Source organism: Pseudomonas baetica (assembly GCF_051216495.1).
GTDB lineage: Bacteria > Pseudomonadota > Gammaproteobacteria > Pseudomonadales > Pseudomonadaceae > Aquipseudomonas > Aquipseudomonas baetica_B.
In genome coordinates this window covers 1-57,671 of the sequence record NZ_JBPKAM010000031.1, presented here as the reverse complement: position 1 = coordinate 57,671, position 57,671 = coordinate 1, and the positions used below count along the sequence as shown (strand labels likewise).

50 protein-coding genes (1 of these 50 running past the window's edge) are annotated in these 57,671 nt (G+C 61.3%); 8 read left to right on the top strand and 42 right to left on the bottom strand.

Annotation, left to right across the window (positions count from 1 at the left end):
* The 8 genes from ACSFE6_RS13605 to ACSFE6_RS13570 all read right to left on the bottom strand — a co-directional run.
* Positions 1-752, bottom strand: the 5' portion of a protein-coding gene (locus ACSFE6_RS13605) for a potassium transporter Kup (RefSeq protein ID WP_435428091.1). The gene continues 1,210 nt to the left of window position 1, outside the view; the window shows 752 of its 1,962 coding nt (coding positions 1-752); it begins with the start codon at positions 750-752; the stop codon falls past the left edge of the window.
* Positions 753-1,012: 260 nt separating this feature from the next.
* Positions 1,013-1,636, bottom strand: coding sequence for an NIPSNAP family protein (locus ACSFE6_RS13600; protein ID WP_435428090.1), 624 nt, complete (start codon positions 1,634-1,636; stop codon positions 1,013-1,015).
* 127 nt (positions 1,637-1,763) lie between these two features.
* Positions 1,764-2,780 carry a succinylglutamate desuccinylase gene (locus tag ACSFE6_RS13595; RefSeq protein ID WP_435428089.1) on the bottom strand — a complete coding sequence of 339 codons (1,017 nt, stop codon included), beginning with the start codon at positions 2,778-2,780 and terminating at the stop codon, positions 1,764-1,766.
* Between the two features lie 51 nt (positions 2,781-2,831).
* On the bottom strand, positions 2,832-3,821 hold the full coding sequence (locus ACSFE6_RS13590) for a DMT family transporter (RefSeq protein ID WP_435428088.1): 990 nt from the start codon (positions 3,819-3,821) through the stop codon (positions 2,832-2,834).
* Positions 3,821-4,519 carry an ABC transporter permease gene (locus tag ACSFE6_RS13585; RefSeq protein ID WP_435428087.1) on the bottom strand — a complete coding sequence of 233 codons (699 nt, stop codon included), beginning with the start codon at positions 4,517-4,519 and terminating at the stop codon, positions 3,821-3,823. The genes ACSFE6_RS13590 and ACSFE6_RS13585 overlap by 1 nt, the downstream gene beginning before the upstream one ends.
* An 18-nt stretch (positions 4,520-4,537) precedes the next feature.
* Positions 4,538-5,251: an ABC transporter permease gene (locus tag ACSFE6_RS13580; protein WP_435428086.1), complete on the bottom strand. Its 714-nt coding sequence runs from the start codon at positions 5,249-5,251 to the stop codon at positions 4,538-4,540.
* Between the two features lie 134 nt (positions 5,252-5,385).
* Positions 5,386-6,168, bottom strand: a complete 783-nt coding sequence (locus ACSFE6_RS13575; protein WP_435428085.1) for a transporter substrate-binding domain-containing protein — start codon at positions 6,166-6,168, stop codon at positions 5,386-5,388.
* A 29-nt stretch (positions 6,169-6,197) separates the two neighbouring features.
* The gene (locus ACSFE6_RS13570; RefSeq protein WP_435428084.1) at positions 6,198-8,201 is read right to left on the bottom strand and encodes an aminotransferase class I/II-fold pyridoxal phosphate-dependent enzyme; all 2,004 of its coding nucleotides are present in this window, start codon (positions 8,199-8,201) and stop codon (positions 6,198-6,200) included.
* A gap of 311 nt (positions 8,202-8,512) precedes the next feature.
* On the opposite strand from ACSFE6_RS13570, the gene ACSFE6_RS13565 reads away from it, so the two are divergent.
* Genes ACSFE6_RS13565 through ACSFE6_RS13555 form a run of 3 tightly spaced genes read left to right on the top strand, consistent with a single transcriptional unit; the run spans position 8,513 to position 12,250 of the window.
* Positions 8,513-10,042: a TolC family protein gene (locus tag ACSFE6_RS13565; protein WP_435428083.1), complete on the top strand. Its 1,530-nt coding sequence runs from the start codon at positions 8,513-8,515 to the stop codon at positions 10,040-10,042.
* Positions 10,035-11,168 (top strand): HlyD family secretion protein, encoded by a 1,134-nt coding sequence (locus tag ACSFE6_RS13560; protein WP_435428082.1) that lies wholly within the window; start codon positions 10,035-10,037, stop codon positions 11,166-11,168. The genes ACSFE6_RS13565 and ACSFE6_RS13560 overlap by 8 nt, the downstream gene beginning before the upstream one ends.
* Before the next feature lie 53 nt (positions 11,169-11,221).
* Positions 11,222-12,250 carry a DUF2955 domain-containing protein gene (locus ACSFE6_RS13555; RefSeq protein WP_435428081.1) on the top strand — a complete coding sequence of 343 codons (1,029 nt, stop codon included), beginning with the start codon at positions 11,222-11,224 and terminating at the stop codon, positions 12,248-12,250.
* Between the two features lie 68 nt (positions 12,251-12,318).
* Here ACSFE6_RS13555 and ACSFE6_RS13550 read toward each other — a convergent pair whose 3' ends face one another.
* The 33 genes from ACSFE6_RS13550 to ACSFE6_RS13390 all read right to left on the bottom strand — a co-directional run bounded on the left by ACSFE6_RS13550 (position 12,319) and on the right by ACSFE6_RS13390 (position 49,555).
* On the bottom strand, positions 12,319-12,774 hold the full coding sequence (locus ACSFE6_RS13550) for a hypothetical protein (RefSeq protein ID WP_435428080.1): 456 nt from the start codon (positions 12,772-12,774) through the stop codon (positions 12,319-12,321).
* A 44-nt stretch (positions 12,775-12,818) separates the two neighbouring features.
* Complete coding sequence (locus ACSFE6_RS13545; RefSeq protein WP_435428079.1) at positions 12,819-13,166, bottom strand: Rieske (2Fe-2S) protein; 348 nt, start codon at positions 13,164-13,166, stop codon at positions 12,819-12,821.
* A gap of 2 nt (positions 13,167-13,168) precedes the next feature.
* The gene (locus ACSFE6_RS13540) at positions 13,169-13,477 is read right to left on the bottom strand and encodes a YciI family protein (RefSeq protein WP_435428078.1); all 309 of its coding nucleotides are present in this window, start codon (positions 13,475-13,477) and stop codon (positions 13,169-13,171) included.
* Positions 13,478-13,480: 3 nt separating this feature from the next.
* A complete protein-coding gene (locus ACSFE6_RS13535) occupies positions 13,481-14,353 on the bottom strand; it encodes a dioxygenase (protein ID WP_435428077.1) in 873 nt (290 codons plus the stop codon).
* Positions 14,354-14,378: 25 nt separating this feature from the next.
* A complete protein-coding gene (locus ACSFE6_RS13530; protein ID WP_435428076.1) occupies positions 14,379-15,446 on the bottom strand; it encodes a maleylacetate reductase in 1,068 nt (355 codons plus the stop codon).
* 8 nt (positions 15,447-15,454) lie between these two features.
* Complete coding sequence (locus tag ACSFE6_RS13525) at positions 15,455-16,918, bottom strand: aldehyde dehydrogenase family protein (RefSeq protein WP_435428075.1); 1,464 nt, start codon at positions 16,916-16,918, stop codon at positions 15,455-15,457.
* A gap of 92 nt (positions 16,919-17,010) precedes the next feature.
* The gene (locus ACSFE6_RS13520) at positions 17,011-18,030 is read right to left on the bottom strand and encodes a hydroxyquinol 1,2-dioxygenase (RefSeq protein WP_435428074.1); all 1,020 of its coding nucleotides are present in this window, start codon (positions 18,028-18,030) and stop codon (positions 17,011-17,013) included.
* A gap of 45 nt (positions 18,031-18,075) precedes the next feature.
* Positions 18,076-18,570: a hydroxyquinol 1,2-dioxygenase gene (locus ACSFE6_RS13515; protein ID WP_435428073.1), complete on the bottom strand. Its 495-nt coding sequence runs from the start codon at positions 18,568-18,570 to the stop codon at positions 18,076-18,078.
* Between the two features lie 228 nt (positions 18,571-18,798).
* On the bottom strand, positions 18,799-19,728 hold the full coding sequence (locus ACSFE6_RS13510; protein WP_435428072.1) for a LysR substrate-binding domain-containing protein: 930 nt from the start codon (positions 19,726-19,728) through the stop codon (positions 18,799-18,801).
* A gap of 169 nt (positions 19,729-19,897) precedes the next feature.
* Positions 19,898-20,932, bottom strand: coding sequence for a branched-chain amino acid ABC transporter permease (locus tag ACSFE6_RS13505; RefSeq protein WP_435428071.1), 1,035 nt, complete (start codon positions 20,930-20,932; stop codon positions 19,898-19,900).
* Positions 20,932-21,795 carry a branched-chain amino acid ABC transporter permease gene (locus ACSFE6_RS13500; RefSeq protein ID WP_435428070.1) on the bottom strand — a complete coding sequence of 288 codons (864 nt, stop codon included), beginning with the start codon at positions 21,793-21,795 and terminating at the stop codon, positions 20,932-20,934. The genes ACSFE6_RS13505 and ACSFE6_RS13500 overlap by 1 nt, the downstream gene beginning before the upstream one ends.
* 2 nt (positions 21,796-21,797) lie before the next feature.
* Positions 21,798-22,490 carry an ABC transporter ATP-binding protein gene (locus ACSFE6_RS13495; RefSeq protein ID WP_435428096.1) on the bottom strand — a complete coding sequence of 231 codons (693 nt, stop codon included), beginning with the start codon at positions 22,488-22,490 and terminating at the stop codon, positions 21,798-21,800.
* A gap of 21 nt (positions 22,491-22,511) precedes the next feature.
* Positions 22,512-23,237, bottom strand: a complete 726-nt coding sequence (locus ACSFE6_RS13490) for an ABC transporter ATP-binding protein (protein ID WP_435428069.1) — start codon at positions 23,235-23,237, stop codon at positions 22,512-22,514.
* Positions 23,238-23,262: 25 nt separating this feature from the next.
* Positions 23,263-24,573 carry an ABC transporter substrate-binding protein gene (locus tag ACSFE6_RS13485; RefSeq protein WP_435428068.1) on the bottom strand — a complete coding sequence of 437 codons (1,311 nt, stop codon included), beginning with the start codon at positions 24,571-24,573 and terminating at the stop codon, positions 23,263-23,265.
* Positions 24,574-24,671: 98 nt separating this feature from the next.
* Complete coding sequence (locus ACSFE6_RS13480) at positions 24,672-26,018, bottom strand: outer membrane beta-barrel protein (protein WP_435428067.1); 1,347 nt, start codon at positions 26,016-26,018, stop codon at positions 24,672-24,674.
* Between the two features lie 361 nt (positions 26,019-26,379).
* Positions 26,380-27,102: an NAD(P)H-dependent oxidoreductase gene (locus ACSFE6_RS13475; protein WP_435428066.1), complete on the bottom strand. Its 723-nt coding sequence runs from the start codon at positions 27,100-27,102 to the stop codon at positions 26,380-26,382.
* Between the two features lie 9 nt (positions 27,103-27,111).
* The gene (locus ACSFE6_RS13470) at positions 27,112-28,755 is read right to left on the bottom strand and encodes an ABC transporter ATP-binding protein (RefSeq protein ID WP_435428065.1); all 1,644 of its coding nucleotides are present in this window, start codon (positions 28,753-28,755) and stop codon (positions 27,112-27,114) included.
* A 2-nt stretch (positions 28,756-28,757) separates the two neighbouring features.
* A complete protein-coding gene (locus ACSFE6_RS13465; RefSeq protein WP_435428064.1) occupies positions 28,758-29,585 on the bottom strand; it encodes an ABC transporter permease in 828 nt (275 codons plus the stop codon).
* A gap of 3 nt (positions 29,586-29,588) precedes the next feature.
* A complete protein-coding gene (locus ACSFE6_RS13460; protein WP_435428063.1) occupies positions 29,589-30,548 on the bottom strand; it encodes an ABC transporter permease in 960 nt (319 codons plus the stop codon).
* Positions 30,549-30,719: 171 nt separating this feature from the next.
* Complete coding sequence (locus tag ACSFE6_RS13455; RefSeq protein ID WP_435428062.1) at positions 30,720-32,321, bottom strand: ABC transporter substrate-binding protein; 1,602 nt, start codon at positions 32,319-32,321, stop codon at positions 30,720-30,722.
* A gap of 97 nt (positions 32,322-32,418) precedes the next feature.
* A complete protein-coding gene (locus tag ACSFE6_RS13450; RefSeq protein ID WP_435428061.1) occupies positions 32,419-33,834 on the bottom strand; it encodes an aldehyde dehydrogenase family protein in 1,416 nt (471 codons plus the stop codon).
* Positions 33,827-35,017, bottom strand: a complete 1,191-nt coding sequence (locus ACSFE6_RS13445) for a pyridoxal phosphate-dependent aminotransferase (RefSeq protein ID WP_435428060.1) — start codon at positions 35,015-35,017, stop codon at positions 33,827-33,829. Before ACSFE6_RS13445 ends, ACSFE6_RS13450 begins: the two co-directional genes overlap by 8 nt.
* A gap of 132 nt (positions 35,018-35,149) precedes the next feature.
* Positions 35,150-36,757, bottom strand: coding sequence for a 5-guanidino-2-oxopentanoate decarboxylase (locus tag ACSFE6_RS13440; RefSeq protein ID WP_435428059.1), 1,608 nt, complete (start codon positions 36,755-36,757; stop codon positions 35,150-35,152).
* Positions 36,758-36,767: 10 nt separating this feature from the next.
* Positions 36,768-38,867: an acetate--CoA ligase family protein gene (locus ACSFE6_RS13435; protein ID WP_435428058.1), complete on the bottom strand. Its 2,100-nt coding sequence runs from the start codon at positions 38,865-38,867 to the stop codon at positions 36,768-36,770.
* Between the two features lie 18 nt (positions 38,868-38,885).
* Positions 38,886-40,046: an acyl-CoA dehydrogenase family protein gene (locus tag ACSFE6_RS13430; protein WP_110962688.1), complete on the bottom strand. Its 1,161-nt coding sequence runs from the start codon at positions 40,044-40,046 to the stop codon at positions 38,886-38,888.
* A gap of 45 nt (positions 40,047-40,091) precedes the next feature.
* Positions 40,092-40,883: an enoyl-CoA hydratase/isomerase family protein gene (locus ACSFE6_RS13425; protein WP_435428057.1), complete on the bottom strand. Its 792-nt coding sequence runs from the start codon at positions 40,881-40,883 to the stop codon at positions 40,092-40,094.
* 331 nt (positions 40,884-41,214) lie between these two features.
* Positions 41,215-42,627 (bottom strand): amino acid permease, encoded by a 1,413-nt coding sequence (locus ACSFE6_RS13420; RefSeq protein WP_435428056.1) that lies wholly within the window; start codon positions 42,625-42,627, stop codon positions 41,215-41,217.
* 340 nt (positions 42,628-42,967) lie between these two features.
* Complete coding sequence (locus ACSFE6_RS13415; protein ID WP_435428055.1) at positions 42,968-45,229, bottom strand: ATP-binding protein; 2,262 nt, start codon at positions 45,227-45,229, stop codon at positions 42,968-42,970.
* Positions 45,226-45,990: a substrate-binding periplasmic protein gene (locus ACSFE6_RS13410; protein WP_435428054.1), complete on the bottom strand. Its 765-nt coding sequence runs from the start codon at positions 45,988-45,990 to the stop codon at positions 45,226-45,228. The genes ACSFE6_RS13415 and ACSFE6_RS13410 overlap by 4 nt, the downstream gene beginning before the upstream one ends.
* Positions 45,991-46,004: 14 nt before the next feature.
* Positions 46,005-46,721, bottom strand: a complete 717-nt coding sequence (locus ACSFE6_RS13405) for a response regulator (protein ID WP_435428053.1) — start codon at positions 46,719-46,721, stop codon at positions 46,005-46,007.
* A gap of 119 nt (positions 46,722-46,840) precedes the next feature.
* Entirely contained in the window at positions 46,841-47,476 is a 636-nt protein-coding gene (locus tag ACSFE6_RS13400; protein ID WP_435428052.1) for a TetR family transcriptional regulator C-terminal domain-containing protein, read from the bottom strand.
* A gap of 188 nt (positions 47,477-47,664) precedes the next feature.
* Positions 47,665-48,447, bottom strand: coding sequence for a class II aldolase/adducin family protein (locus ACSFE6_RS13395; RefSeq protein WP_435428051.1), 783 nt, complete (start codon positions 48,445-48,447; stop codon positions 47,665-47,667).
* A gap of 70 nt (positions 48,448-48,517) precedes the next feature.
* A complete protein-coding gene (locus tag ACSFE6_RS13390; protein WP_435428095.1) occupies positions 48,518-49,555 on the bottom strand; it encodes an ABC transporter substrate-binding protein in 1,038 nt (345 codons plus the stop codon).
* Positions 49,556-49,872: 317 nt separating this feature from the next.
* Between ACSFE6_RS13390 and ACSFE6_RS13385 the strand changes: the two genes are divergently transcribed.
* A complete protein-coding gene (locus ACSFE6_RS13385; protein WP_435428050.1) occupies positions 49,873-51,834 on the top strand; it encodes an FAD-dependent oxidoreductase in 1,962 nt (653 codons plus the stop codon).
* A 158-nt stretch (positions 51,835-51,992) separates the two neighbouring features.
* On the top strand, positions 51,993-52,589 hold the full coding sequence (locus ACSFE6_RS13380; RefSeq protein ID WP_435428049.1) for a helix-turn-helix domain-containing protein: 597 nt from the start codon (positions 51,993-51,995) through the stop codon (positions 52,587-52,589).
* On the opposite strand, the gene ACSFE6_RS13375 is transcribed toward ACSFE6_RS13380, so the two are convergent.
* Positions 52,586-53,527, bottom strand: a complete 942-nt coding sequence (locus ACSFE6_RS13375; RefSeq protein ID WP_435428048.1) for a helix-turn-helix domain-containing protein — start codon at positions 53,525-53,527, stop codon at positions 52,586-52,588. The two genes, ACSFE6_RS13380 and ACSFE6_RS13375, sit on opposite strands and share 4 nt — an antisense overlap.
* A gap of 161 nt (positions 53,528-53,688) precedes the next feature.
* Here ACSFE6_RS13375 and ACSFE6_RS13370 point away from each other — a divergent pair, with 161 nt between their 5' ends.
* The 3 genes from ACSFE6_RS13370 to ACSFE6_RS13360 all read left to right on the top strand — a co-directional run bounded on the left by ACSFE6_RS13370 (position 53,689) and on the right by ACSFE6_RS13360 (position 57,571).
* The gene (locus ACSFE6_RS13370) at positions 53,689-55,047 is read left to right on the top strand and encodes a glutamine synthetase family protein (RefSeq protein ID WP_435428047.1); all 1,359 of its coding nucleotides are present in this window, start codon (positions 53,689-53,691) and stop codon (positions 55,045-55,047) included.
* Positions 55,048-55,184: 137 nt separating this feature from the next.
* On the top strand, positions 55,185-56,273 hold the full coding sequence (locus ACSFE6_RS13365; RefSeq protein ID WP_435428046.1) for a polyamine ABC transporter substrate-binding protein: 1,089 nt from the start codon (positions 55,185-55,187) through the stop codon (positions 56,271-56,273).
* A complete protein-coding gene (locus ACSFE6_RS13360) occupies positions 56,270-57,571 on the top strand; it encodes an NAD(P)/FAD-dependent oxidoreductase (protein WP_435428045.1) in 1,302 nt (433 codons plus the stop codon). Before ACSFE6_RS13365 ends, ACSFE6_RS13360 begins: the two co-directional genes overlap by 4 nt.
* Positions 57,572-57,671 lie beyond the last annotated feature (100 nt).

The window sequence follows — 57,671 nt, the reverse complement described above, 5'->3', positions numbered from 1 at the left end:
GCACCCAGGATCGCCACACCGATGCCCGGATGAACCACGAAAAAATGCACGGCCCATGCCGGATTGAGCGCTTGCAGCACCTCTGGACGCTGCAAAATCCCATAGACGCCCAGCGCACCCAGCACCACAAACCACAACACCATCACCGGGCCGAACAAAATACCGATACGGGCTGTGCCATGTTTCTGAATCAGGAACAATGCCACCAGCACGATCACCGACAGCGGCACGACCCAGTGCTCGATCCCGTCAAAGGCAAGCTGCAAACCTTCAACAGCGGACAACACGGAAATGGCTGGCGTGATCATGCTGTCGCCATAGAAAAGCGCGGCACCGAACAGGCCAAGCAAAACCAATACTTTACTCATGTACGGATAAGGCGCCGACGCGCGACGAGCCAATGCTGTCAACGCCATGATCCCGCCCTCGCCCTGATTGTCGGCGCGAAGGACAAACAACACATACTTGATTGAAACGACCCAGATCAGCGACCAGAAAACCAACGAAAGGATGCCCAGCACGCCGTCGTGGTTAGCCTGAACGCCGTAATGTCCGCCGAAGACTTCCTTGAGCGTGTACAAGGGGCTGGTGCCAATATCGCCATAGACCACGCCGACAGCGGCGACGAGCAAACCGGCGGCTGATGTTTTGGCTTGAGCGTGTTCATGGGTAACGGTGGTGCTTTGACTCACGGCTAGCTTCTCTGTATTGAACAGCAACAGTGCATGGGAGCTTTGAGCGAGACGGGTCATCGACACCGTTCACAAGCCCCGGTGCCCTTTACGCAAACATTCAGACTTATTCAGAAAGCCAACAGTAAAAGGGCAAAACGCGCGGACGATAAAAAACGCCGCCAGTATCGTTTCGCACGAATTGGCCTACTGTAAAAAATGCGTAAAACTTTTACGCGGACGGGAAGACCCGATGCGAGAGGAGACAGCTGCCGAAAGCCCTCTGTGTGAATGCCTTCGGCAGTCTCTTGGTGGTTTGTCCTGGATTTGTCGCCAAGACGTCATTGCAACGGCGAAAACACCGCCGGCAGGTAAATAGTCGAACGCATGTCGCGCAGTTGCGGGCCCGAATTTTCCGGTGGCCACACGCCGTCCGCCACCGCCTGGGTGCGTACTTGCAGGCGCTGCTCCAGGGTTGTCCACGGCCAGATGTGCAGGTAGCGCGGCAGCGCACCATCAGTAGCATAAAAAGCTGCATACACCGGTGAGTACTGTTCGGCGGTGCGCGGCTCGATGGCCTTGGCCCAGCCATCCAGCGTTGGTTGCAGTCCAGCACTGATCAGATCGTAGACGCGCAGTTCATAGAACGGTCCATGCTTGCCGGCGCTCAAAGGCTTGAGGAACGGAAACAGGCTGTAGTTTTCGACCCGCAGGTCGGTGATGAACTCATTGATGCCGAAGGCCTTGCCGTCCAGCAAGAAGCGCTCGCGCTCCGCCTGGCGCGCGCTTTCGTCGGTGAAACCGCGCAGCACCGCGATCTGGTTCAACTGGCCGATTTCCGAGGCCCAGCAGCCGATCAACGTGCCGCCGACATCAGGTTCGGCCAGTGAAGATTCAATGCGCGCCAGCGCTTGTGTGACGGTGCGCACGCGTACCGTAAAGGTGATCAACTCAAACAACCGCATGACGGACTCCCCCATAAGCTGCAAATGCATCAGCCTATGCACACGCCAAACGGCTGGGTATTCGGGCGATCACTCTCCATGACGGTAAAAACCGCAGGCTCATAGGTAGTTTCTTTACGGCCGCGACCTAGTTCGGGTCCAGCAACCCGCCGCTCCAGTTCCGCGACAGACGACGGCCGGTGAACTTGGCCACCGCCATGCCCTGGGCGATCAAACGATCCCGGTAACGGGTGACCAGGCGCCCGGTCTGCTCGGCGTATAACACCACCTCTGATGTCGGATCGCCGGGGCGGCGCAGGATTCGCGCAAAGCGCTGGCCTTCTTCGACGACATCGCCCAGGTCCTTTTCAAAAATCAGCACGCCTGGCTGCGGTGCGAGGATGGTTTCCATGTGGCCCATTTCCACGGCTTCGACGGGCCAGTCAGTCCGCGGCACCGCTTCGTCGATCACACCAGATGCGCAGAGCCACGCATAAAGCCCCTCGGCATCCTGTCTGGCGAATCGATCGTCGACGTCGCCCTGCCCGCGCAACTCCAGGGTCGCGGCCATGCGCTGGTTGGTGCTACCGGCGCGCAGCCAGGGCGCGATGATGGTTTCCTCAAAGGAGCCGTCGTCGCCGTCATCCCAGATGATCGCCACGTCCATCTTCATTGCCGCCGCCAAACCAAGGCCCCGGGGCCAGAAGCTGCGGTGTACGTAGAGGTACGGCAGCGCTTCGTCATCGGTGTGCAGGTCTAACATCACGTCCGCCGGTGCCGCCAGTTGCACCAGTTCTTTTTGCCATTGCTGGACGACGGTGGACGGTCGCGCCATCGCCATCGACTGGTCGAAGCCACGGTTGAAGTTCTGCCCGGTCGCATCGTGGTAACGCCCCAGAATCCGACCCTGGCGAAACTGACCGATGCCCAGGGGATTGGCCTGCGGCACCACGGTCACGCTGCCTTTGAGCCGCCCCTCGGATTCGGCAACCTTGAGGCGCTCGATCAGTCGATGCAGCACCAGCATCCCGGCGATTTCATCGGCGTGCACCCCGGCCTGCAGGTGGACTTTCGGTCCATGGCCCCCCGCCCCGAAACGCCAGGCACTGACCTTTAACGTGTCACCGTTATTGTTGTGAATGCTGAACGAAACATCCTGCGCCATGGGCTTGCCTTCCCTTGAGACTGTTCACTTCATATCAGATGGAAAGTCGGTTTATCGACGTTGCTCGACGGGGTCTGGGTCGAGTGGTGCCTGAACCCCACCATCGGACTCCCTGTCTGTCGTTGCTGGATAAAGCGACTGCGACACGGAACATTCGGCGCCGACGACATCCTGCGCCGGGTGCCGGCCGAAAATCATCGCCAGGGTGCCGCTGACCGCGATCAGGCCGGCACCGATCACCAACGACACATCCATCAGCGTGCCCCAGATCAGGCTCGATAGCAGGAACGCCCAGATCAGCCCGGTGTATTCGAACGGCGCCAGGACGGTCGCGGTGGCGCGCTGGAAACTGGCAAACAACAGGAACTGTCCCATGCCGCCCATCAGTCCTGCGGCGAGCATGCCCAACCACGCCGGCGTCGGCGTCGGGGTGTGGGTCCAGGGCAACGCCACCGCCATGCAGATGACGAACACCACGTTGGTGATCAGCATCTGTTCCAGCACCGAAGTCTGGTCGTCGACCTGACGCAGCTGGATATAGGTGAACGCCCAGCACATCGCCGCCAGCAATGTCAGGACAATCGGCACCGGATCGGCCATGTTGCCGGGGCGACAGGCGATCACCACGCCGATAAAACCAATGATCAGGGCCAACCACTGCCAACTGCTGACACGCTCTTTGAGAATCGTCGTCGCCAGCACCGTGACCATGATCGGTGCCGAAAAATACAGGGTGGTCATTTCCGCCAGGGTCAGGTCCCGTGCCGCCGTGTAATACAGCAACCAGGCGGCAATCGACAGCAGGCCGCGGACCACCAGCAGACGTCGGCTGGAGGAGCGCCAGGCGCGCTGGACCAGTGACCAGCGTCCCACCAGCAGAACCGCGACGACTACGACAAGGGCGCGCCAGAACAGGATGGTAAACACCGAGTAATCGGCCACGAGCCACTTGATTCCGGCGTCTTGCAAGGACAGGAATGCGTAGCCCAAGGTGCACAGGCCAATGCCTTGCAACGAACGATCAACCTGAGTCTTGTTCATCATACGGACCTGCGAACCGGCGTCCCGCGACGCTCGGCAAAGGCGAATAACCCCTCGATCAGGAACGTCAGGCAGACGTACACCCCGGCCACCAGCAACAGCGGCTCATAGACTTGCAGCGTTTGGGCGCGAACGACGTTGGCCGCGCCCAACAGGTCGATCACCGCAATGGTCGAGGCCAGCGCCGTGGACTTGAGCAGCATCACGGTCTCCCCGGCCAGGGTCGGCAACAGCAGGCGCAAGGCCCTTGGCAAGCGCACTCGCAACAACGCCTGGCGCGGCGTCATGCCAAAGGCTGAAGCGGCTTCCATTTCGCCCTTGGGCACGGCCAGCAGGCCGCCACGGATCACTTCGCCGACATACGCGCCCACCGACACCACCAAGGCGAAGACGATGTACCAGTAGCCATCGCGCAGGTACGGCCAGAGAAAGCTGCCACGGATCAGCGGAAACTGCGCAAACAGGCTGCCGAGGCCGTAGTAGAAAATGTAGATCTGGATCAGCAGCGGCGTACCCCGAGTCACGCTGGTATAGAACAGGCTGACCTTGGCGATCAGTTTGTTTTTCGAGATCCGCGCCAGGGCGACCAGGACCGCCAGTACGAAACCGAGCAGGCTGGAAATCACCAGGATGGCAATGGTCGTTTGCAGCCCTCGGAGCAACAACGACGCGTATTCAAGGGTCCACGCTGGAATCATTTCATTGGCTCAGTCGGTTTAGTCAGCAAGAGGCATCCAGCGACGAACGCGTCGCTCCAGCCGTCCCGACAAATAGTTGGACACCAGTGTCACCGCGTAATACAGCGCGGCGGCGGTGAGATAGAACAGCAGGTAATGTCGCGTGGATCCCGCGCCTTGCTTGGCGGTGTACAGCAGTTCGTTGGTGCCGACCACGCTGATCAGCGCGCTGTCCTTGATCAGGTTGATCCACAGGTTGGCCATCCCCGCCATCGCATAGGGCGCCATGATCGGCAGCGTCACACGGCGGAACAGGCCAAAGCCGTGCAGGCCGAAGGCCTTCCCCGCTTCGATCTGGCCAAAGGGAATCGCCTGGATCGCCGCGCGAAAAATTTCCGATGCGTAGGCGCCCTGCACCAGGCCCAACACCACGATCGCGGCCAACGGACCGCTGACATTCACCGCGCCATAACCGAGCGCAGCGGCCAAGGAGTTAAGCAGCATGGAGCCGACATAGAACAGCAGCAAAATCAGCAACAACTCCGGCACTGCACGGAACAGCGTGGTATAGCCACGGGCCAGCGCTGCAATCGGTTTGGGCGCGCCCAGTTTGATGCATGCCACCACCAGACCGATGGCCAGCCCGAGCACAAAGGCCCCGGCCGAAATCTGCAGGGTCATCCAGAGCCCCTTGAGCAGCGCTGCGCCCCATCCTTGTTCGCCGAAACTGATCAAATCGAACATTGCTGGCATTTCAGTCTCCAGTAAGAGCACCACCGTTCCCCTGTAGGAGCGAGCTTGCTCGCGATGAACCAGAGGACACCGCGGGGTATCAGGTATCCCGCGTCATCGTTCACGACCATCGCGAGCAAGCTCGCTCCTACAGGTCAGAGTTTCGGTTTTACGCTGGTACCGAAGTAGTTCTGGGAAAGCTCGTCGTAATCTTTGCTGGCCAGCAGTTCAGTGATGGCCTTGTCGAGCCTGGCCTTGAGTTCGGTGTCATCCTTGCGAATACCGGCACCCACGCCCTTGCCGAACAGCGGGTCATAAGGAACGGTTGCCAGGTACTCCAGGCTGGCCGCATCCGGGGATTTCATGAACGCGGTCATGGCCGTACCGTCCGCCATCATCAGGTCGAGGCGACCGGCCACCATGTCGGCGTTGGCCGAGTCCTGGGTGTCGTAATACTTAACGTCGGCAATCTTTTCGTAATGGGCCTTGAGGAAACTGGCGCTGACCGTCGAGTTCTGCACGCCGATGGTCTTGCCCTTGAGATCATCCGGGTATTTGGCGATGGTCGTGCCCTTGGGCCCGACAATTCCCACCGGCGTGTCGTAGTAGGCCTTGCTGAAGGCGATCTGCTTTTCCCGCTCTTCAGTCACCGACATCGAAGAGAAGATCACGTCGATCTTCTTCGCCAACAGCGACGGGATGATCCCGTCCCAGGCGACTTCCTTGATCTCGCACTCGGCTTTCATTTCGCTGCACAACTTGTGGATCAGGTCGACCTCGAAGCCCTTCCATTCACCGTTCGCCTGCTTCTCGGTGTACGGCGGGTAAGGTTCGGCCGCCACCGCGAAGCGGATCGGTTGCGCCTGCGCCGCACTCATGCCGGCCAGCATCAAGCAGGCCGCGCCGGTGATCCAGTTTGCCAAACGTCGATTTCCCATGGTGTTTGCCCCGTCTTTTTATGTTGTTTTTAGCGAGTCTGATGAGCATTGACGAATTGACGGCAACGCTCGCTGCGTGGGTGTACGAACACTTCGTCCGGCGAACCGGTTTCCTCGATCAGGCCTTGATGAAGAAAGGCGACTTTGGAAGAGACATCGCGTGCGAAGGCCATTTCATGGGTCACCAGGATCATGGTCCGGCCTTCTTCGGCGAGCGAGCGGATCACCCGCAGCACTTCCCCGACCAGTTCCGGGTCGAGTGCCGAGGTGGGTTCATCGAACAGCATGACCTTGGGCCGCATGGCCAGGGCCCGGGCAATGGCCACCCGTTGCTGCTGTCCCCCGGACAGAAACGCCGGGTACTCGTTGCGCTTGGCCGCCAGCCCCACGCGTTCGAGCAAGGCTTCGGCACGCTCGGTGGCCTCCGCCTTGCTTTCACGCAGGACCTGGGTTGGCGCTTCGATCAGGTTTTCCAGCACCGTGCGATGGGGCCAGAGGTTGAAGTTCTGGAACACCATGCCCAGGCTGGAACGAATGCGTACAAGCTGTTTGGCATCGGACACCAGCGGTGCACCGGGACGAGTGTGGTTCAGGTGGATGCTTTCGCCGTCCACCAGAATGCGCCCTTGATCCGGCACTTCGAGCATATTGATGCAGCGCAGCAGCGTGCTTTTGCCCGAACCGCTGGCGCCAATCAGCGAGATCACCTCGCCTTCGCGGGCCGTCAGGGACACACCCTTGAGCACCTCGATATTGCCGAAACGTTTGTGCAGTTGCTCGACCTCGATCATGGTCCGGGCCGCGATCGGTTCGGGTTTCGCTTCACAGGTCACGCGACCGATGACCGGACGCGGCGACTCGCCCTTGAGCACCCGGACAAAATCGCGAATACGCTGGCAGGCTTCGGTCAGCCGCTCCTCACCCAGGGTGAAGGACAACCGCACAAACCCTTGGGACGGTTCACCGAAGGCTGCGGCGTCGAGTACTGACACCCTCGCCTCGCGCAACAGGCGCCAGGCGAATTCCAGCGACGTCAGGCCGGTGGCGCGTACGTCCACCAACACGAACATGCCGGCATCGGGTTTGAGCACGCTAATGCCCGGGCAATCCGCCAGTCCCGCCACCACCAGGTCGCGACGACGGCGATAGATATCGCGCATGCCTTGGCTGACCTCATCGTGAGCCTCCACGGCCTTGAGCGCGGCTTCCATGACAAACCCCGGCAAGCCGTAAAGCATACTCAACACCAGGGTTTCGACATGGGCGACCAGGTCGGGATTGGCCACGACCCAGCCGATTCGCCATCCGGTCATGGCGTGGGATTTCGACAGGCTGCCGATCACCACGCAACGCTCGGCCATGCCCGGCAGGGCGGCCATGCTCAGATGCTCGCGCTCGAACCCCAGGCTTTCATAGACTTCGTCGACCACCACCCATAAATCATGGGCAATGGCCAGTTCGGCGATGGCTTGCAGCTCTTCGCGATTGAGCATCACGCCGGTGGGGTTATTAGGGTTGGACAGGAAAATCGCTCGGGTTCTCGGGGTGATGGCCTTGGCCAACACCGCCGCGTCGAGGCGAAAGTCATCGTCCGCCGAGCACGGCACCCTGACCAGCGTCGCGCCGGAGGCCTTGAGCGTCGCCTCGTACGTCACGTACATCGGGTCAAGGGCAATCTCCTCGTCACCCGCGCTGAGCAGGCACATCGAAGTGGCGAACAAGGCGTTCTGCGCCCCGGCCACGGTAATCACGTTGTCGGCTTGCAGCTCGCGACCGAACAATTTGCCGTAACGGGCAGCGATGGCTTCACGCAAGGCCGGGCGGCCTGCAACTTCGGTGTAGTGGGTGTCACCTTCGCGCAGCGCGTGGATGGCGGCATCGGTGATGAAATCAGGGGTGGGGAAATCCGGATCGCCGACGCTGAGGACGATCACATCCTCGCCCCGGCCTCGCGCTTCATTTGCTGCGTAGTGAATATCCCAAGCGGCCACGCCCTGGCCCGATATCCGCTCAACAAAGGGTGAAAACCGCATGCCAGTGCCTCGTTCAAAATGAAGAAACGCAAGCCCGCAACCAGCCGGGAAGAAAGGTGGAACGAACATAGTCCAGGCTGAACACTCGTTCAATAGAAAACTGAGGAGGGTTCGCGTTCAGCGCAAACAGGTCGTTTTTACGACAGTCACGGCGTTTTTATTCATCTGGTCGTTCAATCAAACTCTGCGTGAGCGGCCTGTGTGGCGAAGGCCTGATCTCCTCGCCACACAGGTGCGCTTGCACAAAGTGGATATCCTCCCGACGCCCAGCCGTCTATGCTGCTGTGATATTCCTTGGTCGGAAACGCACGATGCGTCCAGGTCTCAACCCGTTACTTTTATGCGCTGCACTTGCCCTCGGAGGCTGCGTACGGTTGGGGCCGGATTTCCAACCGCCCGCCGAACCCTGGGTCGATCACTGGAATACGCCGAACCTCGACCACGCCAGTCAACGAGCGCTGCAACCGGACATCCGCCAGTGGTGGGAGATTTTTGCCGATCCGACCCTGGACCAATTGATCGCCGAAGCCGACGCAAATAATTCCAGCCTCAAGATCATTGGCTTGCGGGTCATGGAAGCGCGTGCGCAATTGGGCATTGCCGAAAGCGGCCGCTACCCGCAACTGCAGCAGCTCAGTGCCGACAGCGTATATGTCCATCGCGATCAATCCGGTGGGCGTAATCCGGTAGACAGCCGTTTCTGGCAGCACAGCGCCGGCTTCGATGTGGGCTGGGAACTGGATTTCTGGGGCCGCTTCAGCCGTGCCATCGAGGCGTCCGATGCCGCCTATTTCGCCGCAGAGGCCAACTATGACGATGCCCTTGTCCTGCTTCGTGCGCAGGTGGCCGACAGCTACTTTCTTCTGCGCACCACCCAGGCCCGTTTGCGGGTGGCCGAAGAAAACGCCCGCCAGCAGCAACGCAATTATGAGATCACCGAAAAACTGTTCAAGAGCGGTCAGACCGCCGAACTTGACCTGCAACAAGCCAAGACCCAATACCTTGGCACCCTGAGCAGCATCCCCGTCCTGCAAGATCAGCTGGTGCGTTTGCGTAATGCCCTGGCAGTACTGATCGGTCAGCCACCGGGAGAATTGCCGCTGGTGGTGGAGAACAACAGTTTGATTCCGCTGGTGGATCGCGCCGTGCTGCAGGATGTGCCGGCGCAACTGCTGCTGCGCCGTCCCGACGTGCGCGCCGCCGAGTTGAATGTCGCCGCGCAGTCGGCGCTGGTGGGCGTTGCCGAAACCGACTTCTACCCGTCACTGAGCCTGCTCGGCAGCATCGTCTGGTCCACCGACACCTTGAGCGGCAGCTCCCGCAGCCTCGACCTGGTCGGTGGCCCGAGCCTGCGCTGGAATGTGTTCGACTACGGCCGCATCAGCAACAACGTGCGGGTGCAGGATGCGCGCTTGCAACAGCTGATCGAAGCCTATCGCGACAAGGTGCGCCAGGCCGCGCGCGAGGCGGACGATGCCGCCAACGGTCTGACCCAGGCCTTGCAGCGTGAACGCATCCTGCGTGAAGCCGAAGGCGCGGCGAAACGCTCGCTGGAGCTGGCCAACACGCTGTATCGCGAGGGGTATTCGGACTTTCAGCGGGTGCTCGATGCCCAGCGTGCGCTGCTCGATACCCAAGACAGCTACCTGGTCAGCCGTAGTGACGCGGTGAGTAACGTGATTGCTCTGTACAAGGCCCTCGGCGGTGGCTGGTACAGCGCCCAGGCCAAAGTCGACCCGGCGACACGCCGGCAAATGGAACAACGCACCGACTGGGGCGACCTGCTGTCCGAGCCCCAACCCGCCTCCTCCTATCCTAACCCGGTAAGCCAACATGACTGACGCCGCGCCCTCTTCCTCCGACGCCCCGCCGCCAGCGCAGCCTGCCGCCGACCCGACAAAAAAGGGCATCAAATGGGTGCTGCTGCTGATCGTCCTGAGTCTGGCCTGGTATCTGCTGGCCGACCGTTTCACGCCGTATACGCAACAGGCACGGGTCGGTGCCTTCGTGATTCCGGTGGCGGCGGAAGTGGCCGGGCGGGTGATCCGCGTCAACGTGCGCAACAACCAGGATGTGAAGGCTGGGGACGTCATCTTCGAGGTCGACCCGCAGCCCTATCAAATCGCCGTCGACCGTGCCCGTGCCGACCTTGAATCGACCCGCCGACAGATCGGCGCCAGCACCGCCGGCATCGCGTCGGCGCAAGCCAACCTGCGGGCGGCACAGGCCAACGAACTCAAGGCCCGCCAGGACAATCAGCGGCTCGAAGGACTGTACCGCGAAGACCCCGGCACCATTTCCGTGCGCCTGCTGGAAGTCTCCCGCGCCAACCACGAAGCCGCCGTGAGCAAGGTCGCTGCCGCCCGAGCTGAAGTGCAGCGCGCCCGCGAAACGGAAGGCGGCAGCGAGGAGGACAACGCCAAACTGCGCAGCGCCGCCACCGCCCTGTCCAAGGCCGAACTGGACCTTTCCAACACCCAGGTGCGCGCGCGCTCGGCCGGTCTGATCACGGATTTGCGCACCGACGTCGGTCAGTTCGCGGCAGCGGGCAATCCGGTGATGACCCTGATCGCCATCCACGACGTGTGGATCAGTGCCGACATGACCGAGAACAACCTCGGCCTGGTCCAGGCCGAAACGCCGGTGTCGATCGTGCTGGATGCATTGCCCGGCAAAGTGTTCCAGGGCCGTGTGCGCAGTCTTGGCTATGGGGTCAGCGTGGGCCAACCCGCCCCTCCCGGCACCTTGCCCACGGTGCAAAACAGCCGCGACTGGCTGCGTCCGGCCCAGCGATTCCCGGTGATCATCGAGTTCTCGGCGGAGTCGCTGGTCATGCTGCGCGATAACCGCACCATCCGTGCCGGTGGCCAGGCCGAGGTCATGGCGTTCCCCGACGAAGGCAATCTGCTCAATCCGCTGGGCCGTGGGTTTCTGTGGCTGATGAGTTGGCTGTCCTATGTTTACTAAATCTTATGTTTACTAAATCTTATGTTTACTAAATCCTATGTGTACTAAGTGCCATGGCTATTAAGCCCCAACGCTCGCCAAGGACTCAGCGTGCCTTGCGCCTGGCCACCGGCACGGCCCTGTGCCTGGCCACCAGTTATGGCCTGGCATTACCGATTCCGTTTCTGGCACCGGTGTTGTGCGCGCTGTTGCTGGTATCGCTCAATCGTCCGCTGTCGTTAAAGGCCGCCGTGGTGCTGGGATTGGTGGCGATGCTGACCACCGGCGTCGGCCTGCTGCTGATTCCGCTGCTGCGTCACTACGGGCTCAGCGGTGTGCTGCTGATCGGGCTTTGTCTGTTCGCGGTGTTCGGGTTTGGCTTGAGGGGCGGCAATAGCCTGATCGTCACCTTGCTCGTGATCGGCCTGACCATGATTTCCTCGGCGGGATTTGCCGACTTCGATCTGGCGCTGACGGTCATCAAGGCGCTGGTCGCGGGGCTGCTATTGGCGATCATGGTCGGCGTGGTCAGCCATGGCTTGTTCCCCGAACCGGCCAATGCTCCTACCCCACCCGCCGCCCCGCCTTTGCCCGAGAACGAAGTCCACCGGGTGGCCCTGCGCGCCACACTGATCGTGATACCGGCGTTTCTGCTGGCGCTGATCGACCCGGCCAGTTACCTGCCCATCGTCCTCAAAGCGGTCAACCTGGGGCAACAGAGCTCCACCACCTCGGCGCGCAGCGCCGGCCGCGAGCTGGTCGGCTCGACCCTGCTCGGTGGTCTGCTGGCCATCCTGTTCTGGTCCGCGCTGAGCCTGTTCGTGCACCTGTGGATGTTCTTTTTGTGGATGCTGCTGTTCACCCTGCTACTGGCGCGCAAACTCTACGGCGTGAGTGCGGGGCGATTCAGCCCCGGATTCTGGCTCAACACCCTGATCACGCTGATCATTCTCCTTGGGCAGTCCGTGCAGGACAGCGCGGCGGGCAAAGACGTCTACACCGCGTTCGCGGTGCGCATGGCGCTGTTTATCGCGGTCACGCTGTATGCACTGCTGATGGTGCATGTGCTGGAGCAACACGAGAAAACCAGATCCTTCGGCTAGTGCACCCCTTGTGGGAGCGAGCAGGCTCGCTCCCACAGGTTTTGCATCCAGATTGACCGATATCAGGCTCAGGGATTGACCTGATACCCCTTGCCTTGCAGGCAACTGGTGTAGGCGCTCGAGGTGGTTGCAGCGCTTTCATTGCGTTGCGCCCGCCGGTCCTGACGCTGACGCGACCCTCCGACCACGGCGCCTACCGCGGCTGTCTCCTTGGCACGGTTCTGCCGATAATCCTGCTTGTTATCGTCGTCGACACGATCATAGAACTCGTCATGCTGACGCCCGCGCACTTGCGCCCCGGCAGCACCGGCAGCCGCGCCAACGGCAGCGCCCTTTATCCGGCCGCCGGACGGTGTCGATGTCGTGGAAGACGCCTGACTGGCGGCGATGCTGTTGCATTCGTTGATATCCAACTGCGTCTGTTGTGAACTCTGGCCTTTGAGCGGTGTTACGGTTTGGGCCCAGCCCTGGGCGCTGAAAACCGACAAGACGACGCACAGGCTGATGGGTGACAACCTTTTCATGGTGACCTCCGAAAGGGGTGGTTCACCCCTCAAAAGAGTGTAGATCACCCCTCCTCACCCACTTCCATAACCAGACTGTTTTCGACCCAACGGACCGGTACAGCCTCCAATTGCGCGCCCTTGCAGGGGCCGTCGATGCAATGGCCGTCCTCGAAACGAAACATCGCACTGTGATGCGCGCACATCAGGACTTTGCCGCGATAGGTACAGAACTCTTGCGGACGATAGTCCAGCGGCACCGAAAAATGCGGGCAACGATTGATGTACACCCACACCTGCTCGCCTTGGCGCACGGCAATCAGCCCGGCGGAATGCAGATGCCGATGGTGGGGTAAACCCAAAGCGCCGCCGTCAGCGATGTCTTCGCGTTGGCACAACGTGATCGTCGCCATGATCAGCCACGCATTTCCGGGTTGCCGAGGCTCCAGTGCCACGGGCGGATCTGGATGTTCGCAAACAGTCCGGCCCGTACGTAAGGATCGTCCTGCATGAACGCCTCCACCTCCGGCAGGCTGCCCGCCTCGATCACCAGTAACGTGCCGTTCATCCCGACGCCGGTTTCTTCGAGGGTCGGGCCACCGAACCGAACCACTACACGGTGCGTATCGGCACGTAAATGAGCCTGGTGACTGGGCCGCAATCGCTGACGCAAGGCCAGTGAATCCGGATGATCGGTGGCAAATACCGCAAAAAACTGGCCCATGATTCACACCGCTTCCATGACGAATTCGTAACACGCCCGCTTGAACGGCACCTGGATGTCCAGCTTTTCGGACACATCATCATGGCTGACCCGGTCTTCATAGATGACCTGTAACGACTGTTTGACGCCGAACACCGCATCGGACTCCAGATAGGGATCATCGTGGTTGAACAAGTGGGTCACGAGCTTGCGATAGCCCGGCACATCGATCATGAAATGCAGGTGCGCGGGCCGCCACGGGTGACGATTGGCGGCATCGAGCATACGTCCGACCGGGCCATCGGTGGGAATCGGGTAGCACACCGGGACAATCGTGCGTATGGCGAAATACCCCTCTGCATTGGTGCGATAGCGTCCGCGCAGGTTGCCGTACGGCTGTTCAGTGTCCTGGCCCGAGTACATGCCGTTTTCCGCCGTTTGCCAGACGTCAAGCACCGCGCCGGCCAGAGGGTTACCCGCGGTATCGACCACGCGACCGCGCACCAACGCCGTTTCGCCCGGCGTGAATGCCATGTTTTCGCCGAATTCCCGCTCAGGCATGCCTTCGATGTAGAAAGGCCCGAACACGGTCGTGTCGGTGGCATTGGCACTGTGCCGGTGGTTGATCGCATCGACCAGCATCGAAACGCCTAACGTATCCGATAGCAGGATAAATTCCTGGCGCACCAGGCCATCGCACTTGTGGCCGGTCTCGGTCAGAAAACGGATGCCTTCGAACCACTCCTGCTCGGTGAGTTCGACATCACTGACGAACGCGTGCAGGTGACGCACCAGGCTTTGCATGATCTGCTTGTACCGCGCATTCGGCGCGTCGCTGAAACTGTTCACCGCTTTTTCGGAGATCAGTGATTCGGTGATTCGGTCTTGATCGGTCATTGTTGTTATTCCGACGAGGGTGAGTTCAGGCTGGCGCCAGGCCTTTCATGGCGCGGGTCAATAACACTGCAATCGGGCCTAATTCGAACGGTCTTGGATTGTAGTAAGGGCTGGCGCAGGCAATTTGCGCGGCTTCCGCCGGACCGTTTTCGGGCAGGCCGATGTCCGCCAGCGCCAGTGGGATACCCAGTTTCTGGTTCAGCGCGTACAACAAGGCACCGACTTCACTGGCCTCACTGCCACCCAGAGCCCGCGCGGCTCGTTGCAACGGCCCGGCTGCCGCTTCACGGTTGTAATGGGCAGCGTGGGGCAGAACGATGGCGTGCGCCTGGGCATGGGGCAGATTGAAGGTTCCGCCCAAGGTGTGGCAAAGCTTGTGGTGCAAGGCCATGCCGACCGAGCCCAGGCAAATGCCCGCCAGCCACGCGCCATACAACGCCCGGCTGCGCGCGTCAGGATCATTCGGGTCATTGACCACGCCCGGCAACGCTTGCGCCAGTGAGCGTATCGATTCTTCGGCCATGAAACCGATAATTGGATTTGCGTCCTGGGCGTACAGCGCTTCAACGGCATGGGCCATGGCGTTCATGCCCGAACAGGCTGAAATCTGCACCGGCAAGGTCAGGGTCAATTGCGGATCGTAGATCACGGTTTTGGGCAGTACCTTGGGATCCCGCCCGGTTTTCTTCAGACGGTTTTCGGTCAAGCCGTAGATCGGCGTCATCTCCGAGCCGGCGTAGGTCGTGGGTATGGCGACAATCGGCAACCCGGAATCCATGGCAATCGCCTTGCCCAGGCCAATGGTCGAACCACCGCCGATGGCCACGCAGCAATCGGCATCCAGCCGCGCCGCCTCGACCCGCGCCGCTTGCGCCACTTCCAGTGGCACGTGCATCACGGCGTGCGGGTAGACACCCGCCGCCCGCTCGCCCAGTAACGCCGCCACCTGCTCGCCAAGCCCGTGCTGTTCAGGCGTGGTCAGGATCAGCGCACGACGGGCGCCGAGGCGATCGATCTCTTCGGCCAGCGCAGAGAGCTTGCCCCAGCCGAACACCACGCGGGTTGGCAGGCTTTGGTAAACAAAAGGATTCATGGCAGGCCTCAACGCTGGTAGTAAGGAGCGATTTGAGCATCAACGTTGACCCAGACCGAGCGTGCTTCGGTGTAATCGTGGATCGCCTCGAAACCCATTTCACGGCCATAGCCCGATTGCCCGACACCGCCAAACGGGCTGCCCGGGTTGACCCGTTTGTAGCAGTTGATCCAGCACATGCCGGCGTGAATCGAGTCCGCCATTTTGTGCGCACGGGCCAGGTTCTGTGTCCACAAACCACTGCCCAGACCGTACTCGCTGCCGTTGGCGATGGCCAAGGCCTCCTCGTCGGTGCTGAAGCGTACGACGGTGACGAACGGACCAAAGACCTCTTCCTGGCACACACGATCACTGGGCTTGGCCTCGACAATAGTCGGTTCGACATAGAATCCATTGGCGAGGGCCTTGTCGTCCGGCGCCTTGCCGCCTGCGAGGATCTTGCCGCCCTGCTCGATGGCGATATCGATGTAAGCCATCACGCGATCACGGTGCAGCGCCGAGGTCAACGGCCCCATTTCGGTTTCCGGGTCCAGCGGATCGCCCAAGCGTATGGACTTGGCCAAGGCGATGAAACGTTCGAGGAACCGGTCTGCGATGTCTTTATGCAGGATCAGACGCGAACCCGCGATGCAGGCTTGCCCCTGATTGTGGAAGATCGCCCAGGCCGCGCCGTTGACCGCCGCGTCAAGGTTGGCGTCCTCGAACACAATGTTGGCGCCCTTGCCCCCAAGCTCCAATTGAATACGCTTGAGGTTGCTTTTCGACGCTTCGACGATCCGGCGTCCGGTCGCAGTCGAGCCGGTGAAGGCAATCTTGCCCACATCCAGGTGCTCCGCCAGCGCCTGGCCCGCGGTATGGCCATACCCTGGCACCACGTTGACCACGCCTTTGGGGAAGCCGACTTCAGACATCAGCTCGACAATGCGCAAGGTGGACAACGGCGTGATTTCCGACGGTTTGATGACGATGGTGTTGCCCGCCGCCAGCGCCGGACCCATTTTCCAACTGGTGAACATCAGCGGAAAATTCCAGGGCACGATCTGCCCCACCACGCCGATCGGCTTGCGCTGCACATAGTTGAGAAAACCCGCTTCGACCGGAATCACCGCCCCTTCGATCTTGTCGGCCATGCCACCGAAATAGCGAAAGCAGGCTGCCGTGCGCGGCACGTCGAGGCCACGGGAATCGCGAAGCGGATGCCCGGTGTTCAGCGATTCCAGCTGCGCCAACTCTTCGCTGCATTCCTCGATCCTGTCCGCCAGCTTGAGCAACAGGCGCCCGCGCTCGGCGGCGCCCAAGGCAGACCAGGCCGGGAAAGCGCGTTTGGCGGCGGCAACCGCCAGATCGATGTCAGCCGCTTCCGCCGCAGCGATGCGCGTGATCAACGAACCGTCATGGGGCGAGACCACGTCGATGGTGCCGCCGGCGACCGCATTAACGAAACGGCCATCGATATAGAGCTGATTTTGCATGATATTTTCCTCGCACCGCGCCGCTGGCGCAGTGTCTGACGATTTGATTCTTGAACATATGGCCCGATGCGCACCGGGCCAGACACCCTGTCTTAGAACTCGATCGGGTACGGCTTGAGCTCGCCGCTTTCGTAGCGTTGCGGCAGGTTGGGCGTGGCGTTTTCCCAGACCATCAGCATCGAACGCTTGGTGGAATAGCCCTGATGGCGGATGTCCGCGGGCATGGCGCAAATGTCACCGGCACGCATGGTGATGCGGGCACGCGGGTTGCCGTCGTCCTTGTCGCCGACATCCCAGATGATCTCGTCGGAGAGCTGCAGAAACCACTCGACGCGGTCGTTGCCATGGAACACCGGCAGGATGAATTCTTCAGTGGTCGGGCAGAACAGGCTGGCCCTGCACACCGAGGTCACCGATGGGTTCCAGGTCACGTCGGAGCGCGACAGGTACTTGAACAGATTGAAGGCATGCAACTCGCCTTCGAAGCCTTCGGCGGCATGAACCTCTGGCTCATCCTGGGACACATCGATGAACTGGCGATTGACCGGCAGGTCGTTGCGCAGCGGCGAATCGCCCGGCAGGCCCGGCATGCGCTTGGTGGCGATGCGAAAGCGCTCGATGGCTTCGAGGTTATTGCCGTTCTTGCGACCGAATGCGCTGCCGGTTTCTTCAGGCGCGGCAAACGGATCGAAGGTGGCGTTGGTCCAATCGCGCAGGATCGCCTTGAAGGTAGCCATGATCAGCGGCGTTTCGAAATTTTCGGTGTAGTTGACCCCTGCCTCTTTGAGCGTGCCATTGAAGGTGCCGGCATATAGGTCGACTTTGCCGTAGTAATTGCGGGTGCCAATGACGTGGTCGAAATTGACCCAACCATAGAAAAAGCCCCAGGCCACATCACGCATCAAGGCGCGCAGAAAGGCATCGACCGGGATCAGGTGCGAACGGGTCTGGCCTTTGGCGGGCCAGGTGATACGGGCAAAGTACTCGTCGCGCGACAGTTCGAACGCGCCAAGCTGGAATGAACAGTAACCGGTGACGGCATGAGGCGGGCTGATTTTGACGTCATCGTCGGCAAACAGGGCAGATTCGGCTGGGGTTTCAAGCATGGCCATGACGGGATTCCTTTTGTTTTTGTTGGCTGGGGTTGGCTGGGCTGATCACTTGAAGCAGATGTCTGCCCATTTCTCGACCGACAACGGTCCCTTGATGGTCTGCTGCAAAATCACGCCCGGGCGGCCGGTTTCGAAGCGATAGGCGGTGCCGGCTGGCAGCAGGCACTGATGGCCGCGTTTTAGCAGGACATAGCCCATCGGTTTTCCCCCTGGCACGTCACCGGCCAGCCGAGTGCCTTCGCCGTCTTTCAATGGCTCATCGAGCTTGAGGAAATCCACCCGTACTTCACCGTCCATGACGATGGCGAATTCGTCGTGCGCTGCCGTGTACCAAGGCGATTGGCCTTCGGCGCGCAGGGTTTCAACGACGTAGCCGAGGTTCAGGCCGACCACGACTTTTTCATAAGGACGGGATTGTTGCGCCACTTCGAAAATGTTCGAGAAGGCGTAGTGACTGGCCTGGCCGCTGACGATTTCAACCGACCCTTTGCTGTAATTGTCCAGCGAGCCGAACACCGTTTCGATTACCGCGCTACTCATGGAGTTCACCGTTTTGTTGTTGTAGTAACAGTGAGCCAACAGTACGTCGCACCTGTTCCTCGAACAATTAGAGTGTCGGCGACAACAGTGTTCGCGAAACGCAAACACTGTTGGCGCACAGGTTTCTCTGTAGGAGCGAGCTTGCTCGCGATAAACGCCCGGACAACGCGCCCACTCAGGCAGGACGCGTTATCGTTGACGTCCATCGCGAGCAAGGGGCGGAGATACTCAACGCACCCAACCACGCTCCAGCAAGGGCTTGTCCCAGCACGGTTCGTCGCCGAAGTTTTCCACCAGGAAGTCGATCAGTGTGCGCACTTTCAAGGCCCGGCGCTGGGTGGCGGGATACACCGCGGAAAAGTTGAAGGAGGACAGCGCGAACTCCGGCAGCACCGGAATCAGCCTGCCGCTAAGCAGGTCGTCACTGGCGACCAGCGTCGGCAAACAGACGATACACACCCCGGTATTGGCGTAATCACGCAGCAAATGCACCGAATTCGAACGCACCTGGCCCGGGAGGCTCAGTTCTACCTGTTCGTCGCCGTGGTTAAAGATCCAGCGATTACGCGATGGATAGCCCTCATACAAGGCGATTTTGTGTTGCAGCAGCTCCTGGGGGTGCGTGGGCACGCCGAATGCTTCGGCATAGTCGGGTGACATGCAAAACAGCCGGCGAACACTGAACAATTTGCGCTCGATCAGGGTCTCGGCCATGGGCGGGAACATCTGAAACGCTACATCGAAGCCTTCTTCGATCGGGTCCACCACCCGGTCATTGACGATGACGTCCACCTCGATGTCCGGGTACAGCCGGGTGAACTCGGCCAGCATCCTGCCAAAGTGACCAATGGCAAAGCCTGGCAGCATCTGCACGCGTAACTTGCCGGTGGGTTTGGCGCGCAGTTCGCGCATGTGCTCGGTCAGCGAATTGAAGCTCGCGACCATGTCCGCACATTCCTTGTAGTAGGTCTCGCCCACCTCGGAAAGACGCACGTGGCGTGTACTGCGATGGAACAGTGGCGCGTTGACGAACTGTTCCAGTTGTTGAATGCGGTGGGTGATCACGGAGCGGGTGACGCCCAATTGCTGGGCCGCCTTGGCGAAGTTGCCGGTCTCGGCAACTCGCACGAAGGCTTCGATACTGAGTAAACGATCCATGGGAAGGCTCTTGGAGGCTTTTATTTTTGGTGTATCTCGAGGTTAGCCTGTCGGCAGCCTGCGCTCCAGATCCTTGTAGGAGCGAGCCTGCTCGCGATGGACGTCAACGATAACGCTGGCTGCCTGACACTGCGCAGTGCCTGTACTTCCATCGCGAGCAAGCTCGCTCCTACAGGTTTGTGTGCGCCGTTAGACGCCGTTGCATCGGGAATACCTGCCACCCCAAGCGTTCACTGGTCAAGCCCCACACGCCTTGCGGCGCCTTGAGCATCATCACCACCGCAACCACGCCGAGAATAATCATGTAAACGGCGCCGTACTGAGCCAGGCATCCGCGCAACGCGAAGTAAATCAGCGTGCCGATCAAAGGCCCTTCCAGCGTACCGATGCCGCCGATGATGACGATGAAGATCACCACCGCTGTCCAGTCTTGCAGGTTGAACGCCGCGTCCGGTGAAATCCGCAGCTTTTGCAGGAAGATCAGCGAACCGACCACACCTGTGCAACCGGCCGCCAATACGTACACCATCAACTTGGTCCGGAACGTGTTGACGCCCAGGCTGCCGGATGCCGGTTCGGAATCGCGTATCGACGCCAGCGCCAGGCCCTGTCGCGAACGCAGCAAAAAGAACACCACCGCCACGGCGCCAATGGCGATGGCCAGCGCCGTAAAGTAGATCAGCATCTCGCGCCCGTCCCGGTCAGTGCCGATTTGCCGGACGATGGACGCCGGCAGGCTTTGCCCGGAGCCGCCGCCCAAGCTGCTCATCTGCGCCAGCCCCAGGCGAAAGACCTCGGCCACTACCCAGGTGCCTATCGCAAAGTACGCGCCACGCAGCCGAAACACGATCAGGGCCGTGGGAATCGCCAACAGCGCCACCAGCACACCCGAGAGCAACACGGCTAACAAGGGCGGAACCCCCAGTTGCGTGGACAGCATGAACAACAGATAGCCGCCCAGGCCGACAAACGCTTGCTGCCCCACCGACACCAGGCCGGCGTAACCGGCCAACAGGTTCCACATTTGCGCCAGTGCCAGGTAATAGGCGAACTCCACCACCAGTCGCAGGCTGGAACGGTCGGCCCACCAGGGCGCACTGATCAACAGCAGCACGCACACCCCCAACACTGACAGCCCGATCAGGCTGCTGGTCGTCGTGCGTTGTACGCGATAGGCCAGCGCAGGATTGTTCAAGGCATTCATCAGTCGACACTCCGGGGAAACAGGCCACGCGGACGCACGACCAGGATCAGCAGGAACACAAGATGACCGGCGAGGATTTGCCAGCCGGGATCGATTTTCGCGCCCAGCGCCTGGGCAATGCCGAGAATCACCCCGCCGGCCAGGGTGCCCCACAGGCTGCCCAGGCCGCCAATGATCACCGCTTCGAATCCGTACAACAGGCGGGCCGGCCCTACGGTCGGGTCGAAACTGGTGCGAATCGCCAGGAAGACTCCGGCGATCGACACCACCGCCATCGCCAGCGCCATGGCCAGGCCGAAAATATGGGCGTTGTTCACGCCCATTAGCCGTGCGGTGTGCTGGTCATCGGAGGTCGCGCGAAAAGCCCGGCCCAAAGGGGTTTTGTAGAACAGCAATTGCAGGCCGCCGATGATCAGCAGTGCACTGCCAAACACCATCAGCGGCATGATCCCCACGCTCAGTCCGCCGAAACCGACACTGGCGACTTCCAGGTCACCCTGGGACAGCTTCTGGCTGTCCGCGCTGAAAAACTCCAGCAGGACGTTCTGCACGATGATCGACAGGCCGAAGGTCACCAGCAGCGGCGGCAGGATGTCCTGGCCGAGTGTCCGGTTGAGCAGGCCGCGCTGCAGAACGTAGCCAAAACAGAACATCACGGGCACGACGATCACCAGGCTTGCCAGCGGACTGAAACCCAGGTGGTTGACCACCATCAGCGCCAGGTACGAAGCCAGGACGATGAAGTCGCCATGGGCGATGTTGACCAGGCGCATGATGCCGAACATCAGCGACAGCCCCACCGCGAACATCGCGTACAGGCCGCCGAGCAACATGCCCTGGAGAAGCGTATTGATCCATTCCATCACTAAACCCCAAAGTACGCGGCTTTGATTTGTGCCTTGTCGACGTCTCCAGGGCGGCCGGTCAGGGACACGCGCCCTTCCTGCAAGCAATAGAAACGGTCGCAGACACTCAGCGCCTGATTGATGTCCTGCTCGACGAGAATCACCGTGGTGCCGTCGGCCTTGATCGAAGGCAGTGCTGCATAAATGTCCTTGATCGTGGTGGGTGCCAGTCCCAGGCTGATCTCGTCGCACAGCAGCAAGTGCGGATTGGCCATCAAGCCCCGGCCAATCGCAACCATCTGCTGCTGGCCACCGGACAGCGCGGTACCGGGGCGCTTGCGCAGTTTTTCCAGCACCGGAAACAGCTGGTAGATCCTGGCCAGCGTCCACGGCCCCGGGCGTTTGCTATAGGCGCCGATTTGCAGGTTTTCCTCGACGGTGAGCGATGGAAATAGCTTGCGGCCTTCCGGCACCAGCGCGATGCCGCGCTCGATCACCTGGTTGGCCGCCAAATCACCGATGGCCTGGCCCCTGAACGTGACCGCGCCCGGCTTGTTTTTTATCTGCCCCGCCAGCGAGCGCAGGAAAGTCGATTTGCCCGCACCGTTGGAGCCGATGATCGCTACGGTCTCGCCCTGATCCAACGTCAGGCTGATGTCGAACAGTGCCTGGAAGTCGCCGTAGCCGGCGCAGAGACTGTCGATGGACAGCAGGTTTGCATGCGTCGTCATGTGTCAGCTCCCGATGCCCATATAGATCTCCTGGACCCGCGGATCGGCCATGACGCTGCGCGGCTCGCCTTCGGCCAGTTTGGCGCCGAAGTTGATCACCGTCAGGCGACTGACCACCGCCAGCAAGGCATGGACGATGTGTTCGATCCAAATAATGGCAACGCCGGCTTTGTGGATGCCCTGAATGGTTTCCACCAGTTCGAGGCATTCCGGCTCGGTCAGGCCACCGGCGATCTCATCCAGCAACAACAGGCGCGGCCGGGTCGACAACGCACGGGCCATTTCCAGGCGTTTGCGGTCGAGCAGGGTCAGCGAACCGGCCAGGACATTGGCCTTGCGCATCAGTCCCGTCAGTTCCAGAGTCTGTGCGCACCACTGGCTGGCGTCCTTGTCGGGTAACCCGGCGCCAAAGGTCGCGCCCACCAGCAGGTTCTCGAATACCGTCATTTTCACGAACGGATGTGGGATCTGGTGCGAACGGCCGATGCCTTGTTGGCAACGTTTGAACACCGGCTCTCGGGTGACGTTGCGACCTTCGAAATGGATGCTGCCGCTGTCCGCCGCCACGCCACCGGCGATCAGGTTGAACAGCGTGCTTTTACCCGCACCGTTGGGGCCGATGATGCCCAGGGCTTCGCCTGGCTTCAGGGTCAGGCTCATCGCATCCGTGACCTTCACCGAGCCGTAGCTTTTATGCACATCGTTTAGTTGCAGCAGTGGCTGTTGCATGGTGCACCTGTTTGCTTGAGCGCGATCAATAGGTAATGGCCTGCATCTCGCCGCCCAACGGGATCGCCGGAGCATTGGCATTGCTGGTCACGATCAAGTCGTATTTGTTGTCATTGCCCAGGCGCCATTGACCGCTGACCAGCGGTGTCTTGGCCACGTTCTTCACCGGGCCGCCGTCCCAACTGATTGGCCCGACCACAGTGTTCAGATGGGTCTTGAGCAAGGCATCGCGCACGGCCTGCGGGTTACCGATTTCTTCGGTGCGCTTGAGAATGTCCACCGCCAGTTCGAACAGGGCATGCACGAAGCCCAAAGGTTGCGTCCACTGTTTGCCGGTGGCCTGGGTGAAGCCCTGGGCGAGCTGTCCGGCACTGGCGCCGGTCAGCGAAGAACTGAATGGATGCGTGGGGCTCCACCAGATTTCAGTCGACAGGTTATTGCCGGCCTTGCCCAGTGCTTCGACCGCTGTGGGAAACAGCAACGCCTTGCCCACAGAAACCGCTTTGGGCTTGAAGCCCTGCTGACGGGCCTGGGTCCAGAACGTCGTGAGGTCCGGCGGGATGACCACGCCGGTGACGATGTCGACCTCGGCCTTTTTGAATGCAGCGATCTGCGCCGAGAAGTCATCGGTCAGGCTCTGGAAACGACCGGGATCGACCAACTGGAAACCCTTCTGCGCCAACACCGGTGGGAACCCGAGCTTCGAATCGCCCCAGGCATTGCCGTCGCCATCGTTGGGAAACAGGCCGCCAATCACCTTGTCGGTCTGCATGGCACCCCACATCGAGGTGTAGGTGCCAATCACATCTTCCAAGCCCCAGAAAAAATGGTAGGTCCACTCAAACCCCTGATCGGGCTTGCCGCCACGGGTAAAAAACCATGGCTGCCACGGCGCCACCGTGGAAATGCACGGGATCTCGTTGATTTCACATTGGTCGGACACCGGATTGGTGGTTTCCGGCGTCGACGACACCAACATCAGGTCGACCTGATCCGACAGGATCAGCTCGCTCGCCACCTCCGCCGCGCGGTTGGGGTTGGACTGGCTGTCCTTGACGATGACTTCGAGTCGGTACGCCTTGCCGGCCACATTGAGGGTGTTCTTCAGCGTTTGCTTGAGCGATTCGATGATGTAGTTGTCGGCCGCCGCAAATGGCGCCAACGGCCCGGTCTGCGGGCTGACATAGCCGAGTTTGATCACCCGCTCGCTACCCAGAGCGAAGTTGAACGGCAGGCTCGCCAGAGCGATGCCGCCGGCGGCAACGCCACTGCTGCGCAGGAAATCACGACGTGAGAAGTCGCGACCAAACAGATTTTTATCGTTATTGTCTGTCATGAAATTACTCCAGTGCGGCGACGAGCCGGCAACGTCTGGGCGAACAAGGGCGCAACGTGTGGGTTGAGCCATCACGCCGGGTTAGCGAAAGCGTCGGATTAGAAGAAGAAACTGACGTCGAAGGACGCGACCACTTGCGAGTCCTTTTGCCCATCGGCGTAGGCATCGCGACCAGGGCCGGAATGGATGTCGTAACGCAGTTCCGGGCGCAGGCGCACGTTGGGTGTCGGCGTCCAGGCCAGGTTTGTGGTGACGCCGTAGAAGCTGCCCCAGGTCGGGTCGGGAATCCCTGTGTTCGGGTCGATGTTGGCCATCATCACGTGCACCGGCGCATCGGTGTAGAACCACTCGGCGCGGCTGTTCCACATCAGGTTTTCACTGATTCGGTGATACCAGTTGATGTCCGTGCCGTACCAGGTGCCATCGTTTTTGTTGGCGAACCCGGCGAAAGCGCCCTGCTCCTGCTTGCCGTAGTTCAGCTCCAGCGCCACGCGATTGTTCGGGTCGATCACCTGGGACAAGGTCAGGTAGGACGCCAGGCGCTTGTAGTCGTCATCCTTGGTGCCGGCGGGTATCGGCGAACCACAGCTGCACTCGGCGAAGCTATCGCCGGCACCGTTGCCATAGATGTTTTCCCAGTCGATCCAGGTACTGAAATCCGCCGAACGCCAGCGCACGTTGGCGATGACATCGGGGTCATGGTTGGGGTCCTGCAGGTTGTTCCAGCCCTGCACCACGCCCAGTTCGAAGCCGAGCATGCTTTCGCCCGGCGCCGACGGCAGTTTGAACGAGTACAACGCACCGGCATGCTTGGCCGGACCGTGCATGAATGAATAGGTATGGGAGTAGAAGTCCGTCGGCGCCGGTGACGGCAAGGCAAAGCCGATTTCATTTTCCAGCGGCGTATGAAAGATCCCGATCATCAGGTCCGAGCCACCCAGTACCGGGAAATAAAAATCGACGTAGGCCTGAGCAATGGTGAACGCCGGGTCTTCAGCCTTGTTGTCGCGGTTGACACCCAAGTCTTCGTCCCAGCCGTAGGTCTTGAAGTAGCGTGCATCCTTGCCGTAAAGCGCCGTCACGTTGAAGCCCCAATCTGCTTCCTGTGGCATGGCGCCGGGAAACGGCCCCACGCGCCCGACCACATTGCTCTTGGGCTTCTTTTCCACGGCCAGGGCGAACTGGTTGAGGTTCACGCCTTCATCGGTATTGAAAAAACTCTGCTTGCTGACGTCATCCGTGCCGTTGTTGTTATAGATCACACCCACCTGGCCCCAGCCGTAGACCTTGATGCCGTGTTCACGCTCAAGGCTGTCGCCGAACACATTGCGCACCAGCGAGCCCATCGGGTCGTCCGCTGCACGGGCCATTGAGGGAAACAAAACGTCCACACCCAGAACGGGGGCGAACAGGGTCGCTGCGCAGACCCATGCACGAATACTCATACCTGCCTTCCTTATTTTTATTAGGCACCAACCCCCGAGGGGGCATGAGGCCGAAAGCAAGGTATGACGTTGTAGTGTCTGTCTTGATGAGCCCTGGCCCGGGCTCCACTTGATCGTTGGCAGATCGCTGTGTTCGGCGTAATGGAGGCTACAAGCCCGCCACTACCCCAACAATTCCAATCTCGGCGACTTCAGTGTTTGCGTATTCAGAACAATCCAGGGGTGGATCGCTATATGGAGAAGACATGGTTCTCCTGTGGGAGCTGGCTTGCCAGCGATAGCGTCGGGTCAGTCAACATGGATGTTGCAGCTGATGGCCTCATCGCGGGCAAGCCCGCTCCCACAGGGTTGGGGGTGTTGATCAGGCCTCGGCGGTCGCTGGTTTAAGTAGTGGATAGAGCATTTCATCGAACTGCGACAGTTTCGGAAACACCAGCGGTTGTTCATCGCTCAGGTGTTGCAGGCGCTGGGTGTAATCAACCAAAAATTGCTGGCGCGCCTCGTCGCTGATATACGGCACATGCCAGGCAACGAACGGCTCCAGCACATCAAAACCAACATAAGCCAGGGTGCCGCGCAGGATCGGCCGCAGCATGTCCTGCAATGGGCCATGGATCGCGTCCTCGCCGAACATGTGCTCACGCCCGCCCAGGGTCACGGTCACCAGCGCTTTCTTGCCGGCCAGACCACCCTGATCATAAAACCGCTTGCCGCCGTAGCAGATGCCGGACACCAGCACCCGGTCGATCCAGCCCTTGAGCATGGCCGGGGCGGAGAACCAGAAGATCGGGAAGTTGAGGATCAAAAGGTCGGCCCACAACAGTTTGTCCAGTTCGCCCTGGATGTCTGCCGCCAGTGACTGGCTTTTCACCCCCAAACGTTGTTCAAGCGCGTACACCAGGTACTCGGGGTTTTCCCGGGAGGAAAAGTCGGCGTCGCTGGCCACCGGGTTCCAGTTCATCTTGTACAGGTCGCTGACCTGCACCTCATGGCCTTGGGCTTCAAGGGTGGCGACGGCCTGGTCACGCAGGGCGGCGGTGAAGGATTTCGGCTCGGGATGCGCGTGGACGATCAGTACTTTCATGGTGATTCCTTAGACTTTTTCCAGCGTAGGGTTTGAATTCATTGCGCGACTGGCCAGCAGGCGGTCGAGCCAGTCCGGGTCCATTTGTGGTTCTGACGAGAACAGCAGCCCGGTGTAATCCTGATGCGGCGGAGTGAAAATCTGGCTGCGCGAACCGTGGTCCACCACCCTGCCCCGTTGCATCACCAGTACTTCATCGGCAATCGCGCGCACGGTAGCGACGTCATGGGTAATGAACAGGTAAGCGACACCGAGCTGTTGCTGAATACGATTGAGCAGCTTCAATACGCCTTCGGCCACCAGTTGATCAAGGGCCGAGGTGACTTCGTCGCAGATGATCAACTGCGGATCGGCCGCCAGTGCCCGGGCGATGCAAATCCGTTGTTTCTGCCCACCGGACAATTCACGAGGCTGGCGCTCCATGTACTTGGCCGGGTCCAGTTCGATCATCTCCAGTAACTCGGCGACCCGTGCGCGCATGGCCTTGCCCTTGAGCCCGAGATAAAACGTCAGCGGCCGGCCGATGATGTCGACGATGCGCTGGCGCGGATTGAGCGCCGTGTCCGGGATCTGGTAGATCATCTGGATGCGCCGCAGTTGCTCCTTGCTGCGCTGGCGGTAGTCCGCCGGCAGTGGCTGGCCGTCGTACAGCACTTCGCCGTAGGTCGGCGGCAGCAGACCGGTGATCAACCGCGCCGTCGAGCTTTTGCCGCTACCGGATTCGCCGATCACCGCCAAGGTCTGGCCCTTGTACAGTTTCAACGAGACATCGTGCAGCACCGGTTGATCGCCGTAGCTGGCACAGCTTTGACGCAACTCCAGCAGCGGTTTTTCCTGCTCCGGGCAAGCCTTGGGCTCGGTGCGGAAACTGCGCACCGCCCACAGCGACTTGGTGTAGTCCTCCTGTGGGTCGCCGAGCATCTTGCGGGTCTCGGCCTCCTCCACCAGTTTGCCGTGGCGCAGCACCATGATGCGGTCGGCCATTTGTGCCACCACCGCCAAGTCGTGGCTGATGTAGATCGCGGCGCTGCCATAGGTCTTCACCGCATCGCGAATCGCCGCCAGCACTTCAATCTGGGTGGTGACGTCCAGCGCAGTGGTCGGCTCGTCGAAGATGATCAGGTCCGGGTGGCAGGCCATGGCCATGGCGGTCATGACCCGCTGCAACTGGCCGCCGGACACTTGATGCGGATAACGCTGGCCGATCTTTTCGGGATTAGGCAGGCGCAGTACACGGTACAGCTCCACCGCTTCACGCATCGCTTGCTCGCGGCTCATGCCGCCGTTTTTTACGGCGGTTTCCACGTGCTGGTCAATCAGTCGATGGGCCGGGTTGAACGAGGCCGCCGCGCTCTGGGCGACGTAGGCGATGCGCAAACCGCGCAACTGTCGCAGAGCTTCCGGTTTGGCCTTGAGCAAGTCGATGCCGTCGAAATGCACCGAGCCGCCGGTGATACGGCATCCGTCACGGGTGTAGCCCATGGCCGACAGTCCCAGGGTCGACTTGCCGGCCCCGGATTCACCGATCAGCCCCAGCACCTCGCCCCGTTGCAGGGTCAGGTCGATGCCCTTGATCAGCGGATGCCAGGCGTTTTCGTAGTGACCTTCGATATGCAGATTGCGGATTTCCAGCAAAGGTTTGGATGTCGTCATGTTCAGCACTCCTTGAGGCCGCTGGATTTGTGCAGCATCCAGTCGACGACGAAATTGACGCTGACCGTTATCAATGCCACGGCCAAAGCGGGCAGCAACGGGCTGATGTCGCCAAAGGTGATCAGCACGGCGTTGTCGCGCACCATGCTGCCCCAGTCGGCGGTGGGCGGCTGGATGCCAAGACCGAGGAACGACAGCGCACTGATGAACAGGAACACAAAGCAGAAACGCAGGCCGAACTCGGCAATCAACGGTGCCGCTGCGTTCGGCAGCACTTCCCGGGTCACCAGCCACCACAGCCCTTCACCGCGCAGGCGCGCCGCTTCGACGAAATCCTGCACCACCACGTTCATCGCCACCGCCCTTGAGAGGCGAAACACCCGGGTCGCATCCAGCAGCGCGATCACCAGCACCAGCGACGTGGCGTTGGTGCCGACCACGCTGAGAATCAGCAAGGCGAAGATCAGTTGCGGAATCGCCATCAGGATGTCCACCACCCGTGACAGCCCCTGATCAATCGCACCGCCCTTGATCGCCGCGATCAGCCCGCCGAATCCGCCGAGCAGGAACGCCAGCACCGTGGTCAGGAACGCAATGCCCAGGGTGTTGCGCGCACCGTAGACCAGGCGGCTGAACATGTCGCGTCCCAGGTTATCGGTGCCCAACAGGAATTGCCCGCCCCACGGTGCGAAGCCCTCGCCCACCACCTGGGTTTCGCCAAACGGCGCCAGCACTGGGGCGAACACGGCGACGAGGATGTACAGCACGATCACCAGCAGCCCGAATTGGGCGCTCAGCGGCGCCCGCACTACTTGTTTTAAAAGACCCATGGCTTACCCCTTCGGATGCATCAGGCGCGGGTTGCTGGCAATCGACAGCACGTCGGCGCTGGTATTGAGCAGGATGTAGGTCGCGGCGAAGATCAGGCTGCAGGCCTGCACCACCGGAATGTCGCGCTTGGCCACCGAGTCCACCAGCAACTGGCCGAGGCCCGGATAGACGAACACCACTTCCACGACCACCACCCCCACCACCAGATAGGCCAGGTTCAGCGCCACCACGTTGACGATGGGCGCCAGCGCGTTTGGCAAGGCATGGCAGAAGATGATCCGCGACTGGCTGATGCCCTTGAGCCGGGCCATTTCAATGTAGGGGCTGGCCAGCAGGTTGATCAGCGAAGCGCGGGTCATGCGCATCATCTGCGCGATCACCACCAGGCTCAGGGTCGCCACCGGCAACACCGAGCGCTCCAGCACCTCGCCAAGGGAAGCGTTCGGCGCCAGGTTGGAAATGCTCGGGAACCAGTTGAGCTTCACCGCGAACACCAGGATCAGGATGTAGGCCACGAAAAACTCGGGGAACGACACCGCACTCAAGGCCGAGGTATTGAGCAGGCGGTCGAACCAGCTGTTGCGATACAAGGCCGCAAGCATCCCCAGCAATAGGGCCAAGGGCACCGAAATCAGCGCCGCCAGCAACGCCAGGCTAAAGGTATTGCCAAGGCGCGTGCCGACCAGATCGGCAATGGGCCGCTGGTTGGCCAGCGACATGCCGAGATCACCGTGCAGCAGTTGCCAGATCCAGTGCCCGAAACGGGTCAGCGGCGGCATGTCCAGCCCCAGTTGCGCCCGGTACGCCGCCACGGTTTCCGGGGTGGCGGCCTGGCCGAGCATGGCCTGGGCGATATCGCCCGGCAGCATGCCGACCGCGAGAAAAATGATCACTGACACCGCCAGCAGCGATAACAGCCCCAATGCCAAACGCTGAAGTAGCAGCTTGAAAATACTGTTCACTGCGTAGTTCCTTAAATGGGCACACTCACGAAGACGCACACATAACCTGTGGGAGCTGGCTTGCCAGCGATAGCGGTGTGTCAGTCGACAAAACTATCGACCCTGAGTCCGTCATCGCTGGCAAGCCAGCTCCCACAGGGATCTTCATTGTCCAGAAAACCTCGACCGGCCTTACGCCTGCCACCACCGCTCGATTACGCGCAAGCCATCGAGTTCACCGTATGGCGCGGTCTGGCCGCCATGCACCACGCGGTTGGAACGCGCTGCGACGGAACTGGCAAACAGCGGCACGATCGCCCCGCCGTCATCCCGGCACAGTGCCTGCATTTCGTTGTACATCTCGCGGCGTAGCGGTTCGTTCATTTCGCCGCGAGCGGCGTTGAGCAGTTGGTTGAAACGCGGGTTGTCCCAGTGGGTTTCGTTCCACGCCGCGCCCTTGGCGTAGCCGATGCTGAACATGCGGTCGGCGGTCAGGCTGCTGTACCAGAACGAAGTGGTGAACGGCTGTTTGTTCCAGACGTTGGAGAAGAAACCGTCGGCAGGTTCGCGCACCACGTCGATATCGATACCGGCGGCACGGGCCTGCTCCTTGAACAACACCGAGGCATCAACGGCGCCTGCATAAGCCGCGTCAGAAGCTTGCAGGCGCACCTTGAGCGACTCCAGGCCGGCCTGTTTCAAGTGGAAGCGCGCCTTGTCCGGATCGTAGGTGCGTTGCTCCAGCGCGGTGTTGATGAAGCGGCTACCGGGCTGGATCGGGTGATCGTTACCCACCAGGCCATAGCCATACAGCACCGAGGCCAGCAGGGTTTCGCGGTTGATCGCGTGCTTCATCGCCAAGCGCACGTCGTTGTTCTGGAACACCTGGCTGTCGGTGAGCATCGGGAAGGTGTAGTGCTGCGCCCCCTTGGTTTCCTCGATGACCAGGTTCGGATTGCGCTTGAGCAGTGCCACGGTTTTCAGGTCGACCTTGTTGATCACGTCCACCTGCCCGGTGACCAGCGCGTTGACCCGTGCAGCGCCGTCGGCAATCGCAATCAGCTCGGCGCTGGCAAAGTGAGCCCGGCCAGGTTTCCAGTAATCCGGGCTGCGTTCCAGGGTCATGCGTACGCCCGGCTCGAAGTCCTTGAGGCGATAACCACCGGTGCCGACGCCGGCCTGCCAGTCCGGCACCCCGTCTTTGCTCGGCATGATCACCAGATGGTAATCGGCAACCACGTAAGAGAAATCGGCATTGCCCGAGTGCAATTCGAACACCACGCTGTCGCTGCCGTTGGTGCTGACCTTGGCCACGTCGCCCAAAACGGTCTTGGCCGCCGACGTGGATTTTTCCCCGAGGTGATGCTGGATCGAGGCCACCACATCATTGGCGTCCAGGGTCTTGCCGTTGTGGAAGGTCACGCCCTGGCGCAGTTTGAAGGTCCAGACCCGCGCATCCGGGGTCGAGGTCCAGCTTTCCGCCAGTTCGGGGATTGCGGTGCCGTCGACGGCGATTTCGGTCAGGGTGTTATAGACCGCCGAGAAGCCGACGAAGGTGAAGGTATCGGCCCAGGAGCCCGGGTCTTTGGAGTCGGTGGTGCTGCCACCGGCCAGGCCCAGGCGCAACACACCACCGGGCTTTGGCGTGGTTTCTGCGGCAAAGGCCCCGAACGGCAGGCCCATGGAGAACGCCCCGGCCACCGCAGCCGCCGTTGCGCTGTACTTCAAGAAGTCGCGACGCGGCAGGCTGAATTCGTGGTTCGCTTGAGTAATCTTGTTTTTGTTATCGCTCATTGCATTGCCCCTGATAAAAGCTAATGAAATACCTGATCAAAACCACGCAATGCACCGGGCCTGGGCCCGGTGCGGTTTATCTTTGAATGTCTAACGGTCACACCTGAATCGCCTTCACTTCGACGAACTCGTTGAGCCCCTCTTCCCCCCACTCACGTCCATTACCCGATTGTTTGTAGCCACCGAACGGCGCCTGATAGTTGAACGCCGCGCCATTGAGGAAGCATTGCCCCGCTCGCAGCTGCCGCCCCAATTGCAAGGCGCGCTCGGTGCTGCCGGCCCAGACACCGCTGGACAGGCCGAACGGCGAGTCGTTGGCGATCCGGATCGCTTGAGCCTCGTTTTCATAAGGAATCAGGCACAGCACCGGGCCGAAGATTTCTTCCTGGGCAATGCGCATGTTGTTGTCGACGTCGGCGAACAGCGTCGGGCTGACGTAATAGCCACGCTCGAAGTCCGGCGCAGCGTCGCCACCGCACAGCAGGCGTGCGCCCTCTTCCTGGCCGATCCTGATGTAGTCGAGCACGGTACGGCGTTGCCCGGCGGAGCACATCGGGCCGAGAAAGCTTTGTGGGTCGAGTGGATCGCCCATCTTCAGGCTCAGGGTTTCCTCCAGCGCAATCTCCACCGCTTCGGCATAACGACTGGCCGGCAGCAGCATGCGGGTCAAGGCCGTGCAGGTCTGCCCAGAGTTGATCATCACGTCCTGCACGCCGTAGCGCACGGCGGCATCCAGATCGGCGTCTTCGGCAATCAGCAACGCCGACTTACCGCCCAGTTCCAGGCACACGCGTTTGACCGAAGGCGCCGCTGCCTGGGCGACCCGCACGCCAGCGCCGGTGGAACCGGTGAACGACACCATGTCCACGTCCGGGTGTTTGGCCAGGGCTTCGCCGACTTTCGAACCCGGACCACTGACCAGGTTGAACACCCCGGCAGGCAAGCCGATGTCTTCGATCATCTGTGCCAGCAAAAACGCGTGTAGCGGCGTGTCCTGGCTCGGCTTGACCACCATCGTGCAACCGGCGGCCAGTGCCGGGGCGAGCTTGCCGATCAACTGGTGCAGTGGGTAGTTCCACGGGTTAATGAACGCACAGACGCCCACTGCTTCGCGGACCACCAGCGAGTTGCCGATTTCGCGTACTTCATCCATCAGGCCGGCGAGTTCGACGTATTGCTCCAAACCAACGATTGGCCCGTCCACTTGTACCGAGCGCGACCATTGGACCGGCATGCCCAATTCGGTGGTGATCACCGCGGCCATTTCATCGGCGCGGGCCTTGAGCTGCTCGGCCAGTGCGCGGATGTAACCGGCGCGCACACTGGAAGGCGTACGCGACCATGAAGCGAAGGCCTTGCGCGCTGCCGCCACGGCGTTGTCGACATCGTGCTCATCGCCCAGCGGTACGCTGCCGGCGACTTCTTCGGTGGCCGGGTTGATCACCTCGGCGACGCCCTGGCCGGACGGGGTTTGCCAGCGACCATCGATAAACAGTGACTTGTAATCAAGCATCAACTTCAGCCTCCATCAGTTCTTGGGCGCAACGGGCGATGCGCTGGCAGGCATCGCGCAATGGCGCGGAGCCCACCACCAGACCGAGTCGGATATGTCCGGCAGCGCTCGGACCGAAGGCCTCGCCGGCCAGTACCGAAACACCATGGCGATCGAGCAGTCGGTCGGCAAACGCCTGGGCGCTGAGCCCGGTTTCGCGGATATCGACCATCACGAACATGCCGCCATCGGGTTTCAACGCGCGCACTCCGGGGCAATCGGCCAGGCTTTCGCAGACCAGATCACGACGCTGGCGATAGGCTTCGCGCATGGCGTCCAGTTCCGGCAATTGGGTTTCCAGGGCCACCACGGCGGCGTCCTGAATGAAATCCGGCGAGCCGTAGAGCATGCACAGCGCGAGGTTTTCCAGATGTGCGGACAGTGATGGCGGCGCCACCACCCAGCCGACGCGCCAACCGGTCATGGCGTGGGATTTGGACAGGCTGTTGAGGGTCGCGGTGCGCTCGGCCATGCCCGGCAGGTTCGCCGGGCTGACGTGTTCGCCGTCGAACAGCAGTTCGCTGTAGACCTCGTCGGAAATCAGCCACAGGTCATGGGCGATGCACAGTTCAGCCAGCGCCTGCCAGGTGCTGCGCGGCAGACTGGCACCGGACGGGTTGTGTGGGCTGTTGAGCGCCAGGGCACGGGTACGCGGGGTGATGCGCGCGGCGACGTCTTCGGGCAGTACGCGGAAACCGTTTTCCGAACGCACCGGCACTGGCACCACCACCGCGCCGCAAGCACCAAATACCGCTTCGTAGGTGACGTACATCGGCTCGGCGACAATCACTTCATCGCCGGGATTGAGCACGCACTGGGCCACGCTGAACAGCGCGCACTGGGCGCCAGCGAGCACCGTGACCTCATCTGCCGTCACGTGTTGGCCACTGCGTTGGCGATGGCGCTTGGCGATGGCTTCACGCAAGGCACGCTTGCCGCGCACCTCGGCGTAGTGAGTGTTGCCGGACAACAGGCTGTCGATGGCACCCTGCACGATGGGCTGCGGCGTGTCGAAATCCGGGTCGCCCACCGAAAGCAGCAGGATGTCCTTGCCCTGCTCCATCATGGCCAGCGCGCGGTAGTGAATATCCCAGGCGGCGGCGCCGTCACCGGCGATGCGTTGGGTCAGATCGGAAAAGCGCATGGCCTTCCTCCTATAAAAACGATCCTGTAGGAGCGAGCTCTGCTCGCGAAAAACGTCAGGGCAACCCGGTCATTCAGACAGTGTGCGTTATCGTTGAAGTCCATCGCGAGCGTGCTCGCTCCTACAGTGAAATCAGTGAGCGCAGGCATGCTTGAGCTCGATCAGGGTCACGCCGTTGCGGTTGAAGCCGTGGCGCAGGTCGGTTTGCAGTTCCGCGAGGTTCTGCGGCTGAGTCACGGTGCAACCGAAAGCGCGGCCAAGGGCGGCGAAGTCCGGGTTGCGCGGCAGTACGCCGATGGGCTCGATGTCCAGGCCGAGCATGTCGTCGCGAATCTGCCCCAGGGCATCGTTGTTCCACAGCAACACCACCAGCGGGCTGTCCAGTTCCTCGACCGCCGTCGCCAGTTCCTGCGCGGTGTAGAGGAAACCGCCGTCCCCCACCAGCACGAGGCCCGGGCGTTGCGGCGCGCCAAACTTGGCGCCGATCCCGGCGGGCAAGCCATAGCCGAGGGTGCCGTAGCCGGTTGGGTGCAACCAGCTACGGGTGGCCTGACTGGCAAAGGCGTAGTTGCCGGTGTAGGCCAGTTGGGTCATGTCGGTGCTGATGAAGGCATCCGCGGGTAGCTCGGCGGCGATGCGTTGCAGAATCGCCTGATGGATCGACTGCAACGGACCGTGACCGGCCTGAATCGCTTCACGCAATGCCGCGACCTTGGCGATGGCTGCCTCGGCGTTGCGTACATCCGTCGACAAGCGTTCGAGCAAGGCCTCGAGGGTCTGCCGCGCATCACCTTGCAGCGCCACGGCGCATGGATAGAAGTCGTTGAACTTGCGCGGATCGATGTCCACCCGCAGCACTTCGCCGGTGAGCGGCAAGCGTTCGCGCCAGAAATCGGTGTCGGCCATTTCCGTGCCGACCGCCAACACCACGTCGGCCTCGGCGATCAGGTTCCAACCCGGTTCCACGCACAGCGACGAACCGGCGTTCAATGGCGCGTCCGGTGGCAACAGGCCTTTGCCGGCGACGCTGGTGAACAGCGGCGCGGCCAAGCGGGAGCTGAGCTCCTGCAACTGGGAGGCTGCGTTCAAGGCGCCGCCGCCGGCGATGATCATCGGCCGTTTCGCGCCCTGCAGTTTGGCCACAGCTTCGTCCAGCAAGGTGGCGGCTGGTGTGCCGCGACCCGGACGGCGCACGACTTCGGTGCTCCAGTCTCGGGCCACCGGAGCGGCCAGCACGTCCAGTGGCACGGAGATGTGCACCGGACGCGGACGCTCGCTATCGAACACCGCGTAAGCGCGAGCGATCAGTTCCGGCAGGTCTTCAGCCGTCAGGGCCACCGCCGAAAATGCGGTGATCGGTGCGGTCATGGCACGCTGATCCTGGCATTCGTGGAGGATGCCCCAGCCCTTGCCGAGACTGGCAGTGTGGTTGACGCTGGAAATCACCAGCATCGGAATCGAATCGGCATAAGCCTGGCCGATGCCGGTGGCGGCGTTGGTCACGCCGGGGCCGGTGATGACGAAGCACACGCCAGGCTTGCCGCTGACACGGGCATAGCCGTCGGCCATGAAACTGGCGCCCTGTTCATGGCGGGTCAGCACGTGGCGAATGCCGCTGCCGGGCAAGCCACGATACAGCTCCAACGTGTGGACGCCGGGAATGCCGAACACGGTATCGACGCCGTAGTTGGCCAGCAGGCGCACCAGCGCCTGGCCACCGGTCAAGGTTTTGTTTTGCATGTTCAGGTCCTCATTCATGGCCAAGACGAATCAACGCGTCGACCGCAGTCGTGCCATCGGCGCCGACCAACAATGGGTTCACATCCAGTTCCAGCAGTTGCGCGGCGTTTTCGCAGGCGTAATCGGCCACCGCGCGGATCGCGGTCACCAGCGAGTCCAGATCCGCCACCGGGCGACCACGGAAGCCTTGCAGCAGTGCAGCGCTGCGAAGACTCAGCAACGCCTGGCGAATTGCCCCATCGGTGGTCGGCAACAACAAGCTGCGACTGTCCTTGAGCAACTCCACCAGAATGCCGCCGGCACCGATTACCAGGGCCAGGCCGAAATCGTTCTCGCGCTTGATGCCGACGATCAGCTCGGCCAGCGGCGGCTTGGCCATGGGCTCCAGCAGCAGTTGGTCGAACGGCACGCCTGGTGCGTAGGCTTCGATGCTGGCGCGCATTTTTTCCAGCGCAGCGCTCAGGGCGTTGTCGTCCTTGAGGTTCAAGGCCACCGCACCGGCTTCGGTCTTGTGCGGCAACTGTGCGCTGACCGCCTTGAGGACCAGCGGATAACCGAGCTTTTGCGCGTCGTTCAGTGCATTGGCCGGCGAACTCAACACACCGTTTGGCGTCAGCAGGCCGAATTCGCGCAAGGCTTGCTTGGAGTCCCATTCGTTCAGCAAATGACCTTCGCCTTCCTGCGCCTGCGGGCATAGCGGCACCAACGCCGATTCGCCTAAGGCCAGCAAGGCCTGACGGTTGCGCTGGTAACCGGCAATGCGCCCCCAGGCGGCCAACCCGTCTTCGACACCCTGCAACGCCGCCACGCCCTGGGCATGCAAACGCTCGCGGGCATGGGGTGGCAGTAACTCAGGGAAGGCCGAGGTGACGAAACCGGTCTTGCCATGACGCTCCAGCGCCTTGCAGTACAGGTCGAGCAACAGGTCGCATTCCTTGCGTTCGCCGGTAAATTCCGCCGGGTAGTCGAGCACCAGCATCGCCGCGTCCGCTTCGGTACGCAGGGCGCTGTCGAGCATGCGGTTCAAAGCCTCGCCGTCACCCCAGATCGCCGTGGTGAAATCCAGCGGATTGACCAGGTTGGCGTAGCTCGGCAGGACCTGGGCCAGTTCCGTGACCTGGCCCTGATCGAGTTTGGGCAGCGTCAGTTCATTGCGTTCGGAGTAGTCGGCAATCAGCCCGGCGTCGCCACCGGAGCACGCCAGCGCGATCAGGCTGTCGCCCGCCGGCAGGTTGCCGCAGGCTGCGGCCTTCAGGGTTTCAACGAAGCTCACCGGGCCACTGACCCGGATCACGCCGAGACGGTCGAACAGTGCGTCGTACAGCGCATCGGAGCCGGACAGCGAACTGGTGTGACTCAGGGCCAGTTCGGCGCCGATCTGCGACACGCCGGTTTTCAGGGCGATGATCGGGATGCCCTTTTCCAGTGCCTTGTGCGCGGCGCGGGCGAAACCCGGTACGTTTTTCAGACCTTCCAGGTGCAGGCCGATGGCTGTGACCCGAGGTTCGTCGAGCAGCACGTCCATCAGTTCGGCCACACCCAGTTGCGCTTGGTTACCCACCGAGGCCATGTAGGCCACCGGCAACGAACGGTCGCTCATGGACAGGTTGTAGGCGAAGTTGCCGCTTTGGGTCAGCACCGCCACACCCTTCTCCACCGCCTTGCCGCCATGGGCCACCGGCCACAGCGCGGAGCTGTGCAGGTAGTCGAGCAGGCCGTAGCAGTTGGGGCCGAGCAGCGCCATGTCGCCGGCGACGTCGAGCAGTTGCTGTTGCAGAGCCTGGCCTTCAGCGCCGGTTTCGGCGAATCCCGAGGCGTAGCAGATGGCGCCGCCGGTGCCGATGGCGGCGAGTTCGGCGACGCAGGTCAGGGTCAGATCACGGTTGGTGGCGATGAACACCGCATCCGGCCCGCACGGTAAATCGGCAATGCTGCGCACGCACGGCACGCCTTCGAGGCTGTCGTTTTGCGGATTGACCAGCCACATTTGCCCGGCAAATCCGCCCTCGGCGCAGCGCTTGAGGGCGCGGGCCATGCTACGGCCGCCGACAAATGCCACGTGGCGCGGCGCGAGCATGCGTTTGAGGTTGTCACGAATCGATTGCGACATGGGAATTCTCCGGACGGATCAGCGCAGCAGAGGCCGCAGCAGTTCGCGGGAAATGATGTGACGCTGGATTTCCGAGGTGCCTTCCCAGATCCGTTCGATCCGCGCGTTGCGCCAGATGCGCTCCACCGGACCTTCATCCATCAAGCCCATGCCGCCGAAAATCTGTACCGCCTCATCGGCGGCGCGACCCAGCACTTCACTGGCGAACAGCTTGGCCATGCCGGCCTCGCCATCGGTCATGGTGCCCTGGTCCATCTTCCAGGCAGTGTGCAAGGTCAGCAGTTCGGCGGCGCGAATCTGCGTGGCCATGTCCGCCAACTTGAACGACACCCCTTGATAGGTGCCGATCGGCTGGCCGAATTGTTTGCGATCCGCCGCCCATTGCAACGACACGTCCAGCGCCCGTTGCGCCTGGCCGACGCAGTTGGCGGCGACCATCACCCGGCCTGCGGTGAGCCAGGCATTGGCCACGTCCCAGCCCTTGCCCACTTCGCCCAATACCTTGGAGGCCGGTACGCGGCAGTCGTCGAAGAACATTTCGAAGGTGTGGTAGCCACGGTTGCTCACGCACTTCGGTCCACGGCGAATGGTCATGCCGGGGGTGTTGCGATCCACCAGGAATGAGGTCACGGCGTTGCGTTTCTTGCCATTGTGTTCGTAGGTGTCGGTCACCGCGAAGACGATGGCGAAATCGGCGTGGCCGGCGTGGCTGATGAAGTGCTTGCTGCCATTGAGGATGAAATCGTCGCCATCGCGCACGGCGCGGGTCTTGATTGCGTTGGCATCGGAACCGGCGCCCGGCTCGGTGAGGGCAAAGCAGTCGATCTTCTCACCCTGGATGCAGGGCAACAGGTAGTCGTTGATCTGGTCGCCCTTGCAGGCCATGAGGATCTTCGACGGCCGCGCGACGAACACGTGCAGTGCCCAGGAGACCTTGGACAGCTCACGCTCGATCAGCGCTTGGGACAGGTAGTCCAGACCGCCACCGCCCACTTCTTCCGGCATGTTGAAGGCGTAGAAACCGGCGGCGATGGCCTTGCCGCGAATTTGCGCCGCCAGCTCCGGGGACACTTCGTCGGCGCGGTCGACCTGGTCTTCATAGGGCAACAGTTCCTTCTCGACGAAACTGCGTACCGCGTCCACCAACATTTCTTGTTCTTGGGTCAGTTGGAAATTCATGGTGCTACCTGTTGTTCGTGTACTGAATGAGGGGTGTGCCGGGGCTTATCGACCGATGAAGCGTGGCGCACGCTTTTCCATGGCTGCGCGCAGGGCTTCGTTGCCGTCTTCGCTGCGACCGCACAACAGGCCGGCGGCGAGTTCCGCTTGCAGTTGCTCGGGCAGGCTGCGGTCGGCGCCTTCGCGCATGAGCTTTTTGGTCTGGGCAAAGGCAAAGGTCGGCCCAGCGGCCAGGCGTGCGGCCAGTTCACTGGCGACGGTGTGCAACTGATCGTCAGGGCAGACTTCACCCACCAGACCGGCGGCCAGGGCACGGTCGGCGCCCCACAATTCGTCCAGGAACAGCAGACGCTTGGCTTGCTCGGCGCCGATCAGGCGTGGCAGGTGCCAGCTGGCGCCGGCATCCGGCGAGTAGGCCATGCTGGTGTAACCGGCCTTGAAGCGTGCCGACTGCGCGGCGATACGCAGATCACAGCACAGCGTCAGGTCCATCCCCGCACCGACGGCGGTGCCGTTGATGGCGGCGATGGTCGGTTTCTCCAGGCTGTGCAAACGGGTCATCAGGGCATGGGCGGTTTCGGTCCAGCCATAGGTTTCCAGCGCGCCCCGGGCTTCGGCCTCGGCCCATTCGTCGAGGTCGGCACCGGCGCAGAAGCTTCGGCCACTGCCGGTCAGCACCACAACGCGAACGGCTGGATCGGCGTTGTAAGCGTCGAGCAGTTCGTGGATTTTTTTCAGCGTTGGGATGTCCAGCGCGTTGCGCTGGGCGGTGCGATTGAGGGTGATCCAGGCAACGCCTGCTTCGACCTGACTGAGCAGTGAATCGTGAGTAGTCATGCGAGTCCTCGAATTATTGTGATTGGTCTGAGGTGTTGCGACTTGAGGCCATACTAAACGAGTGTTCAGTAAGGCGGCAATTGGTGACCAAATTTTCTGTAACAAACCTACAAATCAATTAACTAACTGTTTTTAAACGATATTTATGTAGTGAGCAGCGATTGACTGACAGCGTTGTTACAACTTCGAACAACTGCCCACAGGGCGCCGCAAAACAACTGTGGGAGCGAGCCTGCTCGCGAAGACGGCACCCTATTCAACATCGTTGTTGACGGATACACCGCTTTCGCGAGCAGGCTCGCTCCCACAGGGGATTGGCTGATTCAGGGAATCAAGCGCTCGGCAAGCTCGGCGCCAACACCGCTTCGCGCTTGCGATGGAACAGGAAGTACGCGCCATAACACAGCGCAATAAAGCCAAAACCCCAGTACAGCGATGGCCGCTGGGTCTCATCCAGGGCGAGGAACACGAACAGCGAGCAGCACAGGGTGATGCACATCAGCGGCAGCACCGGGAACCACGGGGCGCGGTATTTCAGGTCGCTGAGCTTGCCGCCATCACGCAGGTAGGCCTTGCGGAATTTGTATTGCGCCAGGGCGATGACAATCCAGGTCACGGTGCCGGACATGCCGCTCACCGCCATCAACACCATGAACAAGGTGTCGGCAGCGACGAAACTGGTCATCAGCGACACCAGGGCAAAGCACAAAGTGATGCTCAGGGCACGCAACGGCACCCCGCGTTTGCTCAACGGCGAGAGGCTTTTCGGCGCCATGCCGGTTTTCGACATCGCCCAGAGGATGCGGGTCGAGGCATACAGGCCGGAGTTGCCCACCGACAGAATCGCAGTGAGGATCACGAAGTTCATCAGGTCAGCGGCATAGGGAATGCCGACCATGTCGAACACCTGCACGAACGGACTTTCCATCAAGCCTGCCTGCTGCCACGGCACGATGGCCGACAGCACGACAATTGCCAGTACATAGAAGATCAGTACGCGGAACACCACGTTGCGCACCGCTCGGGGGATGCTTTTTTCCGGCTGGTCGGTTTCACCGGCGGCCACGCCCATGATCTCGCAACCCTGGAAGGCATAGACCACGGTCATCATCACCGCGAACACTGCCGACAAGCCATTGGGGAACAACGAATCGCCGATCAGGTTGCTCGCCATCGGCGCAGGAGCCCCGCTGGTCAGTGGCATCACACCGAAGATCACCAATACGCCGACCACGATGAAGCCGAGAATCGCCGCGACCTTGATCCCGGAGAACCAGTATTCCGCCTCACCGAAAGCGCGGGTCGCCAGAGCATTGATACCGAACAGCACCACCACGAACAACGCCGACCAGTACCAGATTGGCACCGCCGGGAACCAGCGCGTCATCAGCATGCCGGCGGCGGTGAATTCCAGGCCGACCGTGGTGGCCCAGCTCATCCAGTACACCCAGCCGATCATGAAACCGGTGGCCGGGCCGATGAATTTAGTGGCGTGGGTCTGGAACGATCCGGATACCGGCATCTGCACCGACAGTTCGCCCAGGCAGACCATCACCAGGTACATCAGGAAACCCGCGACCAGATAGGCCAGGATTGCCCCCAGCGGACCGCCCTGATTAATCGTCACGCCGGAACCCATGAACAACCCGGTGCCGATCACGCCACCCAGGGACAGCATGAAAATGTGCCGGCTTTTCAGGGCGCGGGTCAGTTGGATGCCTTTGCGATCAGTGATTTCGTTCATGTCGGCCCCTCAGCAGTCAGTGAGGGACGTGGCGCAGGACGGAACGTCATTGCGCAGGGAAGGAGCTTTACGGCCATTCATTATTATTATCTCCAATAAGCTTCGAAGACCGCGCTGTGGCGGTTGCGTCGATTATTGGAAAGCCATGTAAGGCCCTGTTGTACGTCAGGATCAAAGATGTAAAAAGTCGTAACAACCTTGTATTCCCGCCCCACAAACGCATCCCCCTGTAGGAGCGAGCATGCTCGCGATTGCGGTGGGTCAGTCGACATCAATGTTGAATGTTGAGCCGCCATCGCGAGCATGCTCGCTCCTACAGGGAAAAGCAGTGTGCCTGGGATTATCTGGCCAACAGGTCTTCCAGGATTTGCAGCGCCCGCTGCATTTGCACCTGAACGATCGGCGCCAGTCCACGAATGGCCGATTCGTCGTTGCCCAACGCCGCTGCTTCCAATTGGCGCAACACCGTTGCCAATCCGCGAAACCCCAGCGAGTCACTGCTGCCAGCCAAACGATGCGCCAGCTGAGCAACCTCGGTGCAATCATCGGCCCCGATCGCTTCGCGCAGTGCTGAGCGGTGTTGAACAATCGCGTCGCGCAACACCGCCAGCAACCCCTGGACCTTTTGCTCACCGAGCAAGGTGCGATGGGTTTGCAGCAACGGCCAGTCCATCGCGATGTCATCGACGCTGGGCTCGGTCACCGTCACTTGCCCCGCCAGCACTTGGCGCAGGCTTTCCAGCTTCAACGGTTTAGCCAAAATGCCGTCCATGCCCGCATCCAGATAACCGCGCACCAGTGCAGGTTGCACACTGGCGGTCAGGGCGAAAATGCGCGTCTGGCGATTCGGCCCTTCGTTGCTGCGGATCCGGGTACATAACTCGACGCCGCTCATGCCCGGAAGATGCACATCCAGCAAAATCAAATCGAACGCTCGCTCAGTGCACTGCAGCAATGCCTGTTCAGCGTCGTCAGCCAAACACACCCGGTGTCCGTCCCGTTGCAGCAGCCCCTCGGCCACGTCGCGGTTAAGCGCCACATCTTCGACCACCAGGATGTCCAGCGCCGGACCTGCCAAGCCAACCGGCGCGACGCTGACCACATCGGTCACCGGCTGCAACATCAGTTCGAACCAGAAACAACTGCCGCGCCCCACGTCACTGCTGACGCCGATGCGACCGCCCATGTGTTCCACCAAGTGTTTGCAGATCGCCAGCCCCAGCCCGGTGCCGCCGAAGCGCTGTGCCACTTCTTCGCTGGCCTGGGTGAAGCGTTCGAAAATCTTCCCCTGCATCGCCGGAGCAATGCCGATGCCGTTGTCGGTGACACTCACTCGCAAATGCTGTCCGCCTTCCCCTTCACGCTGCGCGAGCAACGCGACCTCGACGCTGACCTCGCCGCCTTCGGTGAACTTGATCGCATTGGCCAGCAGGTTGCTCAACACCTGCCGCAGGAACTGTTCGGCGCCGTGATGATGCCCGGCCACCCGTTTGTCGACCCGGCACAGCAGGACCGTGTCGTTATCCAATGCCTTGGGCTCCAGCAGGGTCAGCACTTCGTCGAGCAACTGGCGAATCGAGAAGTCCACCGGTTCGGGCAGGCTCGCGCCCTCCTCCAGCTTGGCGAAAAACAGCACTTCATTAAGGATGCTCAGCAAGCCTTCGCCAGCCTTGTGCAAGGCATCCAGGCGCTTGCTGTCCTGTGCTCCCAGATTGGCGCCGCGCAGCAACTCGGCCATGCCAAGAATGCCATTGAGCGGTGTGCGCAGTTCATGGCTCATGGTCGCCAGAAACCGCGACTTGGCCAGGTTGGCCGCTTCCGCTTCATCCTTGGCACGCATCAGGCTGGCGGTGCGTCGCTCCACCATGCGCAGCAATTCATCACGATTGTCCTGCAAGGCCAGTCGGTCGGTTTCCCGGCGGTCGATGTCACTGAGGATTGCCCGGCGCATGTCGTCCAGCGCATCGGCCACGGTGTCGATTTCATCTTTTTGCACACTGCGCCGTTTGTGCAGGCGTAGCGGTTCGTGCCACTCACCCGCAGCGATGCGCCGGGCAAACTCGGCCATGACTTGCAGGTGCCGGGTGACCAATCGATAGAACAACCCGGACAGCGCCACGGCCAAACCGCAAAGAAAAGCGCCCATCCACAACAGGCTGGTCAGTCCGCTGGCATACAGACGCTGGTAGACAGCGCCCAGATCGGTGCTGACTTCCAGCTCACCAAGCTGACGCAACGGACCAGAGGGCGGTTGGTAGTCCAGGGCAAACCGTTCGATGCGCAGCGGCCCGACCGGATCAGGATTGCCTTGCAGCAAGTCGTAGTCCGGACTGATCAGATGCACCCTGGCTACGTCGGAAAAATCCACCAGGCCGCGCATCTGCACGTTCAATTGTTCCTGGTTCAAATCCCAAAGGCTGCGCTCCAGGCTCGCCAGATAGCCGGCCCGAATCAGCTCCATGCGCGCATCGATCTCGCGCATTTCCCGGCGGTATTCGATATACAGCTGCACGCTGCTGGCGAGCACGGTGAAGCACAGGCTGAACAACAGGATGAACAGCAGCAGGCGCCGCAACAATCCACCAGGACGGGCGCGGATCATGGCGCGTTCGCCGGCAGGTTGATCATGTCACGGTAGGTGACTTCGCTTTCATTGAGCAGGCGCTCGATATCGCCGGCCTCGACCATGCGCTGCAATTGCGCGTTGATCTGCGGCATGCGGCTGGCCAGTGGCGAACGACGTGATACGGCGACCCGCAGATAGTCGACGCTCAGGGCATTGGGCAAGGCAACGATGTCTTGCGCGCCGGCCAGGTTCTGCACGTACAACTCCCCGGTGCGGCGCTCCTGAGTGATGAAGTCGATGCGCCCGCGAATCAGCTTGCCGAAGTTCTGGCGGCTGTCGGACACCCATTCGATGTTGTTGTTTTGCGCGACCATGCGATCGAACTCCACGCCGTAGCTCTCGCCGAACAGCAGGCCTCCGCGGTAGTTGGCCAGATCCTGCAGCCGCTCGAATTTGACCGGGTGCTGGCGATTGATGAATAACGCCACCTCTTCGCGCAACACCGGCACCGTGGAAAACAGCATGCTCTGTTCCCGCTGCGCAGTGCTGTAGGCGAGCACCACGTCGACCCGGCCTTCGGCGGCGTCGAGCAAGCAACGTTTCCAGTTGCCCAGCACCACGACCTCGACGTCGTAGCCCAATTCACCGAAGAGCCGTTTCACCACGCTGGGGGCCAGGCCCCGGACCTGTTTGCCGTCGCTCCAGGAAATCGGCGGGTACACCGGATAATCGCAATAGCGCACCTTCTCCGCCGCCAGCACATGGCCGGCCATCAGCGCCAGTAGCAGCCAGAGCATTGGCCCCACTTTCATCACGCCGCCAGGCTGGCCGTGAACAGATAACCGGCGCCGTGGATGGTGATGATCAACTGCGGTTCGGCGGGATCATCGTGCAACTTGCGACGCAAGCGGCCCACCAGCACGTCGATGGAACGGTCGTTGGGCACCCATTCGCGGTTGCGGATCTGGTCCATCAGTTGATCGCGGCTTAGGGTGTGGCCGCTGTTGCGCAGAAACACGCTGAGCAACTGATATTCGCCGTGGGTCAGCAGGGTTTCACAGCCGGACGGATCGATCAGGCGCCGGCGGTCGGTGTCCAGTGCCCAATCGGCAAACTGTTTGACAGGTTTTGAGGCTGCCACAGTGGGTTGCGGCGATTGTGCATGGCGCACCCGGCGAATCAGGTTTTTCGCCCGGGACACCAACTCCCGTGGATTGAGGGGTTTGATCACGTAGTCGTCGGCGCCGCATTCAAGGCCGACGATGCGGTCGATTTCATCGTTGCGCCCGGTGATCAGGATGATCCCCACTTCCGAACGCACCCGCAGCTCACGGGTCAGGGTCAGGCCGTCCTTGCCCGGCAGGCGGATGTCGAGCATGACCAGGTCAACGGACTGGCTGGCGAGGAAGGTCTCGGCCTGTTCCGCCGTGTCGGCGCAATGAACGTCGTAGCCTTCCTGGGAAAGATAGGCCTGCAGCAGTTCGCGAATCAGCGGATCGTCATCGACGATCAGTACCCGAGGCGTCATTACTTGATGTCCTGCACGAGCCCGAAGGCGTATTTCTTATTAGAGTGTTTTGTTGCGGTAGCGCCAGAGAGTATCCACTGCTGAACGGGTGATCAACAGCTGCTCGTCTACACGCTGCTTTACTTGATTAAAAACCGCTGGCGACCGCCGGCCTGCAAACCGTCGACCCAGGCTTCGCAGATCTGGATGCCCTGCTCCGGGGTGAAGGTGCCAGGGTTCAGGCCCGACTCCAGCCACAGGCCATCGAGCAAGGCGCTGAGGCTGATCGCCGCCAGGTCTGCGTCGAAGTGCTCCCAACCCTCCTCCTGCGCCAGCTCCCTCAGCACCTTGCCCAGGATGGCACGGTACTCGCCATAGGAATGATCGTGAGCCTGGTTGATCGCCTCGGCGGTCTTCACCGCACCCCAGAACGCCAGCCAGGCGTCGATCAGTTGCGGGTCGAGCAATTCGGCGGAAAACGAGCCGCGGAAAAACGCCGACAAGCGTTCGCGGGCATTGGGCGCGGCCTGCTCCATGGCGTCGCGCAACAGGGTCATGACCCGGCTGGTGATCGACATATAGGCTTCGGCCACCAGTTCGTCCTTGCCGGAGTAATGATGGCTGATCAGCCCTACCGACACACCGGCCTCGGCGGAAATCTTGCGGATCGAAGCGCCCTGGAAACCGTGGCGCTTGAGGCACACCAGTGTCGCCTCGATCAGATTGGCCTTGCGCAACTCCGGTTCCATGCGGGAAAAACGGGCTTCCTGATTCATGGCGACATGCTCCTGGATTCAGTCGTGGGGCTCGCGTTTACGTGGCGAGCTGAACGACTGTACAGCAAGAATGTGCACGACTGAAAGACCGCTTTCGCGAGCAGGCTCGCTCCCACAGGGCAACCCGGATCAACTGTGGGAGCGAGCCTGCTCGCGAAGGCGTCGGCAGATTCAACACAGAATCCGGATCAATCTCGATACCCTGGCGCCACCCGCTCCAGCATTCGCAACAGTGCAGCCCAGGCCAGTTGCATCGCATCAGGGTCAGTCAGTTCCCCCTTTTCCAGCGGTCGGCCCGGATCATTGAACTGGCGCTCCGTGTGTTCACACACCTCAGCCGGTGGCAGCACCAACTCCCCGGCAGCCTGCGCCGCCAGCTGGATTTCGCAGGCTTTCTCCAGGTAATACATGCGCAAAAACGCTTGGCTGACGGTTTCGCCGACAGTCAGCAGCCCATGGTTGCGCAACATCAACACTGGTTTGTCGCCCATGTCCGCCACCAGGCGCCGCTGCTCGCTCATGTCCAGCGCCACGCCTTCGTAGTCGTGGTAAGCGACCTTGCCGTAGAACTCCATGGATATCTGATTGACCGGCAACAATCCGCATTTCAACGCGGCGACCGCGCAACCGGATTTGGTGTGGGTGTGCAGCACGCACTGTGCATCTTCCCGGGCACCGTGAATCGCACTGTGGATCACGAAACCGGCTGGGTTCACCGGATAGGGTGATGGTTCGACAGCGCGTCCATTGAGATCGATTTTCACCAGATTCGACGCCGTGATCTCATCGAACATCAGCCCATACGGATTGATCAGAAAATGATGCTCCGGCCCCGGTAAACGCACCGAGATGTGAGTGAAGATCAGGTCGGTCATACGAAAATGCGCAATCAGGCGATAACAGGCCGCCAGCTCTTCACGCAGGCGCTGTTCGGTGGTGCTGCGGGCAGGTACGGCAGTCAGGTCATTCATTGTTGTTCTCCAGGCAGATCAGCTGGCAGACAGTACGGCTGGACGTACACCGACGTCCAGCCACCGTCGTTTACTTGCTGGCCCAGGCGTTGAAACGTTCCTCCAGCTCCTCGCCATGATCGACCCAGAAACCGACGTCCATCGACAGCGCGCCCTTGAGGTTCTGCGGCGCGGTCGGCACCCATTGCGCCAGCTTGTCGTCCAGTTGCGCGGCGGCCTGGGTGTTGGTCGGGCCGTAGGGGATCTGTTTCACGTAATTGACCTGAGCCTCAGGCTGGTTGGCAAAGGCAATGAAGCGCTTGGCCTGATCGACGTGTTTGGAGCCCTTGATGATCGCCCAGTAATCCATGCCGTACAGGCTGCCTGGCCACACCAGTCCGAGGTGACTGCCGTTTTGCGCCGCCGAAGCGATACGTCCGCTGTAGGTCGAGGTCATCACTACGTCGCCCGCGGTCAGCCATTGCGGTGGTTGCGCGCCGGCTTCCCACCACTGGATGTAAGGCTTGAGTTGATCGAGCTTCGCAAACGCCCGGTCCACGCCTTTTGGGGTATTGAGTACCTTGTAAACGTCTTCGACCTTCACGCCGTCAGCGAGCAAGGCGAACTCCAGGTTGTACACCGCGCGTTTGCGCAATCCGCGTTTGCCGGGGGTTTTCTGCACGTCCCAGAAGTCAGCCCACGAAGTCGGGGCCTGGGCCAGTTTGTCCGTGTCATAAGCAATCGCCACGCTCCACACCAGCGCCGCCGAGCCACATTCCTGCGCTGCCTCAGGGATCAACTGATCGGCGTGCCCCAGGCGGGTCCAGTCCAGCCGTTCGTACATGCCCTCTTCGCACCCGCGCATCAGGTCCGGACCTTCGATCTGCACCACATCCCAATCGACGTTACCGGTGTCGACCATGACTTTGATCTTGGCCATCTCGCCGTTGTATTCGCTCTGGATCACCTTGCTTTGATCCACCGCGCTGAAGGGCTGGAAGAACGCCACGTCCTGGGCTTTTTGACCGGCGCCGCCGTAACCGACCACCACCATGTCCGATGCGGCCTGTGCGCCGCCCATGGTCAGGGTCAACGCCAGGGGGAAGAAACCGTGCTTGAGCAATTTCATCAGTGGATCCTCGTGCAGGTGCCAGCCGACATCGGTCGGCATGGCCCTTTTTTATTGTTGGTGAGGTGCGGCCCTGGAGCGGGCTCGAAACGAAGCTACTGCAAGCCGCAGTAAAAAAACAAGTTGATTTTTTACTGGCGGTAAATTTCTATAGCGCAATAATAACAACGCCGAAACCCTGCGACCTCTGTAGGAGCGAGCATGCTCGCGATGGACATTAACGAAAACGCGGGCCGTCTGATTCCCCTCGGTGCCCGGACCACCATCGCGAGCATGCTCGCTCCTACAGGGGGCAGCCTGCCTGGAGTACCCGCACCATGCCGACCTCGACACCTGCCTTTGCGCACCTGTTCGAACCCTTGCAGATCCGTGGCAAGCGCTTGAAAAACCGCATCATGTCCAGCGGTCACGACACCTCGATGCCCACCGATAACCTGGTCAATGAACAACTGATCGCCTACCACCGTGCGCGTGCCGAAGGCGGTGCCGGGCTGATCGTGTTGCAAGTGGCCGGCGTGCATGACAGTGCGCGGTACACCTCCCATGTGCTGATGGCCACCGATGACGCCTGTATCGACGGTTACCGCAAGATCGCCCAGACCTGCCATGCCCACGGAACGGTGGTGCTGTCCCAGGTGTTCCATCCGGGACGGGAAATCATGGAATCCAGCGATGGCTTGCTGGCGGTGGCCTACTCCGCCTCGGCGGTGCCCAACGAGCGATTCCGGGTAATGCCTCGAGCGCTGGATCAGGCGATGATCGACGAGATCGTCGCTGGCTATGCCGCCGCTGCCCGTCGCTTGCACCAGGCTGGAATCGACGGCGTGGAAGTGGTGGCCAGCCACGGTTATCTGCCGGCGCAATTCATCAACCCTCGGGTCAACCGTCGCACCGATGGATACAACGGTGAACTGGAACAACGCCTGCGTTTCCTGCGCGAAGTCATCGCGGCGATACGCGCCAACACTGACGAAGACTTCATCGTCGGCCTGCGCATTTCCGCCGACGAGCGCGATCCCGAAGGCCTGACTGAAGACGAATCCCTGGCCGCCGTGCAGTCGCTGCAGGCGCAACTGGATTACGTGCACATCGTCGCCGGCACCTCGGCTTCGCTGGGCGGCGCGGTGCACATCGTGCCTCCGATGGCGATCGAAGCGGCGTACCTGGCTAAGGAAGGCGGCACGTTCAAGGCGAGTTTGAACATTCCATTGTTCGTCACCGGGCGCATCAACCAGCCCCAGGAAGCCGAGCTGATGATCGCCCGTGGCCAGGCCGACGTCTGTGGCATGACCCGGGCGCTGATCTGCGACCCGCAGATGCCCAACAAGACCGACAGCGGCCACGTCGAGGACGTGCGCGCCTGCATTGCCTGCAATCAGGCATGCATCGGCCACTTCCACAAGGGCCTGCCGATTTCCTGCATCCAGCACCCGGAAACGGGGCGGGAGTTGATCTTCAGTCAGCGACAAGCGACGAAGACCCGTAAACGCATCATGATCGCCGGTGGTGGTCCGGCCGGCATGAAAGCCGCCGCTGTCGCCGCTCAGCGCGGGCATGACGTGACGCTGTACGAAGCCAGTTCGCAACTCGGCGGTCAGGTGCTGTTGGCGCAACTGCTGCCACGGCGCAGCGAGTTCGGCGGAGCCAGCACCAACCTGCAGCGGGAAATGGAACTGGCCGGGGTGCACGTGGTGCGCAACACCCGGGTCGACCGCGCCTTGGTAGAGCAGGAAAAACCCGACATGGTGATCGTTGCCACCGGCGCCGAGCCCTACTGGCCGCACTTCGAGCGCGGCGGTGAATTACAGGTGGTGGATGCCTGGCAGGTGCTGCGTGACGAGGTGAAGATCGGCCGTTCGGTGGTGGTCGTGGACTGGCGCTGCGACTGGATCGGCCCCGGCATCGCCGAACGCCTGACCCGTGCCGGGCATCAGGTTCAACTGGCGGTCAATGGCACCCACTGCGGGGAGAACCTGCCGTTGTATGTACGCGATCACCTGGCCGGCGAGCTGCATAAACTCGGTGTGCCGATCACGCCCTATGCGCGACTGTACGGCTGCGACGACAACACGGTGTACCTGCAACACACCGCCAGTGGTGAACCGATGCTGCTGGAAAATATCGATACGCTGGTGTTATGCCAGGGCCACCAGCCGGTGGATACCCTCGCAGATGAACTGCAAGGCCTGGTGGAGTTCCGGCGCATCGGCGACTGCCTGGCGCCGCGCACCGCTGAAGAAGCGATTTATGAAGGGCTGAAAGTCGCGTGGGAGCTTTGAGGCTGTTTATACTCCGGGGCTTCAGATGATCGCCCCCCTGTAGGAGCGAGCATGCTCGCGATGGAGGCACAGGCACCGCGGGGTGTCTGGCCGCCAACGTTATCGTTGACCACCATCGCGAGCATGCTCGCTCCTACAGACGATGCAGGTTCGCAACTATGAGCAACAGCACTATCCCATCACCGGCCACCGGCACCGCCGAACAACACTTCCTCGGCACGCGTATTCGCGGCCTGCGCAAGCGCCGGGGCATGACCCTGGCGGAACTGGCGCAACAAAGTGAACTCACCGCCGGCTACATCAGCCAACTTGAACGCAACCTCGCCTACCCGTCGATCCCGGCGCTGTTTAACATCGCCCGCAGCCTGGGGGTGACCATCCAATGGTTCTTCGCCAGCGAAGCCAACACCAATCCCGAAGACGACGGCGTGGTGGTGCGCAAGAACAGCCGCTTGAGCGTGCATTACGAGGACGGCATCGTCGACCAGTTACTGACTCCGCAGCCCAGTCAGCAACTGGAAATGCTCCACTCGCGTTTTCCGCCGGGCACCTACAGCCAGCAAAGCTACAGCCACGAAGGCGAAGAAGCCGGCTATCTGCTGTCGGGCTGTTTCGAGTTGTGGGTCGGCGAGCGCTACTTCCAGCTCAACGAAGGGGACAGTTTCAGCTTTTCGAGCCAGGAACCACACCGGTATGGCAACCCCGGTGAGGTGGATGCGGTGGTGATCTGGGTCATCACCCCGCCGACCTTCTAACGACGTCCGCGCCTGGCTTCAGTGACACTCACGCGCTTGAGGGTGTCGCTCGGCAACTCCTTGAACAACGCGCGATAACTGCTGGAAAACCGCCCCAAATGCCAGAACGACCAGTGCATCGCCACTTCGGCCACGGTGGTTTGCGTCGGCGTGCTGTTGAGCAATTCGCGACGTGCGCTGTTGAGTCGGCGCAGACGCAACCATTGGGTCGGCGCCATGCCGGTGTAGGTCTTGAATGCATGCTGCAACTGACGCAATGACACCCCGGCGACCTGGGACAGTTCCAGCAGGTTGAGGTGTTCCTCCGGCGTATCCGCCGCCCATTCCCCGACCCGCTTCATGATCGCCCTCTCCCCAGCCCGGCGCTGCAATGCGCCTTGATCCAGACAGACGCAAGCGTTGTCGAGGATGAACAGGCAATCGTCCAGCAGTTGCTCGGTCAGGGCTTCACGGCTCGGCGGATCGAAGGTCTGTGACAGCCGCGTCAGCGTGCCGCTGAGCCAGCGGCTGAACAAAGCATTCTGCTGCGAATTGAGTGGCGCCATGAACAGCCCTTCGAGACGGGCCACATCCAATGCATGTCGCTGAACGAACTCCGGACCGAACACCACGGCGATTTCCTGGTAGTTCTCCGGGGTGATCCAGATGTTGCGGCTCTCACCATTCAACACATACAGCGCGTTGTCGCTGCGGTCGAAACAGAACGCCAGCGAGCCCTGGGGCGCGCTGAAATTCTGCTCGACCCGGGTGTTCATCGACTCTTCGTAAATCTCCACGCCCTGCAAATCCAGATAACGCACCAGGCCTGCGAAATGCCCCGGCGACATCTGTTGGTAATGCTGGACCCAACCCGGTGTGGCGCGGATTTGCTCGGCGACATCGGCGGTGTTGAAGGCTTGGACCTGTAGTGAATTGCACTCGTTCGTAGAGGCTGTCATGGGTGACCTTACGCACTCTTTTGGTGCGCTTTGTCCTGCTTAAAGTGGATAGATGGAACCGCAAGGCTCGCCCAAGATAGTCGTCAACGCGCCACAGGGGAAGACTCCCGAAGATGAAAACGGCCTTCCCCCGCGTTACCAAAACCAATAACGAGGTCTTTATGAATGCCCCTTTCGATCAGCTGTTCACGTGGCTGAAAGATCACAAGATTACCGAAGTCGAGTGTGTCGTCAGCGACCTGACCGGCATTGCACGCGGCAAAATCGCACCCACCAACAAGTTCCTGCATGAGCGAGGCATGCGCCTGCCGGAAAGTGTGCTGTTGCAAACGGTAACCGGGGACTTTGTCGACGACGACATCTACTACGACCTGCTGGACCCTGCCGATATCGACATGGTCTGCAAGCCCGATGCCGACGCGGTTTACGTGGTGCCCTGGGCCATCGAGCCGACCGCCATCGTGATTCACGACACCTTCGACAAGTTCGGCAACCCCATCGAACTGTCGCCACGCAACGTGCTGAAAAAAGTCCTGCAGCTGTACACGGACAAGGGCTGGAAGCCAATCGTCGCGCCGGAAATGGAGTTCTACCTGACCCAGCGCTGCGAAGATCCGGACTTGCCGTTGAAGGCGCCGTTGGGCCGTTCAGGTCGCGCGGAAAGTGGTCGTCAGTCGTTTTCCATCGACGCCGCCAACGAATTCGATCCGCTGTTCGAGGACGTCTACGACTGGTGTGAACTGCAAGGCCTGGACCTCGATACGCTGATCCACGAAGACGGCCCGGCGCAGATGGAAATCAACTTCCGTCATGGCGATGCGCTGGACCTGGCCGACCAGATCACCGTGTTTAAACGCACCCTGCGTGAAGCGGCGCTCAAGCACAACGTCACCGCGACCTTCATGGCCAAACCGATTGGCGACGAGCCCGGCAGCGCCATGCACATTCATCAGAGCGTGGTGGAGATCGCCACCGGCAAGCCGATCTTCGCCGATGACAACGGGCAAATGAGCGACCTGTTCCGCCAGCACATCGGCGGCCTGCAAAAGTACATCCCCAAAGTGCTGCCGATGTTCGCCCCCAACGTCAACTCGTTCCGCCGTTTCCTGCCGGACACCTCGGCACCGGTCAACGTCGAATGGGGCGAAGAAAACCGCACCGTCGGCCTGCGCGTACCGACCTCGGGCCCCGAGGCGATGCGCGTGGAAAACCGCCTGCCGGGTGCCGACGCCAACCCGTACCTGGCCATCGCCGCCAGCCTGTTGTGTGGCTACATCGGCATGGTCGAAGGCATCGAACCGAGCGCCGCGGTCGAGGGCCGGGCCTATGAACGCCGCAACCTGCGCCTGCCGATCACCATCGAGGACGCCCTGACCCAGATGGAAGAATGCGACGCCATCGGCCGCTACCTGGGCAGCAAGTTCGTGCGTGGCTACGTGGCGGTCAAACGCGCCGAACACGAGAACTTCAAGCGGGTGATCAGTTCTTGGGAGCGCGAGTTCCTGTTGCTGAGCGTCTGACCTGAAGGGCCTCTTCGCGAGCAGGCTCGCTCCCACATTGAAATCCATTCCCCTGTGGGAGCGAGCCTGCTCGCGAAACCGATCGCCAGAACACTACAGAAACACCTGAAAAATCCAACAATCGAAGAGGTGTCGCTATGCGTCTATTGAAATCCATGGTTCCGCTCACGCTGGCCACGTTGTGCAGCGCCGTTGCCCAAGCCCAGCCACAGGTCAGCGTCTACAACTGGACCGACTACATCGGCGAAACCACCCTCGCCGACTTCCAGGCCAAGACCGGAATCAAGGTGATCTACGACGTCTTCGACTCCAACGAAACCCTGGAAGGCAAGCTGCTCGCCGGGCGCACCGGCTATGACGTGGTCGTGCCGTCCAACCACTTCCTGGCCCGTCAGGTAAAGGCCGGTGCGTTCCTCAAGCTGGACCGCACCGAACTGCCGAACTTCAAGAATCTCGACCCGAAACTGCTGACGTTGCTTCAGAAGAACGATCCCGGCAATGAACACTCGGTGCCGTACTTGTGGGGCACCAACGGCATCGGCTACAACGTCGACAAGGTCAAGCAAGTGCTGGGCATCGACCACATCGACTCCTGGGCCGTGCTGTTCGAGCCGGAAAACATCAAGAAACTCAGCCAATGCGGCGTATCGATCATGGATTCGGCGGATGAGGTGTTCCCGGCAGTGCTCAACTACATGGGCATGGACCCGCGCAGTGAGAACCCGGAGGACTTCAAAAAAGCCGAAGCCAAGTTGCTGAGCATCCGTCCTTACGTCACTTACTTCCATTCCTCCAAATACGTCTCGGACCTGGCCAACGGCGACATCTGCGTCGCCTTCGGCTACTCCGGCGATGTATTCCAGGCCGCCAATCGCGCCAAGGAAGCCAAAAACAACGTGAACATCGCCTATGCGATCCCCAAGGAAGGCAGCAACCTGTGGTTCGACCTGCTGGCGATTCCCGCCGATGCCAGCAACGCGAAGGAAGCTCACGCGTTCATCAATGACCTGCTCGATCCGCAAGTGATCGCCAAGGTCAGTGCCTCGGTTGGCTACGCCAACCCGAACCCGGCCGCCAAACAATTCATGGACGCTGAACTGGTCAACAATCCTGAGGTTTATCCCTCCCAGGAAGTTCTCGACAAGCTCTACATCTCCACCACGCCACCGCAGTCGATCATGCGCCTGATGACCCGCTCCTGGAGCAAAGTGAAGTCCAACCAATGAACCAGTACACCCAGGAACATACGCACTCTTATTACGCCGCGTCGGCCCATGGCATGGCGCCCTTCCCCACACTGGGTGAAGACCTGGTGGCCGATGTCTGCGTGATCGGCGGCGGTTTTACCGGCGTCAACACGGCCATCGAACTGGCCCAACGCGGGCTCTCGGTAATTTTGCTGGAGGCACGACGGATTGGCTGGGGGGCCAGCGGGCGCAACGGCGGGCAACTGATTCGTGGCATCGGTCATGATGTCAGCGGTTTTGCCCGATATGTCGGCTCCGAAGGCGTGCGCTACATGGAGCGCGCGGGCGTCGAATCGGTGGAGCTGGTGGGTCGGCGCATCCGTGAGCACGGCATCGATTGCGACCTGCGCTGGGGCTTTTGCGAGTTGGCCAACACCCCGGCGCAGTTCGCCGGACTGAAAGCCGAGCATGCCGAACTGGTCGACTCAGGCTATGCGCATGACATTCGCCTTGTCGAACCCGGACAGATCAGCCAGCAGGTGGTGAACTCGGACGTTTATGCCGGCGGACTGATCGACATGGGCTCGGGCCATCTGCACCCGTTGAACCTGGTGCTCGGCGAAGCAAAAGTCGCGCAGTCCCTTGGCGTGCGGGTCTTCGAGCAGAGCCCGGTGCTGGAAATCGATCATGGCAGCACAGTGCGCGTCCGCTGTGCCGCCGGCACGGTGCGCGCCGGCAGCCTGGTATTGGGCTGCAATGCCCACCTAGAAGAGCTGGAGCCGAAGCTCAGCGGCAAAGTACTCCCGGCTGGCAGCTACATCATCGCCACCGAACCCTTGTCGAAGGAGCTCGCGGCACAACTGATACCGCAAAACCTGGCCCTGTGCGACCAGAAAGTCGGCCTGGATTACTACCGGCTCTCGGCGGACCGCCGCCTGCTGTTCGGCGGTGCCTGCCACTATTCCGGGCGTGACCCCAAGGACATCGCGGCCTACATGCGCCCGCAGATGCTCAAGGTCTTCCCGCAACTGGCGAGCGTGCGCATCGATTACCAATGGGGCGGCAAGATCGGCATCACTGCCAATCGTTTCCCCCAGGTCGGACGCCTGAGCCAGCACCCCAACGTATTCTACGCCCAGGGTTACTCCGGTCATGGCCTGAACGTGACGCACTGGTGCGCCAAACTGCTGGGCGAGGTGATCCATGCCGGCCACAGCCAGGGTTTCGACGTGTTCAGCGCCGTGCCACACATGACCTTCCCCGGCGGCCGCGCCCTGCGCTCGCCACTGCTGGCCCTTGGCATGTTGTGGTATCGCCTGCGTGAAGTGCTGGGCTAAAAAATCAGAAACTACCCTCCTGTGGGAGCGAGCCTGCTCGCGAAGACGGATTGGCAATCAGCGAATCGATTGCCTGACACACCGCCTTCGCGAGCAGGCT

Coding starts and splice junctions, on each gene's coding strand:
- ACSFE6_RS13600 (WP_435428090.1), bottom strand. CDS start 1,636: ATGCGGTTGTTTGAGTTGATCACCTTTACGGTACGCGTGCGCACCGTC.
- ACSFE6_RS13595 (WP_435428089.1), bottom strand. CDS start 2,780: ATGGCGCAGGATGTTTCGTTCAGCATTCACAACAATAACGGTGACACG.
- ACSFE6_RS13590 (WP_435428088.1), bottom strand. CDS start 3,821: ATGAACAAGACTCAGGTTGATCGTTCGTTGCAAGGCATTGGCCTGTGC.
- ACSFE6_RS13585 (WP_435428087.1), bottom strand. CDS start 4,519: ATGATTCCAGCGTGGACCCTTGAATACGCGTCGTTGTTGCTCCGAGGG.
- ACSFE6_RS13580 (WP_435428086.1), bottom strand. CDS start 5,251: ATGCCAGCAATGTTCGATTTGATCAGTTTCGGCGAACAAGGATGGGGC.
- ACSFE6_RS13575 (WP_435428085.1), bottom strand. CDS start 6,168: ATGGGAAATCGACGTTTGGCAAACTGGATCACCGGCGCGGCCTGCTTG.
- ACSFE6_RS13570 (WP_435428084.1), bottom strand. CDS start 8,201: ATGCGGTTTTCACCCTTTGTTGAGCGGATATCGGGCCAGGGCGTGGCC.
- ACSFE6_RS13565 (WP_435428083.1), top strand. CDS start 8,513: ATGCGTCCAGGTCTCAACCCGTTACTTTTATGCGCTGCACTTGCCCTC.
- ACSFE6_RS13560 (WP_435428082.1), top strand. CDS start 10,035: ATGACTGACGCCGCGCCCTCTTCCTCCGACGCCCCGCCGCCAGCGCAG.
- ACSFE6_RS13555 (WP_435428081.1), top strand. CDS start 11,222: ATGGCTATTAAGCCCCAACGCTCGCCAAGGACTCAGCGTGCCTTGCGC.
- ACSFE6_RS13550 (WP_435428080.1), bottom strand. CDS start 12,774: ATGAAAAGGTTGTCACCCATCAGCCTGTGCGTCGTCTTGTCGGTTTTC.
- ACSFE6_RS13545 (WP_435428079.1), bottom strand. CDS start 13,166: ATGGCGACGATCACGTTGTGCCAACGCGAAGACATCGCTGACGGCGGC.
- ACSFE6_RS13540 (WP_435428078.1), bottom strand. CDS start 13,477: ATGGGCCAGTTTTTTGCGGTATTTGCCACCGATCATCCGGATTCACTG.
- ACSFE6_RS13535 (WP_435428077.1), bottom strand. CDS start 14,353: ATGACCGATCAAGACCGAATCACCGAATCACTGATCTCCGAAAAAGCG.
- ACSFE6_RS13530 (WP_435428076.1), bottom strand. CDS start 15,446: ATGAATCCTTTTGTTTACCAAAGCCTGCCAACCCGCGTGGTGTTCGGC.
- ACSFE6_RS13525 (WP_435428075.1), bottom strand. CDS start 16,918: ATGCAAAATCAGCTCTATATCGATGGCCGTTTCGTTAATGCGGTCGCC.
- ACSFE6_RS13520 (WP_435428074.1), bottom strand. CDS start 18,030: ATGGCCATGCTTGAAACCCCAGCCGAATCTGCCCTGTTTGCCGACGAT.
- ACSFE6_RS13515 (WP_435428073.1), bottom strand. CDS start 18,570: ATGAGTAGCGCGGTAATCGAAACGGTGTTCGGCTCGCTGGACAATTAC.
- ACSFE6_RS13510 (WP_435428072.1), bottom strand. CDS start 19,728: ATGGATCGTTTACTCAGTATCGAAGCCTTCGTGCGAGTTGCCGAGACC.
- ACSFE6_RS13505 (WP_435428071.1), bottom strand. CDS start 20,932: ATGAATGCCTTGAACAATCCTGCGCTGGCCTATCGCGTACAACGCACG.
- ACSFE6_RS13500 (WP_435428070.1), bottom strand. CDS start 21,795: ATGGAATGGATCAATACGCTTCTCCAGGGCATGTTGCTCGGCGGCCTG.
- ACSFE6_RS13490 (WP_435428069.1), bottom strand. CDS start 23,237: ATGCAACAGCCACTGCTGCAACTAAACGATGTGCATAAAAGCTACGGC.
- ACSFE6_RS13485 (WP_435428068.1), bottom strand. CDS start 24,573: ATGACAGACAATAACGATAAAAATCTGTTTGGTCGCGACTTCTCACGT.
- ACSFE6_RS13480 (WP_435428067.1), bottom strand. CDS start 26,018: ATGAGTATTCGTGCATGGGTCTGCGCAGCGACCCTGTTCGCCCCCGTT.
- ACSFE6_RS13475 (WP_435428066.1), bottom strand. CDS start 27,102: ATGAAAGTACTGATCGTCCACGCGCATCCCGAGCCGAAATCCTTCACC.
- ACSFE6_RS13470 (WP_435428065.1), bottom strand. CDS start 28,755: ATGACGACATCCAAACCTTTGCTGGAAATCCGCAATCTGCATATCGAA.
- ACSFE6_RS13465 (WP_435428064.1), bottom strand. CDS start 29,585: ATGGGTCTTTTAAAACAAGTAGTGCGGGCGCCGCTGAGCGCCCAATTC.
- ACSFE6_RS13455 (WP_435428062.1), bottom strand. CDS start 32,321: ATGAGCGATAACAAAAACAAGATTACTCAAGCGAACCACGAATTCAGC.
- ACSFE6_RS13450 (WP_435428061.1), bottom strand. CDS start 33,834: ATGCTTGATTACAAGTCACTGTTTATCGATGGTCGCTGGCAAACCCCG.
- ACSFE6_RS13445 (WP_435428060.1), bottom strand. CDS start 35,017: ATGCGCTTTTCCGATCTGACCCAACGCATCGCCGGTGACGGCGCCGCC.
- ACSFE6_RS13440 (WP_435428059.1), bottom strand. CDS start 36,757: ATGCAAAACAAAACCTTGACCGGTGGCCAGGCGCTGGTGCGCCTGCTG.
- ACSFE6_RS13435 (WP_435428058.1), bottom strand. CDS start 38,867: ATGTCGCAATCGATTCGTGACAACCTCAAACGCATGCTCGCGCCGCGC.
- ACSFE6_RS13430 (WP_110962688.1), bottom strand. CDS start 40,046: ATGAATTTCCAACTGACCCAAGAACAAGAAATGTTGGTGGACGCGGTA.
- ACSFE6_RS13425 (WP_435428057.1), bottom strand. CDS start 40,883: ATGACTACTCACGATTCACTGCTCAGTCAGGTCGAAGCAGGCGTTGCC.
- ACSFE6_RS13420 (WP_435428056.1), bottom strand. CDS start 42,627: ATGAACGAAATCACTGATCGCAAAGGCATCCAACTGACCCGCGCCCTG.
- ACSFE6_RS13415 (WP_435428055.1), bottom strand. CDS start 45,229: ATGATCCGCGCCCGTCCTGGTGGATTGTTGCGGCGCCTGCTGCTGTTC.
- ACSFE6_RS13410 (WP_435428054.1), bottom strand. CDS start 45,990: ATGCTCTGGCTGCTACTGGCGCTGATGGCCGGCCATGTGCTGGCGGCG.
- ACSFE6_RS13405 (WP_435428053.1), bottom strand. CDS start 46,721: ATGACGCCTCGGGTACTGATCGTCGATGACGATCCGCTGATTCGCGAA.
- ACSFE6_RS13400 (WP_435428052.1), bottom strand. CDS start 47,476: ATGAATCAGGAAGCCCGTTTTTCCCGCATGGAACCGGAGTTGCGCAAG.
- ACSFE6_RS13395 (WP_435428051.1), bottom strand. CDS start 48,447: ATGAATGACCTGACTGCCGTACCTGCCCGCAGCACCACCGAACAGCGC.
- ACSFE6_RS13390 (WP_435428095.1), bottom strand. CDS start 49,555: ATGAAATTGCTCAAGCACGGTTTCTTCCCCCTGGCGTTGACCCTGACC.
- ACSFE6_RS13385 (WP_435428050.1), top strand. CDS start 49,873: ATGCCGACCTCGACACCTGCCTTTGCGCACCTGTTCGAACCCTTGCAG.
- ACSFE6_RS13380 (WP_435428049.1), top strand. CDS start 51,993: ATGAGCAACAGCACTATCCCATCACCGGCCACCGGCACCGCCGAACAA.
- ACSFE6_RS13375 (WP_435428048.1), bottom strand. CDS start 53,527: ATGACAGCCTCTACGAACGAGTGCAATTCACTACAGGTCCAAGCCTTC.
- ACSFE6_RS13370 (WP_435428047.1), top strand. CDS start 53,689: ATGAATGCCCCTTTCGATCAGCTGTTCACGTGGCTGAAAGATCACAAG.
- ACSFE6_RS13365 (WP_435428046.1), top strand. CDS start 55,185: ATGCGTCTATTGAAATCCATGGTTCCGCTCACGCTGGCCACGTTGTGC.
- ACSFE6_RS13360 (WP_435428045.1), top strand. CDS start 56,270: ATGAACCAGTACACCCAGGAACATACGCACTCTTATTACGCCGCGTCG.